At 57.0% G+C, this 57,671-nt stretch carries 52 protein-coding genes (2 of these 52 only partly in view); 41 read left to right on the top strand and 11 right to left on the bottom strand.

Translation table 11 applies throughout. The annotated features are described in order from the left end of the window. From N3G78_01405 to pyrE, 9 genes are all read left to right on the top strand, one after another. On the top strand, nt 1-1,753 hold the 3' portion of the coding sequence (locus N3G78_01405; protein MCX8116572.1) for a tetratricopeptide repeat protein. Its footprint begins 35 nt before the window's first position; only the last 1,753 of its 1,788 coding nucleotides appear in the window; its start codon lies beyond the left edge, outside the window; its stop codon occupies nt 1,751-1,753. A gap of 48 nt (nt 1,754-1,801) precedes the next feature. Beyond that, on the top strand, nt 1,802-3,940 hold the full coding sequence (locus N3G78_01400) for a CHAT domain-containing protein (protein ID MCX8116571.1): 2,139 nt from the start codon (nt 1,802-1,804) through the stop codon (nt 3,938-3,940). Nucleotides 3,941-4,004: 64 nt separating this feature from the next. After that, nucleotides 4,005-5,072, top strand: coding sequence for a trypsin-like peptidase domain-containing protein (locus N3G78_01395; protein ID MCX8116570.1), 1,068 nt, complete (start codon nt 4,005-4,007; stop codon nt 5,070-5,072). Nucleotides 5,073-5,130: 58 nt separating this feature from the next. Next, nucleotides 5,131-5,574: a hypothetical protein gene (locus N3G78_01390; protein MCX8116569.1), complete on the top strand. Its 444-nt coding sequence runs from the start codon at nt 5,131-5,133 to the stop codon at nt 5,572-5,574. A gap of 320 nt (nt 5,575-5,894) precedes the next feature. Next, complete coding sequence (locus tag N3G78_01385) at nt 5,895-6,356, top strand: hypothetical protein (protein ID MCX8116568.1); 462 nt, start codon at nt 5,895-5,897, stop codon at nt 6,354-6,356. 678 nt (nt 6,357-7,034) lie between these two features. Then, nucleotides 7,035-8,240, top strand: coding sequence for a hypothetical protein (locus N3G78_01380; protein MCX8116567.1), 1,206 nt, complete (start codon nt 7,035-7,037; stop codon nt 8,238-8,240). Between the two features lie 667 nt (nt 8,241-8,907). Beyond that, on the top strand, nt 8,908-9,318 hold the full coding sequence (locus N3G78_01375; protein ID MCX8116566.1) for a hypothetical protein: 411 nt from the start codon (nt 8,908-8,910) through the stop codon (nt 9,316-9,318). A gap of 213 nt (nt 9,319-9,531) precedes the next feature. Then, the gene (locus N3G78_01370) at nt 9,532-10,395 is read left to right on the top strand and encodes a M48 family metallopeptidase (GenBank protein ID MCX8116565.1); all 864 of its coding nucleotides are present in this window, start codon (nt 9,532-9,534) and stop codon (nt 10,393-10,395) included. 151 nt (nt 10,396-10,546) lie between these two features. After that, nucleotides 10,547-11,266: an orotate phosphoribosyltransferase gene (pyrE, locus tag N3G78_01365; GenBank protein ID MCX8116564.1), complete on the top strand. Its 720-nt coding sequence runs from the start codon at nt 10,547-10,549 to the stop codon at nt 11,264-11,266. Here pyrE and purF read toward each other — a convergent pair. The 3 genes from purF to mtnP are packed head-to-tail and all read right to left on the bottom strand — an operon-like array spanning nt 11,242 to nt 13,996. Beyond that, nucleotides 11,242-12,585, bottom strand: a complete 1,344-nt coding sequence (purF, locus tag N3G78_01360) for an amidophosphoribosyltransferase (GenBank protein MCX8116563.1) — start codon at nt 12,583-12,585, stop codon at nt 11,242-11,244. The two genes, pyrE and purF, sit on opposite strands and share 25 nt — an antisense overlap. 31 nt (nt 12,586-12,616) lie before the next feature. After that, nucleotides 12,617-13,111, bottom strand: coding sequence for a Mut7-C RNAse domain-containing protein (locus tag N3G78_01355; protein MCX8116562.1), 495 nt, complete (start codon nt 13,109-13,111; stop codon nt 12,617-12,619). A 24-nt stretch (nt 13,112-13,135) separates the two neighbouring features. Next, entirely contained in the window at nt 13,136-13,996 is an 861-nt protein-coding gene (mtnP, locus tag N3G78_01350) for an S-methyl-5'-thioadenosine phosphorylase (protein ID MCX8116561.1), read from the bottom strand. A gap of 78 nt (nt 13,997-14,074) precedes the next feature. On the opposite strand from mtnP, the gene recG reads away from it, so the two are divergent. The 23 genes from recG (at nt 14,075) to ispG (ending at nt 41,337) form a co-directional block, all read left to right on the top strand. Then, a complete protein-coding gene (gene recG, locus N3G78_01345; GenBank protein ID MCX8116560.1) occupies nt 14,075-16,267 on the top strand; it encodes an ATP-dependent DNA helicase RecG in 2,193 nt (730 codons plus the stop codon). 127 nt (nt 16,268-16,394) lie between these two features. After that, entirely contained in the window at nt 16,395-17,606 is a 1,212-nt protein-coding gene (gene alaC / locus N3G78_01340; protein MCX8116559.1) for an alanine transaminase, read from the top strand. A 102-nt stretch (nt 17,607-17,708) separates the two neighbouring features. Next, the gene (locus tag N3G78_01335) at nt 17,709-19,022 is read left to right on the top strand and encodes a homoserine dehydrogenase (GenBank protein MCX8116558.1); all 1,314 of its coding nucleotides are present in this window, start codon (nt 17,709-17,711) and stop codon (nt 19,020-19,022) included. Nucleotides 19,023-19,107: 85 nt separating this feature from the next. Beyond that, nucleotides 19,108-20,163, top strand: coding sequence for a threonine synthase (gene thrC, locus N3G78_01330; GenBank protein MCX8116557.1), 1,056 nt, complete (start codon nt 19,108-19,110; stop codon nt 20,161-20,163). A 163-nt stretch (nt 20,164-20,326) separates the two neighbouring features. Then, nucleotides 20,327-21,574 (top strand): cofactor-independent phosphoglycerate mutase, encoded by a 1,248-nt coding sequence (locus N3G78_01325; protein ID MCX8116556.1) that lies wholly within the window; start codon nt 20,327-20,329, stop codon nt 21,572-21,574. A gap of 47 nt (nt 21,575-21,621) precedes the next feature. Further along, nucleotides 21,622-23,289, top strand: coding sequence for a CTP synthase (locus N3G78_01320; protein ID MCX8116555.1), 1,668 nt, complete (start codon nt 21,622-21,624; stop codon nt 23,287-23,289). Further along, nucleotides 23,282-24,268 carry a KpsF/GutQ family sugar-phosphate isomerase gene (locus tag N3G78_01315; GenBank protein MCX8116554.1) on the top strand — a complete coding sequence of 329 codons (987 nt, stop codon included), beginning with the start codon at nt 23,282-23,284 and terminating at the stop codon, nt 24,266-24,268. The genes N3G78_01320 and N3G78_01315 overlap by 8 nt, the downstream gene beginning before the upstream one ends. A 136-nt stretch (nt 24,269-24,404) precedes the next feature. Continuing rightward, a complete protein-coding gene (gene lptC, locus N3G78_01310) occupies nt 24,405-24,968 on the top strand; it encodes an LPS export ABC transporter periplasmic protein LptC (GenBank protein MCX8116553.1) in 564 nt (187 codons plus the stop codon). Beyond that, complete coding sequence (gene lptA / locus N3G78_01305) at nt 24,965-25,486, top strand: lipopolysaccharide transport periplasmic protein LptA (GenBank protein ID MCX8116552.1); 522 nt, start codon at nt 24,965-24,967, stop codon at nt 25,484-25,486. Before lptC ends, lptA begins: the two co-directional genes overlap by 4 nt. A gap of 20 nt (nt 25,487-25,506) precedes the next feature. Further along, entirely contained in the window at nt 25,507-26,268 is a 762-nt protein-coding gene (lptB, locus tag N3G78_01300) for an LPS export ABC transporter ATP-binding protein (GenBank protein ID MCX8116551.1), read from the top strand. 32 nt (nt 26,269-26,300) lie between these two features. Next, complete coding sequence (gene rpoN / locus N3G78_01295; protein ID MCX8116550.1) at nt 26,301-27,752, top strand: RNA polymerase factor sigma-54; 1,452 nt, start codon at nt 26,301-26,303, stop codon at nt 27,750-27,752. A 51-nt stretch (nt 27,753-27,803) separates the two neighbouring features. Continuing rightward, entirely contained in the window at nt 27,804-28,346 is a 543-nt protein-coding gene (gene raiA, locus N3G78_01290; protein ID MCX8116549.1) for a ribosome-associated translation inhibitor RaiA, read from the top strand. A gap of 94 nt (nt 28,347-28,440) precedes the next feature. Next, nucleotides 28,441-28,902 (top strand): PTS sugar transporter subunit IIA, encoded by a 462-nt coding sequence (locus N3G78_01285; protein ID MCX8116548.1) that lies wholly within the window; start codon nt 28,441-28,443, stop codon nt 28,900-28,902. 16 nt (nt 28,903-28,918) lie between these two features. Continuing rightward, a complete protein-coding gene (gene hprK, locus N3G78_01280) occupies nt 28,919-29,887 on the top strand; it encodes an HPr(Ser) kinase/phosphatase (protein MCX8116547.1) in 969 nt (322 codons plus the stop codon). Continuing rightward, complete coding sequence (rapZ, locus tag N3G78_01275) at nt 29,884-30,795, top strand: RNase adapter RapZ (protein MCX8116546.1); 912 nt, start codon at nt 29,884-29,886, stop codon at nt 30,793-30,795. The genes hprK and rapZ overlap by 4 nt, the downstream gene beginning before the upstream one ends. Then, a complete protein-coding gene (locus N3G78_01270) occupies nt 30,792-31,214 on the top strand; it encodes a PTS sugar transporter subunit IIA (protein MCX8116545.1) in 423 nt (140 codons plus the stop codon). Before rapZ ends, N3G78_01270 begins: the two co-directional genes overlap by 4 nt. 28 nt (nt 31,215-31,242) lie before the next feature. After that, nucleotides 31,243-31,509 (top strand): HPr family phosphocarrier protein, encoded by a 267-nt coding sequence (locus N3G78_01265; protein ID MCX8116544.1) that lies wholly within the window; start codon nt 31,243-31,245, stop codon nt 31,507-31,509. A gap of 2 nt (nt 31,510-31,511) precedes the next feature. After that, on the top strand, nt 31,512-33,302 hold the full coding sequence (gene ptsP / locus N3G78_01260; GenBank protein MCX8116543.1) for a phosphoenolpyruvate--protein phosphotransferase: 1,791 nt from the start codon (nt 31,512-31,514) through the stop codon (nt 33,300-33,302). 91 nt (nt 33,303-33,393) lie between these two features. Further along, the gene (gene metK, locus N3G78_01255) at nt 33,394-34,557 is read left to right on the top strand and encodes a methionine adenosyltransferase (GenBank protein MCX8116542.1); all 1,164 of its coding nucleotides are present in this window, start codon (nt 33,394-33,396) and stop codon (nt 34,555-34,557) included. Between the two features lie 17 nt (nt 34,558-34,574). Then, nucleotides 34,575-35,900, top strand: a complete 1,326-nt coding sequence (gene ahcY / locus N3G78_01250; protein ID MCX8116541.1) for an adenosylhomocysteinase — start codon at nt 34,575-34,577, stop codon at nt 35,898-35,900. Continuing rightward, entirely contained in the window at nt 35,897-37,168 is a 1,272-nt protein-coding gene (locus tag N3G78_01245; GenBank protein ID MCX8116540.1) for an efflux RND transporter periplasmic adaptor subunit, read from the top strand. Before ahcY ends, N3G78_01245 begins: the two co-directional genes overlap by 4 nt. A 6-nt stretch (nt 37,169-37,174) precedes the next feature. Beyond that, nucleotides 37,175-40,273: an efflux RND transporter permease subunit gene (locus N3G78_01240; GenBank protein ID MCX8116539.1), complete on the top strand. Its 3,099-nt coding sequence runs from the start codon at nt 37,175-37,177 to the stop codon at nt 40,271-40,273. After that, on the top strand, nt 40,270-41,337 hold the full coding sequence (ispG, locus tag N3G78_01235; GenBank protein ID MCX8116538.1) for a flavodoxin-dependent (E)-4-hydroxy-3-methylbut-2-enyl-diphosphate synthase: 1,068 nt from the start codon (nt 40,270-40,272) through the stop codon (nt 41,335-41,337). The genes N3G78_01240 and ispG overlap by 4 nt, the downstream gene beginning before the upstream one ends. Before the next feature lie 16 nt (nt 41,338-41,353). Here ispG and N3G78_01230 read toward each other — a convergent pair whose 3' ends face one another. Next, nucleotides 41,354-41,944, bottom strand: coding sequence for a CDP-alcohol phosphatidyltransferase family protein (locus N3G78_01230; protein ID MCX8116537.1), 591 nt, complete (start codon nt 41,942-41,944; stop codon nt 41,354-41,356). A 95-nt stretch (nt 41,945-42,039) separates the two neighbouring features. Here N3G78_01230 and N3G78_01225 point away from each other — a divergent pair, with 95 nt between their 5' ends. After that, nucleotides 42,040-42,948, top strand: a complete 909-nt coding sequence (locus N3G78_01225; protein MCX8116536.1) for a phosphoribosylaminoimidazolesuccinocarboxamide synthase — start codon at nt 42,040-42,042, stop codon at nt 42,946-42,948. After that, nucleotides 42,948-43,835: a PAC2 family protein gene (locus N3G78_01220; GenBank protein MCX8116535.1), complete on the top strand. Its 888-nt coding sequence runs from the start codon at nt 42,948-42,950 to the stop codon at nt 43,833-43,835. The genes N3G78_01225 and N3G78_01220 overlap by 1 nt, the downstream gene beginning before the upstream one ends. A 203-nt stretch (nt 43,836-44,038) precedes the next feature. Here the strand turns inward: N3G78_01220 and N3G78_01215 are convergent, their stop codons facing one another. Genes N3G78_01215 through N3G78_01200 form a run of 4 tightly spaced genes read right to left on the bottom strand, consistent with a single transcriptional unit; the run spans nt 44,039 to nt 47,932 of the window. Then, complete coding sequence (locus N3G78_01215) at nt 44,039-45,319, bottom strand: HAD family hydrolase (protein ID MCX8116534.1); 1,281 nt, start codon at nt 45,317-45,319, stop codon at nt 44,039-44,041. A gap of 33 nt (nt 45,320-45,352) precedes the next feature. Beyond that, entirely contained in the window at nt 45,353-45,904 is a 552-nt protein-coding gene (gene coaD / locus N3G78_01210; protein ID MCX8116533.1) for a pantetheine-phosphate adenylyltransferase, read from the bottom strand. Next, entirely contained in the window at nt 45,879-46,493 is a 615-nt protein-coding gene (gene rsmD / locus N3G78_01205) for a 16S rRNA (guanine(966)-N(2))-methyltransferase RsmD (GenBank protein MCX8116532.1), read from the bottom strand. The genes coaD and rsmD overlap by 26 nt, the downstream gene beginning before the upstream one ends. Nucleotides 46,494-46,498: 5 nt before the next feature. Beyond that, nucleotides 46,499-47,932 carry an HD domain-containing protein gene (locus tag N3G78_01200; protein MCX8116531.1) on the bottom strand — a complete coding sequence of 478 codons (1,434 nt, stop codon included), beginning with the start codon at nt 47,930-47,932 and terminating at the stop codon, nt 46,499-46,501. Between the two features lie 97 nt (nt 47,933-48,029). On the opposite strand from N3G78_01200, the gene N3G78_01195 reads away from it, so the two are divergent. From N3G78_01195 to N3G78_01185, 3 genes are all read left to right on the top strand, one after another. Further along, nucleotides 48,030-49,088 (top strand): deoxyguanosinetriphosphate triphosphohydrolase, encoded by a 1,059-nt coding sequence (locus N3G78_01195; protein MCX8116530.1) that lies wholly within the window; start codon nt 48,030-48,032, stop codon nt 49,086-49,088. 17 nt (nt 49,089-49,105) lie between these two features. Then, on the top strand, nt 49,106-50,410 hold the full coding sequence (locus N3G78_01190; GenBank protein MCX8116529.1) for a GTPase: 1,305 nt from the start codon (nt 49,106-49,108) through the stop codon (nt 50,408-50,410). Between the two features lie 105 nt (nt 50,411-50,515). Continuing rightward, nucleotides 50,516-51,667 (top strand): acyl-CoA dehydrogenase family protein, encoded by a 1,152-nt coding sequence (locus N3G78_01185; protein MCX8116528.1) that lies wholly within the window; start codon nt 50,516-50,518, stop codon nt 51,665-51,667. On the opposite strand, the gene folE2 is transcribed toward N3G78_01185, so the two are convergent. The 3 genes from folE2 to N3G78_01170 form a co-directional block, all read right to left on the bottom strand. Then, entirely contained in the window at nt 51,668-52,441 is a 774-nt protein-coding gene (folE2, locus tag N3G78_01180; protein MCX8116527.1) for a GTP cyclohydrolase FolE2, read from the bottom strand. Between the two features lies 1 nt (nt 52,442). Next, nucleotides 52,443-52,817, bottom strand: coding sequence for a 6-carboxytetrahydropterin synthase QueD (gene queD, locus N3G78_01175; protein ID MCX8116526.1), 375 nt, complete (start codon nt 52,815-52,817; stop codon nt 52,443-52,445). A 90-nt stretch (nt 52,818-52,907) separates the two neighbouring features. Continuing rightward, nucleotides 52,908-54,236 carry a glycerate kinase gene (locus N3G78_01170; protein MCX8116525.1) on the bottom strand — a complete coding sequence of 443 codons (1,329 nt, stop codon included), beginning with the start codon at nt 54,234-54,236 and terminating at the stop codon, nt 52,908-52,910. 538 nt (nt 54,237-54,774) lie between these two features. On the opposite strand from N3G78_01170, the gene xseA reads away from it, so the two are divergent. The 4 genes from xseA to dxs all read left to right on the top strand — a co-directional run. Continuing rightward, entirely contained in the window at nt 54,775-56,115 is a 1,341-nt protein-coding gene (xseA, locus tag N3G78_01165) for an exodeoxyribonuclease VII large subunit (GenBank protein ID MCX8116524.1), read from the top strand. Between the two features lie 108 nt (nt 56,116-56,223). Beyond that, nucleotides 56,224-56,481, top strand: a complete 258-nt coding sequence (locus N3G78_01160) for an exodeoxyribonuclease VII small subunit (GenBank protein ID MCX8116523.1) — start codon at nt 56,224-56,226, stop codon at nt 56,479-56,481. Nucleotides 56,482-56,518: 37 nt separating this feature from the next. Then, the gene (locus tag N3G78_01155; protein MCX8116522.1) at nt 56,519-57,418 is read left to right on the top strand and encodes a polyprenyl synthetase family protein; all 900 of its coding nucleotides are present in this window, start codon (nt 56,519-56,521) and stop codon (nt 57,416-57,418) included. Between the two features lie 3 nt (nt 57,419-57,421). Continuing rightward, nucleotides 57,422-57,671 carry the 5' portion of a 1-deoxy-D-xylulose-5-phosphate synthase gene (dxs, locus tag N3G78_01150; protein MCX8116521.1) on the top strand. The gene runs 1,631 nt beyond the window's last position, so the window shows 250 of its 1,881 coding nt (coding positions 1-250); it begins with the start codon at nt 57,422-57,424; its stop codon lies beyond the right edge, outside the window.

The following is a 57,671-nucleotide window of genomic DNA, read 5'->3' as shown; positions in this document are numbered from 1 at the left end:
CCTTTGGTCGGTCTCGGCCTCTGCCGATAGTCCTAAAGATTTTGCATCCTGGTGGATCAAGAACTACGGAGTGGTCGATGCCACGATGGATCCCCTCGTATCGCGTGCCGAAAAGGTTTTCGAACGAGTATCCGCAGCAGCCGACAAGAAAGGGAACCGCTTTCCGAGATTCCTGATCATCAGGGGGGAAGGGGATCCCTATGCTTTGGTGATCAGGGATGGCACCGTTCTCCTAACCCATGGGGGGCTCAAAACCTGTTATCGGGGAGTGAGTCCTGAAAAAGGAGATTCGAGACTGGCCTTTGTCCTCGGCCATGAGCTCGCCCACCTCGCCAAAGACGATTTCTGGCACAGCTCGGCCTTTGCCGCGGTCAGAGAGTTTGGCGATGATCAAAAGGTCAAAACCGAACTCATGAGGCAGCTCAAATGGGACCCCGCAGATCCAAAGACAAGGGAATTCATTAAAAAACAAGAGCTTCAGGCCGATGCTTATGGGTTGATCTACATGACCATGGCCGGCTATGACCCGAAGGCCATCGTGGAAAAGGACAAGACGAACTTCTTCGAAGACTGGGTGTCCCAGATCACCGGCAAGGTAGCTTATGGGGATACGACCCACCCGGGTCCCCTCGAAAGGGCAGAGTTTCTCAGGGCCCAGCTCTGGTCCGTGGTGGATGCCCTCAACTATTTCCAATTCGGTGTAAGACTCTACCAACTCGGAAGGTTTGCCGATTCCCTGCTCCTTTTAGAGGCTTTTAGGGAGAGATTTCCCAGCCGGGAGGTCTTCAATAACATCGGCCTCTGCCATTACCAGCTTGCCATGAAGGCCCTCTTTTCCTGCGATGAAGCGCTTGTGTTGAGATTCAAGCTTCCGGCAATCCTCGACACGGAGTCCTTGGGAACGAAATTGAGGGCTTCTCAAAAGGAGCCCCTATATTGTTTAAAAAACCGGACATTCCTTAAACATATAGAAGAGGCTACAAGGCACCTCCAGAGGGCCACGGAGATGGATCCGACCTACCTCCCAGCCAAGATCAACCTATCCTCTGTCTGGATCATGTTAGAAGAATATCCGAAAGCCCTGGGGGTCGTGGACGAGGTCCTCAGAGTGGACCCCCATCACCCAGAGGCTATGAGCAACAAAGCCCTCGCCCTCTATCTTTTCGGGAAAGCCAACAACATCGAGACGGCAGACCAAGCCATCGGCATTCTCCAAGAGGTGTTAAAGAAAAACCCCTTATTTACCGATGCGATTTATAATATCGGTTTCATCCTCTCAGACCGGGGAAGGAAGGCGGCCTCGGAGGAGTTCTTTCGCAGATTTTTGAAAAGCGAACCTACGGGAATATATGCCCAGGCAGCGAGACAGCGATTGGGAATCAAGAACGAGCCTCCCAAAACCGCCGAAAAGAGATCCGAGATGAGGCCGCCCATCATGCTGGGCGAGATCAAGGGCGAAAGTGAAAGGCAATTGCGGGGGATGAAACAGAAGCCGTTTTCGGTCGGGCCATTCAGGGGGGTCATATACGAAGGGCCTCACCTCAAAGTCCTGGCCATCGACCATACAATCGAGGTGGTGGAGAAAGAATTGGAAGCCCCTTTGACCTCAAAGGATTTCTTTAAAAACCATGGAGAGCCCCTGCGGAAATTGAAAGGCCTTTTGGGAACAACCCTTATCTACAACAATTTCGGAGTCGATGTTGTCGATGGAAAGATAGAGAAGGTCCTCTATTTTAAGGGAGAGACGATATGATCGTTTCCTGGGGTAAAAGGCGATAGATCTAAGGGGGAATTCGAGAAAATGAGGAAATCTTTTTTTCTTCTTATTGTTATTGGTCTTTTTTCCACGCTTGCATGGGTCCCAGACCTATGGTCGTTCGATGATCCCCTGCCTTTCTTGCAAAAAGGAATCGAACTTTTTTATGAAGGCAAATTCGAAGAGGCAATTCCTTATTTAAAAAAGGGTTTAGAGATTTTTGAGAAGTCCCCCGACAAGAAAGAGCCAGAGATTGGAATGGCCTTAACAATATTAGGAAATCTTTATCGAGCCACGGGTCGGTATACTGAGGCGGAGCCTCTGTTTAAGAGGGCGTTGGAGATCATGGAGAAAATTTTAGGTAAAGAGCACCCTGATATAAGTACGTTGCTTTCTAATCAATCAACTTTATATGCCATAACGGGAAGACATTACGACTGCCACAGCACTATTTTGAGGGCATCAGAAATAGAAGCGAGAAAAAGGGAGGATATATTCACCCTCTTATCGGACAGACAAAAATTGAATTACATCGAACGGTCAAGAGAAATGATCGATTTTTTCCTAATGCATACCGCAAGGTTTCTCTCCGGGGAGAGCCCACCTGTCCTCAATAGCTTCAATGCCTGGCTCAGGTGGAAGGGTGCCGTCATGGAGACCCAGGGCAGGTATATGGAGGCGCTCATCCATTCTGAAAAGCCTGAACTAAAAAGAAAATTCGAAGAGCTCATATCGGTAAGGCGGGAGGTAGCAAAGCTTAACTTTTCAAGGCCCGAAAAGGTCGATTACAGAGTATACCTCCAAAGACTCGGAGAACTCGAAAATAGAAAAGAGGCGCTGGAAAAAGAGTTGAGCCGTATGAGCAAGGAGTTCTCCCTCGAGAAGAGGGTGGGGAAGGCAGATGCCGAAAAACTTTCAGAATTGCTACTCAAACAGGGAAACAATCCTGCCTATTTGGATTTCGCAAGGATAGAGACATACGAATTGAAAGAATTGAAACGAATTGGGACAAGATATCTTGTCTTTCTTCTCATACCCGGGAGAGGGCCCGTGGTGAGGTTAATCGATTTGTGCGAAGCAGAGGAGGTAGAGAAGCATATATTGGCCTATCATGAGGAGTTGAGGTGGGCCAAAGAGTATGGGGAAGTGCCCAGGGAGAGGGTTTTAAGAGCCGAGGCCAGGAAGCTTTACGAGATTCTACTAAAACCCCTGAAACCCTTCCTCGAAGGGAGGAGGCATCTCTATATCAGCCCGGATGGGAGTCTCAATCTCATACCCTTTGAGGTCCTTGTGACATCCGAGGGAAGATACCTGATGGAGGAGTATGAGATTACCTATGTTTCGGCAGGACGGGACATCGTGAGGTTCACCGAAACCGAAGTGGCAAAGGAGGAAGCCCTTATATTAGCAGATCCCGATTATGACATGGGGTTGAGGGAGAAGGTCGAGGTGGCGAAGTCATTGGGAGTGGTAGAAACGAGGAGCCCTGCCCCGATATCGAGGGATGCCAAGGGGTTGAGATTCAACCGGCTTCCTGATACAAAAAAGGAGGCCGATACGATCGAGAAGATATTGCGGGAGGGTCCGAAGGTAAAGGTCAGGAACTATCAGGATAAGCAGGCCATCGAGGATGTGCTGTTTAGCGTGAAAAGTCCAAGGATTCTTCATTTGGCTACCCATGGTTACTTTTTGAAGGATGAAGAAGTGAGAAGATCTCTTCTCACAATAGAAACGATATCGCTCGAGAGAGCAATGTTTGTGGATATACTACGGGAGAACCCGATGGTTCGCTCTGGGATCGTGCTCGCAGGGGCCAATGCTTCCCTAAAAGAGGGGAGAGACGATGGGGTAGTCAGTGCCGAAAAGATCTTGGGGCTTAGGCTTAGAGGAACGGACCTTGTAGTTTTGTCCGCCTGCGATACGGGTTTGGGGGAGGTGAGGAATGGGGAGGGGGTATTTGGGTTGAAGAGGGCCTTTATATTATCGGGGGCGAAGACGGTTGTGATGAGTTTATGGAGCGTTCCGAGTCAGGAGACGACGGAATTGATGATCGACTTTTACCGCTCGATGGCCAAGGGGAAGAAGAAATCGGAGGCCTTAAAAGAAGCCAGAATGAATCTGATGAAGAAGAAACCCAACCCCTTTTACTGGGGGGCCTTCATCCTGGTAGGAAGCCCAAACTGACGGGGCCGGCCTTGACAGGCCAGACCCACCAGGGGAGAAGCGATTCCTGAATCGAAGGGCCGAGATGAGGCATTGCGAGAAGATTTTAATAAGCATCTTGATCCTCTTCCTCCTTTCTGGTCTTTCTCACGCCAATAGGCATCCTCAGGTCGAAATGGTGAAAAGGGTGATGCCGGCTGTCGTTGGAATCGGAATCGAGAAAAATAATTATATCAGCTACCGCTTTTCGGGTTCCGATTTCATGGAAGAATTTAGAAAATTCTACCAGAGGGAAGAGAGGGAGTTCAAAGAAAAGGGCAAACCCCAGTGGGATCGGGAGAAGGAGAGGATTGCCCCGGAGGATATCCGGGGGATCGGTTCAGGATTCATCATCGATCCCCAAGGGAAGGTGGTCACGAATTACCATGTCATCGAGGGACAGAGGCGGATATTCGTCATGACCCATGATGGCAAGGTCTTTAAAGCCAGGGTCATCCGGGAAGCCCCAGAGGATGACCTTGCCCTTCTCGAAATCGAAGCCTCTTTGAGACAATTCCCCTTCCTCAAGCTCGGCGATTCCGACGCCGTGGAAGTGGCGGAACCTGTCATCGCCATCGGAAACCCCTTCGGTCTCTCCTTCACCGTCACCAGCGGAATTGTAAGTGCGGTGGGAAGAACGACCCCCGACGGAAAAGAGGGCCTGATTCAAACCGACGCGGCGGTCAATCCTGGAAATAGCGGAGGGCCCCTGCTCAACCTCCAGGGAGAAGTCATCGGGATAAATACGATGATCTACGCTTCAAAGGGTGGGGGGTTCATGGGGGTTGCCTTCGCCATCCCCGTAAACAAGGCCAAAACCCTGCTTGCTTCAGACAAAGAGGGGCGGAGCCGGGCCTACCTGGGGGTAAGGGTCTCAACCACCGAACAGGGTTTGGTCAAGATAGAATCTATCGAGGCTGGGAGTCCCGCCTTCAAGGCGGGCCTGAAAGAGGGAGAAATCATTTTGTCCGTCAATAATAAAGAGATGAGATCGGCCAACGATCTGGTAAAATATATCCAGAACAAAAAACCTGGAGATAAGATCGTTCTTAAAATAAAACGAAAAGGGGCCGTGGAGCAGGTGACCGTGACACTGGAGGAAAGAAGGGATTGAGAATCCCAGAAGGAAGAAAGGAGGGGGTATGGGCTGCCGTAACTTAAGAATTTTATTGATGATTTTCTTGGCAGGAATGGTTCTCCGCCCCGATTCAAGTTTTGGCCAGCCATCGTGGAAGACAAAACTGGCCTACCGATTGGCGGAGTCCATACAGGCGATTCAGAATTTTTGTATCGAAAGGGCTCAAGTGGAGTGTGAAATCCTCGAGCTCGAACACAATCCTCCCTATCTCCGGAAAGGCCAGTCGATCGACTATATCGGCGTCAGGAAAAGAGAGGTCACTTACTTCTATCTTGTCGTCACGGAGGCGGACGAAATGGCGCCCGATATATATCTCTTTGATTCCCGGGGGAAATTGTTATCGACGGGACTGGTTTTGAAAGATGCTGCCTTGGCAGTCCATAGACCGGAGTATACACAAAAGGTTATCCAAAGAATCAGGATGTCTCGCGGATCGGGCCATATCGGGTTCGCGGTGTTGGCCCCCGTGGGCGATTGATCATCGAAGGAGGTAGAGGGATGAAACAGACCGTATGGGTTTTCCTTTTAAGCTTCCTCTTATGTGGACATGTCAGCGGACAAGAAGGGTCACCTCCTTTTACCAAAGCGGACTTTGTTAGGGTGCTCCCACCTTCCTCGAGAACTTTGATCGGAAGCCTTTCGAAATCGGTGGATGCGAAAATATTGGCAAGCCACATCCAGGAGAACGTGCCTGTGGCGTATGGGTTTTCGTCGGGGATTTCGAAGGAGAAGGGATCTTTTAAACTCGGGATGCTTATGGCAGACCTTGAAACGACCATCAGGGCCGGGGGAAGAGAGATGGTCTCAAAAGCGGTTCATGCCCTAACGGACGGCCTCACAAAACTCCAAGCCCCCATTCCTCTGATCACAGCCACCATCAATCTGGGAGCAGCTGTGACCTCCCGGATAGAGATCGAGTCGATGGACAAAACAACCCTCCCGGTTCTCCGGCCCTTTATGGAGGATTTTCTCTCAAAAGAAGGACATTTGCTCTTTTACAGATTTGGAGAATGGGCCCAGGCCACAAGACTTGCTGCCTTATCCGGAGAAAAAGGGAAGGTGGAGGCCGCGGTCCAGTTTCTACGGGGAGCCAACCTGGCAGCCTACTTTCTTGAGGAGTTGAAAGCAAAGAAATTACCGATGGGGGTCATGGACTCTCTGAAATCCATTGCAGAAATCGAAAAAAAGAGCCTGATCGGCGAAGAAGAAGTGAGGAGGACCCTCAAGGCTGTCACGACAATAATTGAAATCATGGGATGAAAAGAGCAGGTCAGTCCTTGTAAAGAGCGATGATGAGCATCGGGTTTTAAAAATTTCTTTTTTTGATGGCTCACCCTCGAGATGTCTCGTTTGGCCAATTTATTGGCCCGGGTCGTGCCGGAGGCCCATTTCTTTGACGGTGAGCCAATTGACCTACGGGTCCTCATGGCCAGAGGGTTCAAAGCAAGGTTGGTTTTACCAAACTGACCTTGATCAGGCAAAGAGGATGGTGAGGGAGTCGAGGGGGGAGGAGGATTTTTGTGTTTGGCCCTTTCAGAGTCTCCGGCAATAAAAGATCACCAATCTTGTTTTCAAACCTTGCCACGAAGAATGGCATTGAAGCGGAGAGATGAGGGTTGAATTCAAGCCCTTCGAGACGGCTTCTGGCGAACGGATGGTTATGGTTCTATCAAGCCCTTTGGGAGGCCGGAGGAAGAGGGAGGGCGGATAAGAGATCGACCAAGATTTAGGCCCTACCAATGGTAGACCCACTCTTTCGAGACCCGTCAACAATTCTTTTAAGGCCGAGCGAGTTCTCACTACGTTATCTTTAGACGACCCTCACCCACAAGGGTTAAAAAGGGACATAAAAACTCCTGGGAAGCTCTTAAACAAAGGGATCTCTAAGCCAACCGAGAGCATATTTTTCTCCAACTCATATTTAAAGGAGATGAAGAAATGGCCTTTAGATCGAATAGTAAGGCACCCCAAGCCTCTTCAAAATATTTATTAGGGTTAGGAGCGGTGTTTCTGATGCACGGATTGATAGAGGCCTCAGAGGAGGTACTTGCCAGGATTCCGAGGGAGGACCCACTTTATATCGATTCCGTGCCGTTTAGAATCGAGATCGAGCTTGGAAAAGGGAATTATGAGGAGGTGATTCGTCTTGCCGAGCTGGATCTTAGCACGAAGGAAGTACCGGGTTGGATAGCAAGAAGGATTGGAATCGCCTATTTCCAAATGGGGCGACTGGATGAGGCAAAGGCTTACTTCCAAAAGGAGATGGGAGATTTTCCGAGCAATTCCGAGGTGTTCGATACATTGCAACCCCTCCTGTCTTCAAACCCCAAAAGGAGGTTGGAGGGTCTTTTCAAGGCGATTAGGCAAGGGCTTCTTCCCCCTCATTTTGGCCTTGACTGCATAGCCCCCCTACTCTGCGAAGGCCGTGCTGCCACCTGCTGTTTTACCGACCAGGTATTTTCCCAGAGCAAACCGATGGACAAAAATGTGAGCCTGAAGAAGAGGTATTTGGATTTTGCCTATGATTTATATAAAAAATTTGGGGTCTTCTCCGCCTTTCTTCCCTATGTCCAAATTGAATCTGGGCTTTGCGTTTCTCTAAGAAAGATATACTTTTCCCTCGATCGGTCGATCTTCGATCGCGTTGAGAAGATTGGGCAGGCTTCGTGGGCCGATTTCGAAAGGATCAAGAAGGGTTCACCCCCTCTCCTCGAATACCTTGAAATAGAAGGGAGATCGCTGGGATATCCGGAATGTTGCGTGGAATGGGCCTTGACAAACCGTCGTCAAAATCAGCCGATAGAATATCTCGCCCTCAAATCTCTCATCGAGGAGGAATATTCCTTGTTTCAGTCCCAGGTGAATCCAAATCTTCCCCTTTTGGCTTACTTCACATTCGAATTTTATCCCTGTAGCCCATTCTGTTCTGCCGCTGAGGGGGTGGGAGGAAAGATTCTAAAACAGTTTAAAAGGGAAGGGTCAGAACTATCTGATCTATATCATCATTTTATTTTCCCTTTCAATAAAAGGAGGATTTTCCACTCCCATATGCCATATGTCCAGTTTGTCAAAGATTTCAACTGGGGCATTTTCCAAGCTTTAAATTCAAAGGGATTAAAGAACAATTTTAAGGACAGTAAGTAGAACGGCCCCAAAGCCTCAGAGCCATTGGGCAAGGCCACCAATCCGAGAATGGATGTAGCTCCTTTTCCCCTTGAAGGATGGAAAAGATTTGTCCACCGAATTCGTAGAAAAATTTTTAAAAAAAGGACGTGGAAATTGAGGCTTATGTCCGTCTAATCAAATAGAAAAAATAGAAAGGAGGTAGGTGAGATGGTGACAAAACGGACGATTTTTTTAGTGATGTTTTTGGCTGGGTTCATCAGTTTTTTAACGGTAGATTGGGCTGAGGCAGGGTGGGTTTCCGGTTATTACCGTAGAGATGGAACATATGTTTCTCCCCATTACCGCAGTAACCCGGATGGCAACCCTTACAATAATTATAGTTACCCGGGCAATTATAACCCAAATACGGGCAGGATTACCCCCGGGGACCCCAACAGATATCTGGACCGTTATTATGATCGTTCTGACCGAAGCCCCTATTATAACCCTTATTATAATCCCTCTTATACTTTTCCGAGATGGTAGATAACCCTAACCTCCCAGGCGAGAGGCAACCCTTCACTGAAGAGGGGGTTGCCTCTCGGAATTGAAGGATAATCAAATAGTTTCGCATTTCCTACGGATCGCCCTTCTCTCCTATCGGAAGCCCGAAGAGAATTCTCCCCGTCCCACATCAGGAGGATTTATGGAAAAAAGATTCAAAGTCCTTCAAGGGGGAAAGGCCGGTGAGGATATCTATGAGGTGTGTAAAAGAACCGGAACCATCGATATAAATGGCAATGTAATCTCACGCTTTATGGAGGACCCCCAATGGGACTATCTTTACGACGATTATTATGAACTGTTATGTAGGATAGAAAAAGCCTGGGTCATCATTCGGGAGATCACGGATGACCCGTTGGAAATCCATATAGCGGGTTGGATGTTTGGTGGATATACCGATGCAGAAATAGCTGGGTTTCTCCTGGAAGCTAAGATGGTCAAAAGATGGGAAGAAGGTTTTGCCAGAATCAAATGGTTTATGAGAAAAATAGAGGGCTGGAGACGGAGAAATTCTAAAATTCCTCAAAAGAACCCCTCTGACCCCAGGAAGTGAAGGCCCTATTTCACAAGAAGATTTCAATCGCCATGGAAGAAAACACCAACTCTTTCTGAGAAGCAGTAAATCTCCGATTCGATGACCGAAATCTTTTAAACGAGCCCCATGGGGGTTTTAACCCATTTTGAAAAAATTCACCCGGTCTTGGATTCAAAAATCTAAGGGATGGGGATATAAAATTTACCACAGGCAATTCTCCGACTTGCCGGTATGTTAAAGAATAAAATTACCTTCAGGATCTTAAGTTTCAAACTCTTCGTCCTCCTCATAGGGCTTCTCGTCACAGGATGTGCAACTGCACCGATTACAGGAAGATCCCAACTGATGATGCTTTCGAAAGCCGAGGAGGAACGCCTGGGTGAGGCTGCCTTTTTACAATTTTCCAAACCCCTTTGGGATAAGGGGCATATCGTGAGGAGAGACGATCCGAGGCCCGAGATGAGAGGTCATTTATTGACCGTCAATAGGGTCTTCGGTAGGATTTTAGAAGCAACGGGGTGGAAGGATGAATACAAATGGAGGTTCATCATCGTTGAAGATTCCAAAACAGTCAATGCTGGGATGTTCCCGGGAGGGAAGATGGTCCTCTATACAGGGTTGTTGAATTTTGTCAAATCCGAAGATGAGTTGGCCGCGGTCATTGGCCATGAAATTGCCCATGCCATCGCCCGTCACGGGGCAGAGCGTTATTCTCAAATTCTCGCAGCAAATTTAGCGATAGCGGCGGTGGATGTGGCCGTAGCCAGTTCGAAGAAATATTCTAAATACGAAGGGGCCATCATGATCGCCGTGGGCCTAGGGGCTCAATTGGGAGTTTTGCTTCCATACAGCAGGCTCCATGAACACGAGGCAGACTATATTGGACTTCTCATCATGTCTAAAGCGGGTTATGACCCTAACGGGGCTATCCACTTTTGGGAAAGGATGGAGAGAGAGTCAAAGGGATTTCAAATCGAATATTTTTCAACCCACCCAAGTTACGGCACAAGGCTCACTAACTTAAAAAAATGGCTTCCCCAAGCGTCACAGTACCGGGAAAAACCATGGATGCCCCTGCCCGAAAAAAAACAATAATAATTTAGATGGGAAGCAAGAATGAGAATCCGCTGAGACCCAACCTCCCTACCCTCGCCTGGACGCCGATCTCTAAACCCAAAAGAAGGAATCCTATTGACAACGGCCTCAAATCTGTATATGAGTGTTAAAAACGTTTTGGGGGAGTCTGATGATTCTCGGAATCGAGGAGATCGAGAGAAAGGTCTGGGAGGAGGAGAAGCAGTTTCTGACCAAGCAGGTGGGCATCCTCCTCATCAAGAACGACGCCATCAAGTTCGGGGACTACATCCTGGCCTCGGGGAAGAGGAGCCCCTATTACATCGATCTGAGGCTGACCCTCTCCAGCCCGATCACGATGGACTGGATCGCCAACGCCCTGACCCGGATCGTGGTCAACGAGATCGGAAAGGAGAAGGTCGACAAGATCCTGGGGGTCCCCACCGCCGGTGTCCCCTTTGCCACCATGGTCAGCCAGAAACTCGGAATCCCCCTCATCTATTACCGGCAGGCCCGAAAGGAACACGGGGTGAGAAAGAAGATCGAGGGGACCCTGAGCCGGAACGACCGGGTCCTCATTGTGGACGATCTCATCACCACCGGAGAGAGCGTGATCGAGGCGGCCGAGGTGGTCAGGGACCAGGGCGGGGTGGTCAACGAACTGGTCGTCTTACTGGATCGGGAGCAAGGGGGAAGGGAGAGGCTTCGGGCCTCCCGGATCGAACCCCACATCCTCTTTAAGATATCCGATGCCATGGATTGGCTCCACAGCGTCGGCTTGATCGGAGACAAACTCTACGAGACGGTGAAGGCCTACATCCTTGAAGAGAACAGGGCCTCCCAGCAGGCGAACCCATCCCCTCCGCCTCAATCCTCTGAATCGACCGGATAGTCTCCGGTGAAGCAGGCATAGCAGAACTTCTCCTCCTCTCCTTGCACGCACCTCTTCAACCCCTCCAGGCTGAGGTAGTTCAAAGAGGTCGCCTGGATGAACCTCCGGATCTCATCCACCTGATAGGAGGAGGCGATGAGTTCGGACTTCCTGGGCGTATCGATCCCGAAGAAGCAGGGGTCGGTGATGGGCGGAGAGCTGATCCGCACGTGGACCTCCCGGGCACCTGCGTTCCGAAGCATCTTCACGATCTTCCGGCTGGTGGTGGCCCGGACGATCGAATCGTCCACAATGGCGATCCTCTTTCCCGAAAGCAATCCCTTGACGGGATTGAGTTTGATCTTCACCCCGAAATGGCGGATCCGCTCTTCGGGTTCGATGAAGGTTCGACCCACATAGTGGTTTCGAATCAGGCCCAGTTCGAGAGGAAGTCCGGATCGGGCCGCAAAGCCCAGGGTGGCCGGAAGCCCGGAGTCGGGCACGGGGATCACCATATCCACCTTGGCGGGTGCCTCTTCCGAGAGCCGGAGGCCCAGGGACTTCCTCACCTGATAGACGTTGTGATTGAAGATGAAACTGTCGGGCCTGGCGAAGTAGATGAATTCAAAGATACATTGATGGAGCTTCCGCTTGGGAAAGGGTTTAAACGATTTGATCCCCTTTTCGTTGATCAAGAGGATCTCCCCTGCCTCGATCTCCCTCTCGAACCGGGCGCCGATGAGGTCAAGGGCGCAGGTCTCCGAGGCGACCACGGGCGAGCCTTTGAGGCTTCCAAGGATCAGGGGTCTGAATCCGAGGGGATCCCTGGCCGCCACCATCTCCGTTTCGGTGAGGAAGAGTAAGGAATAGGCCCCCTCCACCTGTCCGAGCGCCTCGATGGCCCGTTCGGTGAAGGTCTTTCCCGTGGCGTGGGCGATCAGGTGGACGATGACCTCGGTATCCATGGTGGATTGGAAGATGGAGCCGCCCGTTTCCAGCCTGTTTCGGATCAGGTAGGCGTTGGTCAGGTTTCCATTGTGGGCGATGGCGACCGATCCCTTGGAGTAATTGACGACAAAGGGCTGGGCATTCTTCAGGTCGCTCTCTCCAGCCGTGGAATAACGGACATGGCCGATGGCGCTTCGGCCTGGAAGCCTCTTCAATGTCTCACGGGTGAAGATCTCCGAGACCAGTCCCATCTGACGGAAGTGATAAAGGCGATTTCCATCGGAGGAGACGATCCCCGCGCTCTCCTGACCCCGATGTTGAAGGGCATAGAGTCCCAAATAGGTGTGATTCGAGGCTTCGGGGTGGCCATAGATTCCGAAGATGCCGCACATGGGATTAAACCTTCACACTCAGATCGTTCCTTCAATCTTTCAACGACACAGGGCCGGCCGGGCCTTTTTCGACCGAAACCCCTTTGGCCAATTCCTCCACCCTTCGCCTCATCTGCGTCAGATGGGAACCGGGCCAGTAGATCCTTCGACAGGCGGGGCACCGGAAAAAGTCCCCATGCTGATTGAAAATGAAATCGGGCACGCGACCCTCCGCCTCCTTTTTAGGGATCTCCTCGAGGAGTTCGTTGCACAGAAGGCATCGGCTGAAGAGGACCTCTTCGTCGAGCCGGAGGGAGGCCTTCCGGATCACCTCCTCGACCTGGCGGGAGGGCTTATCTTCGGTGATCGTGAGGATCCGGTCTTTCGGCCTCCTGAGGGCCAGCTTCCGATCCCGTGTCAGGAGGACTCGGCCCTCATCGCGGGAAAGATGGAGAAGCTGGTGGATGTCCCTTCCTGTATAATAAAGGGTATCGAACCCGAGCATCCGGAGGCCTTTGACCAGTTTTCCGAGGGTTCGATCGGCCACGAATTTCACTCGGTCCCCTCGTCTTCAAAGGTACTTCCCTAATATGGGTTCGAGGTCCTGTTTCGTCTTTTCCGGGATCAGCTTCCGGCTCGTGATCAGGGCATGTTTCAGGGCCTCTGCACAGGGGCAGTCCCTCTTCTCCGGGAGGTGCTTGAGGGCGATTCGGATGGCGCTCTTGGCCGTCCGGACGCTTTGGGCGAGGATTCTCAGGACCTCTCCGATGGTGACGTCCCCTGCCTCCTGATGCCAGCAGTCGTAGTCGGTCGCAAAGGCCATGGTCGCATAACAGATCTCCGCCTCCCTGGCCAGCCTTGCCTCCGGGAGGTTGGTCATCCCGATCACATCGACGCCCCAGGAACGGTAGAGGTTCGACTCGGCCCGGGTCGAGAACTGGGGGCCCTCGATGCAGAGATAGGTCCCTTTCTTGTGAACCGTGGCGCCCACTTCCTCTCCGGCCTTGGCGAGGAGCTGGCTGAGGGTGGGGCAGACCGGGTCGGCAAAGCTGATGTGGCAGACCACGCCGTCGCTGAAGAAGGTGTTGGGCCGGCCTGCCGTTCGGTCGATGAACTGGTCGGGGATGACCATATCTCCCGGATGGATATGCTCCTTCATCGAGCCCACGGCGCTCACCCCGATGATCCACTGGACGCCCAGTTTCTTCATGGCGTAGATGTTGGCCCTGAAATTGAGGGACGAGGGGGGGATCCGGTGTCCTCTCCCGTGGCGGGGCAGGAAGGCGACCTTCACCCCTTCGAGACGGCCCACCACGATCGAGTCCGAGGGACTTCCGAAGGGCGTGGACAGGGTGACCTCTTCGATCTTCTCGAGCCCTTCCATTTCATAAAGCCCTGAGCCACCGATCACTCCGACCATCTTCTCTTCCATCTCTTCCTCCATGAATCAACGAACCTATGGTAATCGATTTGGAAGACCCTGTCAACGAACCGCGGGAGGGAGGCGGTCTTGTCTAACCGAGCAGGAGGGTGGTATGCTTCCCTTCAAGAATCGGGGTTAAGAAGCGCCATGACCAAAAGATCCGAACCCATCCTGAAACCTTCCCTCTCGGCCCCGATCCAGTATGTGAAAGGGGTGGGACCGAGGCTTGCCGGCCTTCTCGAGCGAAAGGGGATCCGAACCGTCGAAGACGGACTCTATTTCCTGCCCCGTGCCTATGAGGACCGGAGACGGGTAAAGAGGATCGCCGAGCTTCAGATGGGCCGGAAGGAGACCGCTTTCGGAGAGATTCTAATCTCCGGGATGGCCTATTACCAGAACCGGAGGAGGAGGGTCTTCGAGGTCAGGGTGGGAGACGATACCGGGGTGATCACGCTCAAATGGTTCCATGGTCACGAGCGCTATCTTCGGAGTCGGTTCAGAAAGGGCCGAAGGCTCATCTTTTCAGGGGAGGTGAGGTGGTTCAACGGCCAGAAGGAGATCCATCACCCGGAGGTGGAGATCGTGGAGGGCGATCTCGAAAAGGACTCCCTCCATTTCAAGAGGATCGTCCCCATCTATTCCGAAACCGAAGGCCTTCCTCAGTGGCGGCTCCGCCGCTTGATGAAAAGCCTTGTGGATCAATACTCGGATGAGCTGAAAAGCCCCATCCCCTCAGAGATCCTCGAACGTCAAGGCTTGATCGATTTCTCGGAGGCCTTCCGGAGGGTCCATTTCCCGCCCGAGGAGGAGTCGATCGAGCGGCTCAATCGCTTCCAATCGGAAGGCCACCGGAGGATCATCTTCGACGAGTTCTTCTTTCTCGAGCTCGGCCTGGCTTTGAAGAAGCGCGGGGTCAGTCTGGAACAGGGCCTCTCCTTCCAGGCCGAAGGCCAGCTCGCCCGTAGACTGCTGGACACCCTTTCGTTCGAGTTGACCCCTGCCCAGAAGCGGGTGCTTTCCGAGATCGTGGAAGATCTGAGGAGACCTCACCCGATGAACCGTTTGATTCAGGGAGAGGTCGGAAGCGGAAAGACGATCGTCGCCGTCCTGGCAGGCCTCCACGTGGTGGAATGCGGTTACCAGGTGGCCATCATGGCGCCCACGGAGGTCTTGGCCGAGCAGCATTACCTCACGATCCATCGATGGGTGGAGCCCTTGGGGGTCCACGTGGCGCTGTTGACCAGCCAGGTCAAGGGGGCGGAAAGGGAGGAGATCTATCGGTCGATCCGAAGCGGGAGGGTCCAGATGGTTATCGGGACCCATGCGGTGATTCAAGACCAGGTGACCTTCCATCGACTGGGGCTTGCGATCATCGACGAACAGCATAAATTCGGGGTGATCCAGAGGGGGCTCCTGAAAAAGAAGGGAGAACATCCCGATGTCCTGGTCATGACCGCCACGCCCATACCGAGGACCCTGGCCATGACCCTCTACGGCGATCTCGACCTCTCGCTGATCGATGAACTCCCCCCTGGGCGGATGCCCGTTGCGACCAAGGTCTTTTCCGAGTCTGAACGGGGCCAGGTTTACCGGATCGTCGAAGAGGAGGTGAAGAAAGGGAGACAGGCCTTCCTGGTCTATCCCCTGGTGGAGGAGTCTGAAAAATTGGGTCTCGAAAATGCGACCCAGATGGCCGAACACCTCCAGAGGCAGGTCTTCCCCACCTTTCGCATCGGACTGCTTCATGGTCGGATGAGGAGCGAGGAGAAGGAGAGGGTGATGATGGCCTTCAAGGAAGGGAAGATCGATATCCTGGTGGCCACGACCGTCATCGAGGTGGGCATCGATATCCCCAATGCCACGGTCCTGGTGATCGAACATGCCGAGAGGTTCGGCCTCTCCCAACTGCACCAATTGAGGGGGAGGATCGGCCGGGGCCGATATCCCTCCACCTGCCTCCTCGTCACCCCACGCGGGATTTCTGAGGAGGCCCAGATTCGCCTCCGGACCATGGAGCGGACGAACGATGGGTTTCAGATCGCCGAGCAGGATCTCGAGTTGAGGGGGCCAGGAGAATTTTTTGGCACCCGACAGTCCGGCCTTCCGGACTTCCGGGTGGCCCATCTCCTCCGGGATGCCGCCGTGCTCATCGAGGCGAGAAAAGAGGCCTTTCGTTTAGTGCAGGAGGACCCGGACCTCCAAAGCCCTCCTCATGCGGGCCTGAAGGAGATCCTGCTTAAGAGGTGGAAAGGGAGATTGGAATGGGCTTCGATCGGTTGAAGGGGAAGGCCGATTGAAAAGAGGGTTAAAGTGTGTTAACCCTAACCGTAAGCTCAGGCTTCGGCCTCTTGGGCCGTTGAGGTCGGGGCGCCAGAAGATTTCACCAAAGATCGGATAGCGAGAGACGATGGGGACCTTTCCACTTGACGGGACCGCCTTTCCAAGGATCATGCGGCTCCCCCCTTACATCTTCGGGATCGTCAACCAGCTGAAGATGGAGGCCAGGAGGCGGGGGGAGGATATCATCGACTTAGGGATGGGAAACCCCGATCTGCCCACGCCCAAGCACATCGTCCATAAACTGATCGAGGCGGTGAAGAACCCCAGGAACCATCGATACTCGGCCTCGAAGGGGATTTACAAACTCCGGCTGGCGATCACCAACTGGTATCGGAACCGTTACGATGTGGACCTCGATCCCGAGTCGGAGGCCGTGGTCACGATCGGCGCCAAGGAGGGGATCGGCCACCTGGTTTTGGCGACAATGGGCCCGGGCGATGTCGTCCTGGTCCCCAACCCGACATACCCCATCCATGCCTATTCGGTGGTGATCGCGGGGGGCGATGTGCGGTCGGTCCCCCTCGCCGGAGAGGGCGATTTTTTCGAGAGATTGGAGGCAGCGACCAAACAGAGCTGGCCCCCTCCGAAGATGCTGATCGTCAGTTTTCCCCACAATCCCACGACGCGGGTGGTGGACCTCGATTTCTTCGAAAAACTGGTCGATTTCGCCAGAGATCACCGCTTGATGGTCGTTCACGACCTCGCCTATGCCGACATCGTCTTCGACGGTTACCGGGCCCCCAGCCTTCTTCAGGTGAAGGGGGCAAAGGAGATCGGGGTCGAATTCTTCTCCCTTTCCAAGAGCTACAATATGGCGGGATGGCGGGTCGGGTTCGCCGTGGGGAATCCGGAGATGATCACGGCCCTGGCCCGGTTGAAGAGCTACTTCGATTACGGGACCTTTCAACCGATTCAGATCGCGGCCATCATCGCCCTCACCGAAGACCAGTCCTGCGTCAGGGAGGTTGCGGAGACCTACCAGAGACGGAGGGACACCTTGATCCACGGGCTGAAGCGGATCGGCTGGGAGATCGAGAAACCGAAAGGGACGATGTTCGTCTGGGCGGAGATTCCGAAGGCCTTCCAGAAGATGGGGTCCCTCGACTTCGCCAAGTTCCTCCTGAGGGAGGCCAAGGTGGCGGTCTCTCCGGGCATCGGTTTCGGAGAGTATGGAGAGGGTTTCGTAAGGTTCGCCCTGGTGGAGAACGAGGCCCGGATCAAACAGGCGGTCAAGGGGATCCGAAAGGCCTTCCAGGGTTTTCCCTCCCAGTCGCCTTGAGAGGGGAAGGATCGCGGGTTGGGGTGAGTCCGTTGCCACCCGCGGGCGAGGAACGAACCATGGGGAGGGGGCGTTAAGGGATTTCTCAGGGAGACCGAGAGGATGAGAAGCATCCGGGCGGGAATGATCGGATTTGGCACGGTGGGAGCCGGTGTCGTGAAGATCTTGCAAAAGAATGCGAGGTTGATCGAAGCCCGAATGGGAGCCCGCCTCGTTTTGAAACGGATCGCCGACATCGACCTGAAACGGGATCGGGGGGTCAGGGTCAGACCGGAACTTTTGACGGAGAACGCCGAAGAGATCCTCCAGGACCCAGAGGTCGACATTGTGATGGAGCTGATCGGCGGGATCGAACCGGCCAGGACGTTTATCCTCAAGGCCATTCAGAACGGGAAGCATGTGGTGACGGCCAACAAGGCCCTGCTCGCCCTCCACGGGGACGAGATCTTCCAGATGGCCGAACGTCACGGCGTGAACGTCAATTTCGAGGCCTCCGTGGCAGGTGGCATCCCTTTGATCCGTTCGATCAAGGAGGGATTGGTCGCCAATCGCATTCAATCGATCTTCGGGATCCTCAACGGGACCTCCAACTACATCCTGACTAAGATGACGGACGAAGGGCGCAGTTTCCAGGAGGTCCTGAAGGAGGCCCAGGAGAAAGGGTACGCCGAGGCAGACCCCACTTACGATCTCGAAGGCATCGATGCCGCCCATAAGCTGACCATCCTCATCCGGCTCGCCTTCGGGACGAGGATACGATTCAAAGATATCTTCATCGACGGCATCTCCGCGATCACGCCCCTTGACCTCCAGTTCGGCAAGGAGTTCGGTTATCGGGTCAAACTGCTGGCCATCGCCAAGATCGAGAACGGAAAGATCGAGGCCAGGGTCCATCCCACCTTCGTCCCGGAGGGCCATCTCCTTGCGACCGTGGGAGGGGTCTTTAACGCCGTCTATATCCAAGGAGATGCGGTCGGGCCTACGCTCTTTTACGGCCAGGGGGCGGGGCAGATGCCCACCGGAAGCGCGGTGGTCAGCGACCTCGTGGACCTCGGAAGGAATCTCCTCGGCTGCGCCGAGGGGCAGAAGGCCCCTCTGCGATCCGATCGACCCTCGGCCCTTGAACGGCTTCCCTTGAAGAAGATGGAAGAAGTGGAGATGCCTTACTACATGCGTTTTTCAGCCCTGGATCGGCCAGGGGTCCTCTCCCAGATTTCAGGGATCTTGGGACGAAACGGGATCAGCATCGCCTCAGTCATCCAGAAAGGCCGGAAAGTCGACGGGGCCGTTCCCGTCGTGATGATGACCCATGAGGCAAGGGAGAGGAGTGTCCACCAGGCGTTGAAAGAGATCGATCGGTTGAAGGTGATCCTGGGAAAGACCGTCTTCATTCGGGTCGAGAACGAGCTGGAGTGATCGGGACCTTTAGGCCGTGAGGGATGGGTCGACTTTCTTCAGTCTTCCATAGGTCAAACGGGGAACTCCGACAGGGTTTCAGAGCATGTGGAAGGGAGTGATCTACGAGTACCGCAACCATCTGCCGCCGATCCGGGAAGAGAACATCGTGACCCTCCTCGAGGGAGGCACGCCTCTCATCCCCTCCCGCCGGATCAGCCGGGAGATCCTCTCCGGGCTCCAACTCTATTTCAAATATGAGGGGGTCAACCCGACCGGTTCGTTCAAGGACCGGGGCATGACCGTTGCGGTCTCGATGGCCAAGGAGGCAGGATCGAAGGCCGTCATCTGTGCCTCGACTGGAAACACCTCGGCCTCGGCCGCGGCGTATGCGGCAAGGGCGGGGATGAAGTCCTATGTCCTTATCCCGGAGGGGAAGATCGCCCTTGGCAAACTTTCTCAGGCGATGGCCCATGGTGCCCAAGTGCTTCAGATCGAAGGGAATTTCGATGAGGCCCTCCAGATTGTGAGGGAGATCTCCGAAACCGAACCGGTCACGCTGGTCAACTCCCTCAACCCCTACAGGATCGAGGGACAGAAGACGGCGGCCTTCGAGGTAGTCGATCGCCTGGGAGCCGAACCCACTTACCATGTCCTCCCAGTTGGAAACGCCGGCAACATCACGGCCTACTGGAAGGGATACAAGGAATACCGGGAGCACGGGAAAATAGAAGGCCTCCCTAAGATGTTAGGATTCCAGGCGGAGGGGGCCGCACCGATTGTGCGGGGAGAGGTTGTGGCCAAGCCTGAGACGCTCGCCACGGCCATCCGGATCGGAAATCCCGCCAGCTGGAGACAGGCCGTGGCGGCCAGGGACGAATCGGGCGGGTTGATCGAGATGGTGAGCGACGAGGAGATATTGAAGGCCTACCAGCTGATGGCAGGGCTTGAAGGGATCTTCTGCGAACCCGCCTCTGCCGCCTCGCTTGCGGGGATCATCAAACTCGATCGAAAGGGGTTTTTCAAGAGAGAGGACGTTGTGGTCCTGACGATCACCGGACACGGGTTGAAGGATCCGGATATCGCTGTCCGGGTGTCTCAGAAACCTGCCTCGCTCCCTCCCAAGAAGGTAGAGGTCCTGAACTATCTCAACCTCAAATAGGGACCCCACCCAGCCATCGACCTTCCCGGCCACCCAATCTGAAATTCTAACTTGGCATAACTTTTGCTGAAAATCGTGGATTTTCATTTGACAATTGTAACGTTATGGTATATTTAGGGAAAAAGGATGGAGGGGCTCAGGCCCAGTCCTCAATATCGATCCAATGGCCCAGAAAGAAAAATACATCGTGATCGTCGGTGACGGGATGGCCGACTACCCGGTGGAGGCCCTCCAAGGAAAGACTCCCCTCCGCGTGGCCAAGACCCCTCATCTGGATTGGTTGGCCCGGCACGGAACGGTCGGCATGGTGAGGACCATCCCCGACGGATTTAACCCCGGAAGCGAAATCGCAAACCTCTCCATTTTCGGTTACGACCCTTCTGTCTATTTTACCGGAAGGGGCCCCCTTGAGGCGGCAAGCCTCGGCCTCATTTTAAATCAGGCCGACCTCGCCTTCCGCTGCAATCTCGTCACGCTCAGGCGAGAGGGATCGAAGACGGTGATGGAGGATTTCGCAGCGGGCCACATCTCCGACGACGAAGCGGCCAGACTGATCGAGGCCCTCGACCGCCAAATCGGCCGCGATGGATTGAGGTTCTTTTCCGGGGTGAGTTACCGCCATCTCTTGATCATGAGGGATGCGCGAACCGCCTATCCCGGGCTGGAGACCCTAAAGCTCACCCCTCCTCACGACCTCATCGGGCAACCGATCGACCCCTTTCTCCCGAAGGACGAGGGTCCAGGGGCAAAGATTCTCGAGCTCATGGCGGCCTCCCAGAAGATCCTCGGGGAACACCCTGTCAACCTCGAAAGGAGAAAGAAGGGCCTTCGGCCTGCCAATTCCATCTGGCTTTGGGGTCAGGGCGGGTCTCCTCAGATGCCCACCCTCAGAGAGCGCTTCGGGGTGGAGGGCTATGTGATCTCGGCTGTCCACCTGATTCGGGGAATCGGATTGCTGGCAGGCCTGGAGGTCCTGCCCGTGCCGGGCATCACCGGATATTTCGACACCAATTACCGAGGGAAGGGCGAGTATAGCCTGAAGGGTTTGCGAGAGAGGGATTTCGTCTATGTGCATGTAGAGGCTCCGGATGAGGCCGGCCACCAAGGAGACCTCCGTTTGAAGATCGAGGCCATCGAGGCGTTTGACGAAAAGGTGGTGGGGACGATCCTTCAGGGAATGGAAGCCTTCGAGAGGTTGAACCTCTTGGTTCTTCCGGATCATCCCACCCCCCTTTCGGTCCGGACCCACACGCCAGACCCGGTGCCTTTCGTGGTCTACTCCAATCACAGAACGAGGTCTCGTTTTTGGGCGGAGGGTTTCGACGAGGAGAGGGCAGCCCAAACCGGGCTCTTCGTCGAGAAGGGCCATGAGCTCATTGAAAAATTTCTGATGAGGCCTTTGGGAAATTAGCGAGGAAAGGACCCCTAGGGGAGGCCTCTTCAAGAGGAGGACCGTAATTGGCCAATCGGAGAACAAAGTATATCTTTGTCACAGGCGGGGTCGTCTCATCCTTAGGGAAGGGGTTAGCCTCTGCCTCCATCGGTGCCCTTCTCGAGTTGCGGGGATTGAAGGTTTCCTTCCTGAAGTTCGATCCCTACATCAACGTCGACCCCGGGACGATGAATCCCTATCAGCACGGCGAGGTCTACGTGACGGACGATGGCGCGGAGACCGACCTCGATCTGGGCCATTACGAACGATATACGAGCGTCGTGACCTCAAAGAAGAACAACTATACGACCGGCCAGATCTACGATTCGGTCATCTCGAAGGAGAGGAAGGGAGAGTACCTCGGGAGCACGGTCCAGGTGATCCCCCACATCACGAACGAGATCAAGTCCAAGGTCTTCGATCTTTCCGAAGACGTCGACATCGTCATCGTCGAGGTGGGGGGAACGGTCGGGGACATCGAAAGCCTCCCCTTTTTGGAAGCGATCCGGCAGATCCGGGGCGACGTGGGGAGGGAGAACACCCTCTACATCCATCTCACCCTGGTGCCTTATATCGAGACGGCCGGCGAGCTGAAGACGAAGCCGACCCAGCACAGCGTCAAGGAACTCCGGGAGATCGGGATTCAACCCGACATCCTCCTCTGCAGAACCGATCGATACCTCTCCCCGGAGGTCAAATCGAAGATCGCCCTCTTTTGCAACGTGGATCAAGATGCGGTGATCACGGCGAAGAACGTCGATACGATCTACGAATTGCCCATCGTCTTTCACCAGGAGGGGCTGGACGAGAAGATCGCCCAGAAGCTGAACATCTGGATGGCCCGGGCCAACCTCTCCGTCTGGGAACGAGTGGTCAAGAAGATCAAGTCCCCGCGACATCAGACGACGATCGCCATGGTCGGGAAGTACGTGGGCCTGATCGAATCCTACAAGAGTCTCATCGAGGCCCTCACCCATGGGGGATTGGCCAACGAGGCACGGGTCAACCTGAGATACGTGGATTCGGAGCGGATCGAGAAGGAAGGGCCCGAACGCCTCCTCCAGGGGGCGGACGGGATCCTCGTCCCCGGGGGGTTCGGGACGAGGGGCATTCGGGGGAAGATCCGGGCGATTCAATTCGCCCGGGAGAGGAAGATCCCCTTCTTCGGGATCTGCCTCGGGATGCAGTGTGCCGTGATCGAGGTGGCGAGGCATTGCGCGGGCCTGAAGAACGCCGACAGCACGGAGTTCAACCCCAAAACGAACCATCCCGTCATCTGCCTGCTCGAGGAGTGGGTCGATCAGAACCAAACGGTTCAGAAGAGGGATGCCGACAGCCCCTTAGGAGGGACGATGCGCCTCGGGGCTTACCCCTGCAAGGTCGAAGAGGGGACCCTGGCCTTCCTCGCCTACGGAAAGAAGATGATCTATGAAAGGCATCGCCATCGGTACGAGTTCAACAACGACTACCGGGAGGTGTTGAGCCGGGCCGGGATGGTCTTCAGCGGGACTTCTCCCGATCAGAGACTTGTGGAGATGATCGAATTGAAGGACCACCCCTGGTTTTTGGGTTGCCAGTTTCATCCCGAATTCAAATCGAAGCCGATGGCCCCCCATCCCCTCTTTCGAGAATTCATCCGGGCGACGCTCAAGAAGGGGGCCAAGGCGAAGGGAAGGAGATTTCGGGGTGAGTGAGACGATGTCCGTCAACGTGATCGAAGAGGCCAAGAGGGTGTTGAGGATCGAGGCCGAATCGATCCTCGATTTGATCGGCCGGATCGACGAGCGGTTTTCGAAGGCGGTGGAGATCCTCTACCGATGCAAGGGCAAGGTGATCCTCATGGGGATGGGAAAATCGGGGCTGGTGGGAAGGAAGATCGCCTCCACCTTTGCCAGCACCGGGACGCCGGCCTTCTTCATCCACCCGGCCGAGGGCATGAACGGAGACTTCGGCATGCTGGCCAAGGAGGACGTCGTCATCGCCATCTCCAACAGCGGCGAGACCCGGGAGATCCTCGAGGTGCTGCCCCTCATCAAACGCTACGGCAACCCCCTGATCACCCTGACGGGGAACCGTCAATCGACCCTGGCTCGGGTCGGGGATGTCTCGCTCGACATCCAGGTTAAAGAAGAGGCCTGCCCCCTGGGCCTCGCCCCCACGGCCAGCACCACCGCCACGCTTGCCATGGGCGACGCCCTGGCGATCGCCCTGATGGTCAAAAGGGGATTTAAGAAGGAAGACTTCGCCCTGCTCCATCCCGGAGGGGCCCTGGGCAAGAGGCTCCTTTTGAGGGTCGAGATGTTGATGCACACGGGGGAGGCCTTTCCGAAGGTGTATGAAAAGGCCTCGATGAAGGAGGCCATCTTCGAAATCACCTCGAAGCGCTTGGGGGTGACCGCCGTGTGTAACGACGCAGACGAGCTGGTCGGGGTGATCACCGATGGCGACCTCAGGCGGGCCCTCGAGCGGTATTCCGATCTCCTCGATCGGACCGCCTCCGAGGTGATGACGCGCAATCCGAAGTGGATCGAAAAGGATGCCCTCGCCGCTCAAGCCGTCCAAAGGATGGAAGAATTTTCGATCACCTCGCTCTTCGTCTTTGACCGGCCCGGGGATCGAAAACCGATCGGGATCATCCATCTCCACGATCTGCTGAAGGCCGGGGTCGTCTGAGATCGCCCGCTTTAATAGGCCTTCAGGCGAAGCCCTCCGGTCGAGGGAGACGAGGGAGGACCTTCTGGCAGGAGGCGAAAAAGAGATTTCTGAAGGAGAAGATCCGGCCCCAAAGCCCTGACCTCTGGAGATCCCGTTGAACCGGTTTCGATTCGCCCTTTTCTTTTCGATCCTTGTCCTGGCCGGGCTCGTCACGGTCATCCTCTGGATGAACCTCCGGGACCGAAAACATTCGGAGGAGAAGATGGCAGATCGGGTTTCGACCGAAGGGGCTGACCAGCGGATGGAGAAGGTCCATCTGGTCGAGGAAAAGGCGGGCAAGAAGATCTGGGAGCTGGAGGCGAAGGCGATCGCCCAGTACGAGAGCGATCTCCACCTCCAAGAGGTGAGGGCGATCTATTATGCCAAGGACGGCCGTTCCTTCACCCTGACGGGAGATCGGGCCAAGGTCCATCAGGAGAGAAAAGACATGGAGATCTCCGGAAACGTCCTCCTCCTCTCCTCCGACGGCTACCGGCTCAAGACCCGGTCGATCTCCTATCGACACGGGGAGAGACGGGCGGAGACCGACGACTTCATCGAATTTGAGGGAGAGGGAGTCCATCTGACCGGGAAGGGGATGCGGATCGACCTGGAGGAGAAGACCTTCAAGGTCTTCAGCCAGGTCAGGACGGTATGGAAGGGGAAAAGGCAGATATGAGACGGTGGATCGCGGGATGGCTCCTCGTCCTGGCCTTTTTGTTCGCCCAACGGGTTCCTCACGGCGAGACCCAGGAGAAGCGATCGGGGTTCGGATTCACCACCTCCCGAGCGCCCATCGAGATCACGTCCGATACCGTTGAGGGCAGCCAGAAGGAGAACCGGATCACCTTCAAGGGGAACGTGGTGGCCAAACAGGAGGAGGCCACCCTTCACGCCCATCAGATGGTCGTCCACTACGATTCGGAGACGAAGAAGATCCGGGAGATCGTGGCCACGGGCAATGTGAGGATCGTCCAGCTAGAGCGCAGGGCCACCTGCCAGAGGGCGACCTTCTATCAGATGGAGAACAAGGTCGTCCTGGAAGGAGAGGTCGTCCTCCGGGAGGGCGACAATGTGGTTCGCGGAGAACGGATGGTCTATCTCCTGAACGAAGACAGGAGTTATATCGAGGGAGGGAAAGGGGGGCGGGTGGTGACGACCATCGTCCCTCCGCCCAAGGAGGAGAAGAAGAGGTAGGGCGGAGAGGTCGGAGGCTCATGTCCCATCTGAGATGTGTTCAATTGACCAAATCGTTTCGCCATCGGAAGGTCGTCCAAGGGGTGAGCCTCGAGATCGATGGCGGGGAGGTGGTCGGCCTCTTGGGCCCTAACGGCGCCGGAAAGACCACCATCTTCTACATGATCATCGGGCTGCTCCGGCCGGACGAGGGAGAGGTGGAGCTCAACGGCGAGATCATCACCCACCTCCCCATGTATCTCCGGGCCCGAAAGGGGATCGGCTACCTTTCCCAGGAACCCTCGGTCTTCCGCAAATTGACCGTCGAGGAGAACCTGATGGCCATCCTCGAAACGCTGCCGCTGACCAAAACGGAAAGACGGGACCGGCTGGAGCGTCTCCTCCACGAGCTGGGATTGGCGCCGCTCCGAAGGCAGAAGGCCTACAGCCTCTCGGGCGGCGAGCGCAGGAGGGTCGAGATCACCCGCGCGCTGGTCCTCTCTCCCTCCTTTATCCTCTTGGACGAACCTTTCGCCGGCATCGATCCCATCGCTGTTTTGGAGCTCCAATCGATGATCCGTCAATTGAAATCACGGGGCATCGGAATTATAATTACGGATCATAATGTCCGGGAAACCTTAGGCGTCTGCGATCGCGCCTATATCCTGAACGAAGGGGTCCTTCTCGAATCGGGAACCCCCGAAGAGATCGCCAAAAGCCCGAAAGCGAGAGCGGTCTATCTGGGCGATGGATTCCGGCTCGAGGAAAGGGATCGGAGGCCCAAGGGAGAGACCCCGTCCTGAGATGAGGTGCCCAAGATTTTCATCCGAGTGAGATGGCCCTGGAACTGAAACAGACTCCGAAACTCGTCCAGCAGATAGTCATCACCCCCCAGCTCCAGCAGGCGATCAAGCTGCTCCAGATGACCCGGTTGGAACTGGTGGAGATGATTCAACAGGAGATGAGAGAAAACCCTTTGCTGGAAGAGGTCGAGGAGGAGAAAGAGGCGGCCAACGACGGAGAGCCCTTCGAAACGGAGAAGGCCGAAGAACCTCCACCGGTGGAGCACACCAGCGAGGTCAGGGGCGAAGGGGAGGGAGCGGAGGAGTTCGATTGGGAAAGCTATCTCGAGAATTACAACCTCCTCCCTCCGGCGCGATTGGCAGAGCCGGACGAGGACGAGAGACCGTCGTTCGAAAATTTCGTCTCCAAGCGGACGACCCTCTTCGACCACCTCCATTGGCAACTCCGCCTCTCCAACTTCACCGAAGAAGAGCAGGAGATCGGGACCTGGATCATCGGCAACCTGGACGACGATGGGTACCTTCATGCCTCTCTCGAAGAGTATAGCCAGCAAACGGGCATCCCCCTGGACAAGATCGAAGGGGTTCTCAAGAGGATTCAGGAGTTCGATCCGGTCGGGGTCGCGGCCAGGGACCTGAAGGAATGTCTCCTGATCCAACTCCGCCAGGTCTCTCCCAGGGACCCGATCGCCGAACGGATCGTCCAGGAGCACCTCTCCCTCCTGAAGAACCGTAACTATCCCGCTTTGGCCAGACGGTTAGGTGTTTCGACCGAGCGGGTGAGCCGGGCGGCCTCCCTCATCCTCCGGCTCGATCCCAAGCCCGGCCGGGCCTACGGAGGAGAGATTGCCCAAGAGATCATTCCGGACGTCTATGTCTATAAGCTGGAGGGGGAGTATGTGGTCTCCCTCAACGATGAAGGGGTTCCCCGGCTCAAAGTCAATCCCTACTACCGGAGGATCCTCACGGAGGGGGGACGGGCTCAGCCGGAGGAGCGAAAATATATTCAGGAAAAGCTCCGCTCCGCCCTCTGGTTGATCAAGAGCATCGATCAACGCCAGAGGACCATCTACAAGGTGGCCAAAAGCATCGTCAAATTCCAGAGGGACTTCCTCGATCACGGAATCCAGTATCTCAAGCCCCTCGTCCTCAGGGATGTGGCCGAAGACATCCAGATGCATGAATCGACCATCAGCCGGGTCACCCACAACAAGTACATGCATACGCCCCAGGGGATCTACGAGTTGAAGTTCTTCTTCAACTCCGGCATCCCATCCCTTCGGGGAGAGGCGCTCGCCTCCGAAAGCGTCAAGAGCCTCTTGAAGGAGATCATCGAGCAAGAGGATCCGCGCAAACCCTATAGCGATGAGAAGTTGGTCCAGCTCCTAAGGGAGAGGAATATCCATATCGCCCGGAGGACGATCTCAAAATATCGGGAGATGATGAAGATCCTCTCTTCGAGCGAAAGGCGAAAATTGGTCTGAAGGCGAAGCCTTCCCGTGAAGAGAGAACTTGGAGCTCCAAGGAGGACTCGGATGCAGATTTCCGTTACCTTTCGACACCTGGAACCGGATGAGGGCGTCAAGAGCTATGTGAAGGAGAAGGTCCGAAAACTGGAGAAGTTCCTCGAAAACCCCCAGGAGGCCCATGTCGTCCTCTCGGCCGAGAAATTCCGCCACTTTGCCGAATTGACCATCCTTCAGGACGGTCTGAGCGTCAACAGCAAAGGGAAGGACCGGGACCTTTATGCGGCGATCGATCAGATGGTCGAGAAGATGGACCGCCAGATCCGAGAGCGACGGGGAAAGACCAAGCGGAAAAAGGGGAATCAGGCCCCCGCCCGGGCCCGAGGGGTCTCTCGGACTCTTTCCCGTCCAGAAAGCGAAGAGGGTTCGGTTCCTCCCACGGTTCAGAAGACACGGGTTCCGGTCAAACCGATGTCCCTGGAAGAGGCCTTGGCCCAGTTGCGGCTGTCGGAGGAGGATGTCCTGTTCTTCATCAACTCCCATACGGGAGAGATGAATGCCCTTCGCCGAAAAGATGGCCAGCACGAATGGCTCGAACCCTACGTCGAGTAGGGAGGGAGGGGGCCCTTGAGGCCCCCCGGGCGATCGGCCCTTGGAAGAGGAGGCGAGGGCGGAGAAGACCCCTCCGCCCAGGGATGATGACCGGATGAAATTGCTGAATTTCTTAAGAGAAGAGTGGATCCTGCCAGAGCTGAGAGGAAAGGACAAGCTCTCGGTCTTGAAAGAGCTCTCCGAGGTGCTGATCGAGCCGAGCGGCGCCACCTCTTCCGATGAACTCGTCCAAATTCTCATGGAGAGGGAACGGTGGGAGTCGACCGGGATCGGCGAGGGCGTGGCGATCCCCCATGGCCGCCTAAAACGGTTGAAACGGTTTTTGGTCTCCTTCGGCCGTTCCCTTCAGGGGGTCGATTTCGACTCGATCGATCATAAACCCTGCCAGCTCTTCTTCATGGTGATGGCGCCTGAAAATTCCGCCGTGGAGAACCTCAATCTGCTCGGTCGGATCGCCAAGCTGACCAAAAACCCCTCCTTCAAGAGGAGGTTGCTCGAGGCCAAGACCCGGAGGGAGATCTTCGAGATCATCTCCGAGGAGGACGAAAAGTACTGAACCGAAAGAGTCGGGCATGAGACACCTTCTCGTTGGAGAGCTGGCCAAGGATCAACAATTCCGCCTCGGTCTGACGCTCCTCGCCGGGCAGAAGGGATTGAGGAAGAAGATCACCCATCCCCAGGTCCAGAAGATGGGCCTGGCCATGACGGGCTTTACGCGGTTCATCAATCCCGAGAGGCTTCAGGTCATCGGCAATTCGGAGGCGGCCTACTTTCGCACCTTGCCTCCGGAACGCCAGGAGGAGGTGATCCACCAGATCTGCCAGCTCGACCTCTCCTGTCTGGTGGTGACCCGAAACCTCGAGATCCCTCCTCCCCTCTTGGAAGGGGCCGAGGAGCGAGGGATCCCCCTGTTTCGGACGAACCTGAGCTCGACGGAGTTCATCGACCGGGTCACGAAATTTTTGGAAGAGAAGCTGGCCCCCTCCACGAGCCTCCACGGCGTGCTCATGGACGTCTACGGCGTGGGCGTGCTCATCCTCGGGAGAAGCGGCATCGGGAAGAGTGAATGCGCCCTCGATCTCATCCTTCGAGGCCACCGATTGGTGGCCGATGACATGGTCTCCATCCGGAGACGTTCTCCGGAGGTGCTCATCGGAAGCGGCTTCGAGGTCATCCGGCACCATATGGAGATCCGGGGCCTGGGGATCATCAACATTCGAAGCCTCTTCGGTCCGGAGGCGATCCGGGACCGCAAGAGGATCGACCTGGTGCTGGAGTTGGTCGAGTGGAATACCCAACAGGACTACGACCGCCTCGGGTTTGAAGAGCAGAAATATACCCTGCTGGATGTTGACCTCCCCATGTTGAAGATCCCCGTCACCCCGGCACGGAATCTGACGACCATCATCGAGGTGGCTGCTCGAAACCATCTGCTGAAAGAGATGGGCTACCATTCGGCGCTGGAATTCGAGAGGAAGCTCCTTCGAAAGATGGAGGAGAGGACAGGGCCCACCTCGGACCCCGGGGGCGAGCCGGAGTGAAACCTCAGCGGATCATCTTGATCACCGGCCTTTCCGGGTCCGGAAAGACCACCGCCATCAAGGCCTTGGAGGATGCCGGTTTTTACTGCGTCGACAACCTTCCTCCTCCCCTTCTGTCCAAGTTCCTCGAGCTCTGCAAAGAATCGGCGGAAAAGATTTCGAAGGTCGCCATCGTCCAGGACATCCGGAGCGCCCTGGGCCATCTCCCTCCCGGACAGACAGAGGAGGATTTCTTCGAGGCCTCCCGACGGATGATCGAGGAGCTCCGAAGGGAAGGCTTTCCGATCGAGGTCCTCTTCTTGGATGCCTCCGACCCGGTCCTGACGAGGCGCTTCAGCGAGACGCGGCGACAGCATCCCCTCGCCCTCGGGGGGTGCATCCTCGACGGGATCCGCCTCGAGCGGGAGCGACTCCGGGGGCTTCGCGATATCGCCAATGAGGTGATCGATACCTCCCAGTTCAACGTCCACGAGCTGAAGGCGAAGGTCCAGCAGTATGCCCAGAAAGACCCCCAGGCGGTCCCCCTGACGCTCACCCTTCTCTCTTTCGGTTACAGCTTTGGCGTCCCCTACGAAGCGGACCTGATGTTCGATGTCCGTTTTTTGCCCAACCCCTACTACGTGGAGGAATTGAAACGGTTCCCGGGGGATCATCCGAAGGTGGAGGCCTATGTGTTACAATGGGAGGAAACCCGGGATTTTCTAAACCGGGCGATGGACTTTCTGAGGTTTCTTCTCCCCTTCTATTTCCGGGAGAGGCGGACCCACCTCACCGTGGCCGTGGGCTGCACGGGCGGAAGGCATCGGTCGATCGTCATCGTCAACCAGCTGGCCGAACGCCTGAAACGGGAGAGGGACGTCAAAGGGATGTTGATCGCGGTGAGACATCGGGATATCGAAAGGGGATGAACATGGTCGGGGTGGTGGTGGTGACGCACTGTCGTTTAGGAGAGGAGATGATCGCGGCGGCCAGGCTGGTCGTGGGAGAGGAGCTGAAGCAGTTCGAGCCGGTCTCGATCGATCCCCAGGAGGGGTCCGAGGAGATCCGGGCGAAGATCATCTCGGCGATCCGAAAGGTCGAGGGCGGCGAGGGCGTTCTGATCCTGACGGACATGTACGGGGGGACGCCCTCCAACATCAGCCTCTCCTTTCTGGAGGAGAAGAAGATCGAGGTGATCACCGGGGTCAATCTCCCCATGTTGTTGAAATTGGCCACTTGCAAGGAGTCGATGGACCTGGAATCCCTGGCCGCCTTCATCACCGACTACGGCCAGAGGAATATCAATCTGGCCAGCGAGGTGCTGAAGAAACGGGTGGACAAGAAGTGAGGAGAGGGGATTTCCCCGAACAAAGGCGATGGAAGTCCGAACGTTCGTGATCCGTAACAAGTTGGGACTCCATGCGAGGGCTGCCGCCCTTTTCGTCAAAACCGCCAATCGGTTCGTCTCGGAGGTGAGCCTCGAAAAGGATGGCCACACCGTCAACGGAAAATCGATCATGGGCATCCTCATGCTGGCCGCGACCAAGGGCAGCCGGATTACCCTGAAGGCCGAGGGGAAAGACGAGGTGGAGGCGATCGAGACCTTAGGGAAGCTCTTCGAGAACAAATTCGGGGAGGAGTGAGGATGGCGGTTCAGCAACAGGTCAACAAGACGATCCACGGGATCGGCGCCTCTCCAGGGATCGTGACCGGCCGCGCCTTCCTGGTTGAACGATACAAGGTGAGGCTCCCTCAGCGGCGAATCCTCCCCTCCCAGGTGGAGGAGGAGGTGGAGCGGTTCCGGCAGGCCATCGAGCTGTCGAAGCAGCAGCTGATGGAGGTGAAGGAGAAGATCCTGGACCCCGAGATGCGGAAACACGCCTTCATCCTCGATGTCCATTTGATGATCTTGAATGATCAGATGCTGATCGAGAATACCACGGAGAACATCCGGAGGCGGAAGGTCAATTCGGAATGGGCCCTGGACCTCACCCTCGAAAAACTGGACGCGGCCTTTCAGGCCATCGAGGATGAATATCTGAGAGAGCGGCGAAACGACCTGCACTACGTGGCCGCCAGGATCTTCCGGAACCTCATGGGGAGGAAGCACGACGACATCACCAAGATCAAAGGGAAGGTGATCGTGGTGGCCCACGACCTCTCACCGGCCGATACCCTTCAGATGCACTTGAAGCGGGTGGCCGGTTTTGTGACCGATGTGGGGGGGAGATATTCCCATACCGCCATCCTCGCCCGCTCCCTGGGCATCCCGGCGGTCGTGGGTCTGGAGGTGGCCACCGCCCTCATCAACGGAGGCGATCTGCTCGCCCTCGATGGGGAGACCGGGGAGGTGGTCATCAATCCGACGGAGGAGATCTTCGAGTCCTATGTCGAGCGGAGGCGCCGGATCAAATTGGTGGAGCGGGAGGTGATGAAATATGCCACCCTGCCCGCCGAGACGAGGGACGGCGTCCGGGTCTCCCTTCAGGCCAATATCGAATTGGTGGAGGAGGTCCCCTCGGCCAAGAGCCACGGCGCGGAAGGCATCGGCCTCTACCGGACCGAGATCCTCTATCTGAACCGGAAAGACCTGCCCGCGGAGGAGGAGCATTACCAGACCTATCGGAGGTTGGTCGAGAACGTCGCCCCGGACCCGGTGACGATCCGGACCCTCGATATCGGGGGGGACAAATTCCTCCTCAGCTATTCCAGCGGGAAAGAGACGAACCCCGCCATGGGGCTTCGGGCGATCCGCTTCAGCATGAAGGAAGTCGAGATCTTCAAGGCCCAGCTGAAAGGGATCCTCCGGGCGAGCGCCCATGGGAATGTCCGGATCCTCTTCCCCATGATCTCCGGGATGGAGGAGATCCGCAGGGCGAAGGCCATCCTCGAAGAGGTGAAGCGGGAATGTTCCAGGGAAAAGGTCCCCTTCGACCGATCCATCAAGGTGGGGGCGATGATCGAGATCCCTTCGGCCTCGGTCACGGCCGATCTGCTGGCCCGGGAGGTCGATTTTTTCAGCATCGGGACGAACGACCTCATTCAGTATGCCCTGGCCGTGGACCGGATCAATGAACACGTCTCCTATCTCTACGAGCCCCTCCACCCCGCCATCCTGAGGATCGTCCGGGGAGTGGTCCAGTCTGCCCGGGAGGCGGGCATCCCCGTCGCCCTATGCGGAGAGATGGCCGCCGAACCCGCCTATGTGTTAGTGTTATTCGGTTTGGGGCTGGAGGAGTTCAGCATGACCCCGGCGGCCATTCCCAAGGTGAAGAAGATGCTCCGGATGGTCAAGGCCGGTGAGGTGAGGGAGATGACGGAGCGTCTCTTCCAGTATTCGACGGCCCGGGAGATCAAACGGGTGGTCCGGACGTGGGTCAACCAGCGCCTTCCCGAGGAGGTCGTCCAGTCGATGTCGGAGGTCCTGAGGGCTTAACCTCTTCCAAGCCCAGGGCCTATGGAAGAAGAGATGAAAGCCCCCTGTTCGGCGGGCCACCGATAAAATTCAGTCCAGGAGGAGACCGACCATGTCCATGACCAACTTCCTATTCACCTCAGAATCCGTCACCGAGGGTCATCCCGACAAGGTGGCGGATCAAATCTCGGATGCGATTCTGGACGCCATCATCGCCCAAGACCCCAACGCCCGGGTGGCCTGCGAGACGATGGTCACCACAGGCATGGCGATCATCGCGGGAGAGATCACGACCACCTGCTATGTCCACATGCCCGCCATCATCCGGGAGACGATCAAGGAGATCGGATATAACGACTCTTCGATGGGCTTTGATTGGGAGACCTGCGCAGTCCTGACCTCGATCGACGAGCAGTCCCCCGATATCCGCATGGGGGTCGATGAGACCGAGGATCACGAACAGGGGGCCGGGGATCAGGGGCTGATGTTCGGATACGCCTGTAACGAGACGCCGGAATTGATGCCCATGCCGATTATCTACGCCCACCGGTTGACCCGAAGGCTGGCCGAAGTGAGGAAGAAGAAGATCCTCGACTTTCTCCGTCCGGATGGGAAGTCCCAGGTGACCATCCAGTATGTCAACAACCGGCCGGTTCGGGTCGACTCCGTCGTTATTGCGGCCCAGCACTCCGAATCGGTCCGCTACGAGACGCTCAAAGAGGGGATCCTCGAAGAGGTGATCTTCAAGGTCATCCCGCCCGAGCTTCGAGACAAAAATACGCAGTATTACATCAACACCACGGGTCGGTTCGTCCACGGAGGCCCCAAGGCCGACTGTGGCCTGACCGGCCGGAAGATCATCGTCGACACTTATGGGGGGGTGGGAAGCCACGGAGGCGGCTGTTTTTCGGGGAAGGACCCCTCGAAGATGGATCGGAGCGCCTCCTACATGGCCCGACATATCGCCAAAAACATCGTGGCCGCGGGCCTTGCGGAGAAATGTGAAGTTCAGATCGCCTACACCATCGGAAAGGCGAAACCGGTCTCCTTCATGGTCGATACGGCCGGGACCTCCAAGATCCCTCCGGATGAGATCGCCAAGATCGCCCTGGAGCATTTCGACCTGAGACCGAAGGCCATCATCCAGTACCTTGACCTCCTGAAACCGATCTACAAACGGACCGCCTGCTATGGCCATTTCGGACGAAACGAACCCGGGTTCACCTGGGAGAGCACCCATCGGGCCGATGAGCTTCGCAAAGCGGCCGGGCTTTAACCCCGTGGAGTTTCGCTATGGAATATGACATCAAGGATCCCTCCCTCGCTGAAAAAGGTCGACTCCGGATGGAGTGGGCGGAGATGGCCATGCCCGTCTTGAAGATGATCCGGAGCCGTTTCGAGAAAGAGAAGCCCCTCCGAGGGCTGAGGGTCTCCGCCTGCCTCCACGTGACCACGGAGACGGCCGTTTTGATGAAGACGTTGGAAGCAGGAGGCGCTCAGGTCTGCCTTTGCGCCTCCAACCCCTTGAGCACGCAGGATGATGTGGCCGCCTACCTGGTCCAGGGGTTGAAGATCCCGGTCTTTGCCATCAAAGGGGAGGACAGCGAGACCTACTATGCCCATATCCAAAAAGCCCTCGCTTTCCAGCCCAACCTCACGATGGACGACGGGGCAGACCTCGTCTCCTCCTTTCATTTCATCGCCCTCGAAAAGTGGGAGGAGCTGGCCCCTCCGGTCAGGGCCTGGGCCAAGGGTTTGACGTCGGCCGAGAGGGAGGCGATGATCCGAGGGGTGATCGGCGGGACCGAGGAGACGACGACCGGGGTCATCCGGCTCCGGAGCATGGAGCGGAACGGGGTTCTGCGGTTTCCCGTGATTGCGGTCAACGATGCCGAGACCAAGCACTTCTTCGACAATCGATACGGGACCGGGCAATCGACGATCGACGGGATCCTCCGGGCCACCAACCGCCTGATGGCCGGTTCGACCTTCGTGGTCTCGGGCTACGGATGGTGCGGAAAGGGGCTGGCGATGAGGGCCAGGGGCATGGGGGCCAACGTGATCGTCACGGAGGTCAATCCCCTGAGGGCCTTGGAGGCGGTCATGGACGGCTACCGGGTCATGGCCATGGCCGAGGCCGCCCGGGAGGGCGATATCTTCTGCACCGTGTCGGGGAATACGAAGGTGATTCGCAAGGAGCATTTCTTGGAGATGAAAGACGGCGCCATCGTCGCCAATTCCGGACATTTCAACGTAGAACTCGACCTGGAGGGGCTCGGGGAGATCGCCGTCTCCCGAAAGGCGATCCGCGATTTCGTCGAGGAGTTCACGCTCAAAAATGGCCGCAGGGTCTATCTCTTGGGGGAGGGAAGGCTCATCAATCTGGCCTCCGCAGAGGGTCATCCGTCGAGCGTGATGGACATGAGCTTCGCCAACCAGGCGCTTTCGACCGAATATCTGGCCGCCTCTCACCGAAGCTTGGAGCGGAGGGTCTATCCGGTTCCTCCGGCCATCGATCGGGAGATCGCCCGGATGAAGCTGCTCTCGATGGGGATCGAGATCGATCGGCTGACGGAGGAACAGGAACGTTACCTCACGGCCTGGGAACACGGGACATGATCCGATCTTTAAAGGGCTGGATAGGGATCCTGATCGGTCTGGCCATCGCCCTTCTCTTGGGCGTGGCCCTTTACCGGGGGTGGAGTCTCAACCAGAAGAGGGCGGTGGCGAGCAAGGTGAAGAGAGGGGAGATCCCTGTCCAGGTGGCCCCGGTTGTCGCCAGGCCGATCACCCATACGATCTCCCTGAGCGGAGATATTCTCCCCCAGATGCAGGTGGAGATCTTTCCGAAGGTCTCGGGGTATCTCGAGCGGATCGACGTGGGATTAGGAGACACCGTCCGCAAAGGGCAGGTGATCGCCCAGATCGACCGGTCCGACTACCTCCAAAAGGTGAGAGAGAGCGAGGCCCGGGTGGCCCTGGCCAGGGCCCAACTGGCCGAGATCGAGGCCGGACCGAGGGCCGAGGAGATCCGGCAGGCCGAGGAGGCCGTCCAAAGCGCCCGCTCCCGATACGAACATGCCAAATTGCACCGGGAGCGGATGGAGGCCCTCTTCAAGCAGCAGGTCATCTCCAAGAAGGAGATGGACCTTACGAGGATGGAATATTCGGTGGCCGAGGCCCAGCTGGCATCCGCTCAGGAGCAGCTCAAACTTTTGAGGGAAGGGCCCAGGCAGGAGGTCAGGGAGGCGAGCCGGGCGAGATTGAAGGAGATGGAGGCGTTGCTGGCCCAGGACCGGATCCGACTTCAGCATACCGAGATCACGGCCCCCTTCTCGGGCGAGATCAACCGGAAATATGTTGAGATCGGCTCTCTGGTCACCCCGTCCTCGCCCATTGTGAGCCTGGTCCACACCGAGACCGTGAAGGTCGTGGCCCATATCCTCGAAAGGGACATCCCTTATCTGAAATTGGGGATGAAGGCCAAGATCCAGACCGAATCTTTTCCCGGAAAGGTCTTCGAAGGGAAGGTGGCCCGGATCAGCAGCGGCCTCGACCCCGTGACCCGAACCTTGCAGGCGGAGATCGACATCCCCAATCCCGGCCGGCTACTGAAGCCGAGCATGTTCGCCCGCATCGAGATCGTCCTCTTCGAAAAGCCCCGAACGCTGGTCGTCCCAAGGGAGGCGATCGTCTACTCCAGCGGATCGAAGGCCATCTTCCTCCACAGAGGGAACCAGGCGATCCGGAGCCAGGTCCTCACTGGATTCGAGCAGGAGGGCTATGTGGAGATCCTCGAGGGAGCGGCCGAGGGGGACCAGGTGATCGTCAAAGGCCAGGAGCTTCTCAAAGACCGCTCTCCCGTTCGGGTGGTCGGAGGAGGTTGAGCTCCCGTGGACCTCATCCGTGGATCTCTCAAGAACCCGGTAGGCCGGTTCATGGTCGCCATCGGGATCCTCCTGCTCGGGATGATCGCCTTTTCGAACCTCGCCATCGATCTCTTCCCGGAGATCTCCTATCCTGTGGTCACCATCGTGACCGATTACCCGGGGGCAAGCCCCGAGGATATCGAAATGATGGTCTCCCGGCCGATCGAGAAGCGGGTGAGCCGGATCCAGAACGTCCGGCACGTCTCCTCCAGATCGAGGGAGGGGACCTCGGTGGTGACGGTCGAGTTCTACTGGGGGACGGACCTCGACCTTGCCTCCACGGACATCCAGCGCCATCTGAACGAGATCCTCGACCTGCTGCCTGACGAGGCCAAATCGCCCGTCATCATCAAATTCGACCCCTCCCAGATATCGGTGATCGTCCTTGCCCTGACCGGGCCGCTCGAGGACTATGAGCTCAGGGAGTTAGGGGAGGATTTCATCGCCCCTCGGCTCGAGGGGTTGAAGGGAGTGGCCTCGGCCAACGTCTTTGGCGGATTGGTTCGGGAGGTCCAGGTCGATCTGGATCGGTCGAAACTGGAGAGCCTCAATCTCTCCATCGCCCAAGTGGCCCAGGCGGTCAGGGCGAATTTCATCGATCTTCCAGGCGGAAGCCTCAACACCGGAAAGAGAGAGTACAACGTCCGCACGGTGGGCCGGGCCGCGAACCCGGGCGACCTGAAGGAGATCGTCGTCTCCAACCTCAACGGATTTCCCATCCGATTGGGCGATATCGGGACGGTGAAGGAGGGTTACGAGGACATCCAGACCGAGGTCCATGTCAACGGGGTGAGGGGCGTGGTCATCGGCGTTCAGAAACAGGTCGGCGGGAATACCGTCGCCGTGGTCGACCAGGTGCTCAAGGCCCTCCCCCAAATCCAGAAAGAGCTGCCCAAAGGGGTGACCCTGGAGGTGGTGTCGGACCAATCCACCTTCATCCGGAAGTCGATCCAGAACCTCCAGAAGGAGGCGATGATGGGGGCCTTGCTTGCGGTCCTCGTCATCCTTGTCTTTCTCAGGAACGTGACGAGCACGGTGATCATCGCCCACTCCATCCCGCTTTCCATCATCGCCACCTTCGTCATGCTCCATTTCGGGAAGTTCACCCTCAACATCATGACCTTAGGGGGCCTGGCCCTCGGCGTCGGCCGATTGGTGGACGACGCGATCGTCGTCCTCGAGAATATCAACCGGCACCTCGAGCGGGGGGAACCCCCGGAGGAGGCCTCCTATCGAGGGGCTTCCGAGGTGAGCAAACCCGTCATCGCGGCCACGCTGACCAGCATCATCGTCTTCCTCCCCCTCGCTTTCGTCAAAGGGATCGCAGCCCTCCTCTTCGTCCAGATGGCCTATACCGTCGCCTTCTCCCTTTTGGCCTCCCTCTTCGACTCCCTCACCCTCATCCCCCTGCTGACGGCAAAATTCCTCAAACCGAAGAGGGTGGACCAGGCGCCTTCCTTTGCCGATCGAATCCTGCTCAAGACCCAACCGCTCTTCCTCTGGCTGGACGGACACTATCAAAGGACCCTCCGGTATGCCCTTTCCCATCGAAGGCTGGTCGTCTCGGGCATGGTCCTGGCCTTCGGAGGATCCCTCCTTCTCATCCCCCTCCTCGGAACCGAATTTTTTCCGCCTTCGGATGAAGGACAGGTGCGGATGTCGGTGCGACTTCCCGTGGGGGCATCGCTCGAGGAGACGAAGAAGGTGATAAAGGAGGTCGAAACGGTGATCTTCTCAGAGGTTCCCGAATTGAAGTCTCTCTGGGCCAGGGCCGGGACCGGAAGGGGGCGGTCCATCATTTTCGGGGGCCGATTTGCCGGACCCCATACCGGGAACGCCTCCCTGATGCTCGTGGACCAGTCGGAGAGAGAACGCTCCTCGGAGGCAATCGCCCGATCCCTGAGGGAGAAGGTGAGGCGGATCCCGGGCGCTCTGATCCATGTCTTTCCCGGTGGGATCATTTCGAGGGTGATCAGCTTCGGGGCAGATGACCCGATCAGCGTGGAGATCATCGGATACGACATCGCCACGGGGAGCCGCCTGGCCCGAGAGGTGGAGGCCATGCTCCGGGAGGTTCGGGGCGTCACCGATATCCAGGTCAGCCGGGAGGAGGGCCTTCCGGAATACCAGATCAGGTTCAAACCGGATCGATTGGCAAGCCTCGGGCTTTCGACGGCGAAGGTCGCCGAGAACGTCAGGGGGGCCATCGAGGGCCTCGAGGCTTCCCTCTACATCGACCCGAAGACGGGCCGCGAACGTAAGGTGAGGGTGAGGCTGCGGGAGGAGGATCGGAACACGCCCGAAGATCTCTATCAAATCCCTGTGCCCGTCTCCGGAGGGAAGGTCGTGCCTTTAAGACAGGTGGCCGACGTCGTCCGCCAGACCTCTCCTTCCCAGATCGAAAGGAAGTATCAACAGCGGGTCGTCTTCGTCACGGCCAACATCTCCGGACGAGATCTGGGATCGGTCGCCAGCGAGATCGAGGAGAGGATCTCGAGAATGGAGGTCCCCAAGGGATTCTCCATCCTCCTGAAGGGGGCCCGGGAGGAGCAGAAGGAGGCCTTCGAAACGCTCCTCTTTGCCTTGGGGTTGGCGATCGTCCTGGTCTATATGGTCCTGGCCTCCCAGTTCGGCTCTCTCCTCCATCCCTTCCTCATCATGTTCTCCGTTCCCCTCGGGATCATCGGCGTGATCTGGGCCCTCTTCCTCACGGGACACACCTTGAGCGTCATCTCCTTCATCGGGATCATCATGATGGTGGGGATCGTCGTCAGCAATGCGATCATCCTGATTGACTACATGAACCGGCTCCGGAAGGAGGAGCATCTCGATCTGGAAGAGGCCGTGGTGGAGGGAGGTCGGGTGAGGCTCCGGCCCATCTTGATGACCTCCTTGACAACGGTCTTCGGTCTCCTCCCGATGGCCCTCGGCCTGGGGGAAGGCGCAGAGGCCAATGCCTCCATGGCCGTTGCGGTGATCGGAGGGCTCCTCGTCTCCATGTTCCTCACCCTGGTCTTCATCCCGACCCTCTACTTCATCGTGGAGAAGAGAAGGCTCCGGTGATCCTTAGGAGAAAGACCCGTCAGGTTTCGATCGGTTCGGTCAAGGTGGGGGGGGAGGCTCCCATCTCGGTCCAGTCGATGACCAAGACCGATACCCGGGATGTGCACAAGACGGTGGCGCAGATCCGACGGCTCGAAGCCGCGGGATGTGAGATCGTACGGGTGGCGGTCCCGGACGAGGAGGCGGCCCTGGCCCTCTCCGAGATCAAGAAGCGAATCGACATCCCCTTGATTGCCGATATCCATTTCAACTACCGTTTGGCCCTTCTTTCCATGAGATCGGGGGCCGACGGGGTGAGGATCAACCCGGGCAACATCGGAGGTCGAGAGCGGTTGAAGGCCATCGTCCTGGAGGCGAAGCAGCGCGCGATCCCCATTCGCATCGGGATCAATGCCGGTTCCCTCGAGAAGGACCTCCTGAAGCGTTTCGGCGGGCCAACGGCTGAGGCCATGGTGACGAGCGCCCTGAGGACGATCGAAACCTTGGAGAGCCTCGACTTTCACCTGATCAAGGTATCCCTCAAGGCCTCCGATGTCCTGAGGACGATCGAGGCCTACCGCCTCTTCTCCGAGCGATCGGATTATCCCCTCCACCTCGGGATCACGGAGGCGGGAAGGGGATACGGGGCGATCGTAAAATCGGCCATCGGCATCGGTCTTCTCCTCCACGAGGGGATCGGAGATACGATCCGGGTCTCCCTTACGGGCGACCCCGTGGAAGAGGTCCGCGTCGGTTACGAAATCTTGAGGGCCCTCAAGATCCGGGAGAGGGGCGTGGAGATCGTCTCCTGCCCCACCTGCGGCCGCTGCGAGATCGACCTTCCCCGCTTGGTGAGGAGGGTGGAGAAGGAGGTCGAAAAGATCTCCACGCCCATGACCGTGGCCATCATGGGTTGTGTGGTCAACGGTCCGGGAGAGGCCCGCGAGGCGGACCTCGGGATCGCCGGCGGCAGGGGATCCGGCGTCTTGTTCCGGCAGGGAAAGATCGTCAGGAAGGTGAGGGAGGAGGAGTTTTTGGCGGCCCTCCTGGAAGAGATCCACCGGAGGGCGGAGCGGAGGAAATGACGGGTCCGGCCATGTGCTAAGACCCCTTCGCCTTTCGAAAGGCCTTCCACACATGGAAGATCCGGTGCATCACCGTGAGGTGGGTGAGGAAGGCCAGGACCCAAAGGATCGTCTCCATCCAGTTGAAGAGCGTTCCCACCGAGAGGAGGATGATCCTCTCGGCCCGTTCCATCCAACCCACATGACAGGAGACGTGGAGGGATTCGGCCTTGGCCCGGACATAAGGGATGAGGGCCACGCCGATGGCCACCGCGAAGGTGAGGACCACCAGTCCCTCCTCTCCCTTTCTTCCGTAATGGGCGGTGAGGCCGAGGAGGAGGATCAGGTCCGAATATCGGTCCATCACGGAATCGAGGAAGGCTCCGAGGGGGGTCACTTTCCCTAAGTTTCGGGCAACCGCCCCATCGAGGAGATCGAAGAGGCCGGAGAGGACGATCAGGATCCCGGCCAACGTCCAGTCGCCCAGATAGAGGAGCCACGAGGCGACCAGCATGGAGACGAAGCCGAGGAAGGTGAGGAGGTGAGGGTTGCCGCGCCTCCCAAAGAGTTTTCGAAAGGGAGGATAGAGATAGGCGTCGAGGCGATGGCCGAGTTTGTCGCTGAGCATGGTGTGGCAATGAAATTAACATCTTTTATGGAAATGTCAAATGAAGTGTTATATACTTTTTGGAAAGGCCACGGTCGATACCGAAAAGGACACTCATGCCATCTTCGGTCCTCTATGAAACCGTTTTGCCCTCCCTTCCCCTGGTGGGGAGGGGAAAGGTGAGGGACCTTTACGACCTCGGCGAATGCCTCTTGATCGTCGCCACCGATCGCATCTCGGCCTTCGATGTGGTCATGCCCAACCCGATTCCGGACAAGGGGAAGGTCCTCACGCAACTCTCCGCCTTCTGGTTCGAGCTTACCCGGGACATCGTTCCCAACCACCTCCTTTCGACCCGGGTCGAGGAGTTTCCCGAAACCTGCCGTCCTTACCAGGAGCTCTTGAGAGGCCGCTCCATGCTGGTGAAAAAGGCCGATCCGCTTCCGGTCGAGTGCGTGGTGAGGGGCTATCTCACCGGATCGGGCTGGGAGGAATATAGGCGAACCGGAAAGGTCTGCGATCTTTCGTTGCCCGAGGGGTTGGTCGAATCGGCCCGTCTCGAAACGCCGATCTTCACGCCCGCCACGAAAGCGGAGCGAGGGCTGCATGACGAGAACATCCCCTTTGAAAGGGTGGAGACGATCGTCGGAAAGCAGTGGGCCAGGCAGCTCCGTTCCCTCTCCATCGCCATCTACGAGAAGGCGAGGGACTTCGCGGAGAGAAGGGGCATCCTGATCGCCGATACGAAGATGGAATTCGGGGTCTTGGAGGGAAAGCTGCTCCTCATCGATGAACTGCTCACCCCTGATTCGTCCCGGTTCTGGCCCAAAGAGGCCTATCAGCCCGGAGGGCCCCAAAAGAGCTTCGATAAACAGTATCTGAGAGATTACCTCCTTTCGATCCGGTGGAACAAGACCCCTCCGGCGCCGGAGCTGCCCGAGGAGGTGATCCAAAAGACGAGGGAGAAGTACCTCGAAGCCTACCAAAGGCTCACGGGGAGGCCTTTCAAGGGGGACGGGGAATGATGGAAAAGGTCCTCTATCACGAATTTCCACAACTTCGGAGACCCCTGCTGATCGCCGGGTTCGAAGGATGGCCGAATGCGGCGGAGGTCTCCTCCTTTTCCCTTCAATACCTAATCGATCAGCTCAAGGCGAAACCCTTGGCCTCCATCCCGTTGGGCCATTTTTACGATCTGTCCGCCCGGCGTCCCATCGGGATCATCGTCGAGGGGAGGTTGAGGGAGCTCGTCCTCCCGAGAAACGACTTTTATTATGCCCATCTTGCGCCCGACCGGGATCTCCTCCTTTTTTCTGGGGTCGAACCCCACTTTCAATGGGAGGCCTTCTCGCAGCTCTTTCTCGAGGTGGCCCAACGGTTCGAGGCCCAACCGATCATTACCTTGGGAGGGACCTACGATTCCATTCCCCACACCTTTCCCACGGTGGTGAGCGCGGTCTTCAATTCCGAGGCCCTGGAGGAGGAACTCCTTGAGGCGGGTCTTCAATTCACCGAGTATACCGGCCCCATCAGCATTCACACCTTCCTGCTCGAGATGGCTCGAAAGCGGGGGATCAAGGCCCTGAGCCTCTGGGGGCACGCTCCTCAGTATCTTCAGGCAAGAAACGTGAAGGTCGTCCATGGCCTGCTCCAGAAATTGAACCGATTGATCCGGGCGGAGATCGACCTTTCGAAGCTCGCAAACGCAAGCCACTACTTCGACCAGCAGGTCCAGCATCTCGTCAGTCAGGATCCCAAGCTCGCGGAGATGATCCAGAGGCTCGAGGAGGCCCATGTGAAGACGGGCAGGGCTTCTGTCCCACCGAAGAAGGAAGAGCCGAAAGAGGATAACGTCATCTACATCCAGGCCTTTTTGAAACGGCAGGAGGAAGGGGAGAAGAACGAGAATTGACAAATCCCCCTGCCTCCCTCTTTACCTGCCCCTCACGCCTTGCCCACCGAAGGTCAACTCGCCCCTGAACGCCCATGAGACAGGTGGGGTTGGGTCGAAGGCATCTCTCTGCACCCCATCGGGAGGGGAGCCGTTCCCGTGCCGTGGGGCCCTGAAGAGGAGGCCATGGCCATGAACCCCTTCTCAGGCGGAGCCCCCTTAAATCATAAGGGCCGATCGACGAGCTCGATTAACTCCCTCAGATGCCTCAAGATCCGTTTGGGCCTCCTGCGGGAGAGCTCCTGCTTCGTGTGAAAGCCTGTGGGGAGGGCATAGACGTCAATCCCTGCCGCCTTTCCCGCTTCGATATCGGTCAGGGTGTCCCCAACGAAGATCCCCTCTTCGGGTTTTAACTCCAGCTCCCTCAAGACCGCATGAATCATATCTGGGAAGGGTTTGTTTCTCGGGACATCGCCCGCCCCGAGGACCGATCGAAAGCATTGGGAGACCCCGAGATGTTGGAGGGCCGCCCTCGAGAAACGGCCGAACTTGTTGGAGGCCACCCCGAGCCTCAGTCCTCTCTCATAAAGGGAGGAGACCGTCTCTTCGGCCCCGTCCAGGAAATGGGTGTGTTCGAGGTAGACCTCTTCGTACTTTTTCCGCATCACGGGAATCCATCGTTGGGTCTCTTCGGGGGAGAAGAACTGGTGGAGCGTCGATTCGAGATCGGCCTTTAAATATCGGCCCAGCTCCTCGTAGGGGAAGATCCTTCGGCCCGCCTGTTGGAAGACCTCCTGGAGCCCGAGGTAGATTGCGCCGTAGGCCTCGATCAGGGTCCCATCCAGGTCGAAGAGGACCCCCCGGATCTTCTTGGTCAGGTCGTTGTGGATGTCGCGGAACCTATCGAAGGCATGGCAGGGGAGATCCGCCTCAATGCAGAAGAAATAGAGGTCGTCCTTTGCAAAAACCAGGTCCGACTCCCGGGCCCCGCAACGATCGGAAAGCCCGTTTCCCACATAATAGATCCTGTCGTATTCTCCCCGGTGGGCCTGGACGATTTTTCGCTTGCAGAGGCCGCAGCGACCGCAGGCATCGTTCCCGTGAGGAAAGGAGAGCTCGATCGTTCCATCCCTTCCAAACTTGGCCTCGTTGGCATAAAAAGGGATGTCCGAAAGTCCATGGATTTCGAGGACGGTCCGGATGTAAATGTCGAGACCGTCGCTCACGATCTTGAGGTCGATCCCGCTTTCCTTGCAATAGCGGGCAAAGGGTTCGAAAGAGGGATCGATTTGCGAATGGGATCGAACAAAAGGGAGGACCTCGGATTCCTCCGCTTTCAAGAGGAGGGCGATTTGGCTGTAGGCCTCCCTCGACCCGATCTTCCCCTCGCCATAATCCCGATCGATGGCCTCCCAGTTTCCGAGGCTGAACCGGCTTAGGAGGAGGTACCCGAGGTCATGGAGGCTCACCGTTCCGTCAAAATCGCAGAGGATCAACCTCCTCATCTCCCTTGGCCTCTCGCGGTGTGTCCCGTCGTCTCAGTCATCCCATCCGAGCAACCGTTTCTTGGCGACGGGCAACTTGAACTTCTCCTTCAACCGTCGGGCCACTAAATCCGGAACGAGCCCCTCTACGGTTCCGCCGAGTTTGGCCACCTGTTTGATGGTGCGGGAGGAGACGAAGAAGTAATCTTTGCTGGTCATCATGAAGAGGGTATCGAGATGGCTGCTCAGGCTTCGATTCATCGAGGCCATATGGAATTCATATTCGAAGTCCGAGGTCGCCCGAAGCCCTCTCAACAAGACCTTCGCATTGGTCTTTTCCACATAGTTGACCAGAAGCCCCTTGAAGCTGTCGACGATGACATTGGGGTTGTCTTTGAAGATCGCTTTCGCCATCTCCACCCGCTCCTCCACCGTGAAGAGGGGTCTTTTCTCCGCATCGTGGGCGATGGCGAGGATCACCTTGTCGAAGATCTCCAGGGCCCTCTCGACGATGTCGATATGACCGTAGGTCAGAGGGTCGAAGGATCCGGGGTAGATGGCCACTTTGCCCATAACCACCTTATCTCCTTTCTTCTTCCGTGCCATCGGAGGGACCTCCCTGCTTCCGTAGGATCGAGATGACCGTATCCCCCACTTCCCGCTGTTTCAGAAGCCCCCATCCTCCTGTCTCTTCGGGGAGCGGTTCCCGGCGACTGTGTTCGATCACCAGAAGCGCGCCGGAACGATGGATGGGATGGCGTTTCAACTTCTCGAAGGTGTGCCGAATCCATCCCTCTTCATAAGGAGGGTCCATCAGGATGAGGTCGAAGGTCTCGCCCCTTCGGCCCAGAAGGCCGATGGCCCGGCCCACCTCCTTCGGAAGGATCTCGGCCCGATCCTCCATCCCGCACTGGGACAGATTCTGTTTCATCCGCCTGAGGGCCTCCCTGGCCCTTTCCACGAAGACGGCCCGCTTGGCCCCTCGGCTCAAGGCCTCGATGCCGAGGCTTCCTGTCCCTGCAAAGAGATCGAGGACGACCCTTCCCTCCACCTCTCCGATGAGGTTGAAGAGGCACTCCTTCACCCGATCCGAGGTGGGACGAAGCCCCTGTCCTCTCGGGGCGACGAGCCTTCTGCCCTTGGAGGAGCCGCTGATGACGCGCATCGATGGGATCTTCTCCGTGGTCGGGGTCAAAAAGCTTATAAAGGATTATCCGAAGACTTGTCAATCGAGGGGTAACGGTTTAGGAGCTCGAGCGCCTCCTGGCGACTTTTGATCTCCCCTTCGATCTGTTTTTGACGGATGAAATTGAGGACCTTCCCCACCTGGGGTCCCGGCGGGACCCCTTTTTCGAGGACGTCGTGGCCGGTGATGAGGGGCGGGGGGTGGAGGATCTCCTTTCTCCCGAAAAGTTTGAGGATTCGGAGGCAGTGGCCTTCCACCCTCTCGTCGTTCTTGACGGAGAGGATCCCTCGGCTGGCCTCTTTGTCTGCGAGGGTGTGAAGGACCAGCAGGGGGGTGGCCTCTCCCATTTGATTGACCAGACGTTTGAGGGCCGATTCGCCCGTCTCCTGCGAGAGGTTGAGGATCCTCATATGGCGCTGAATGAGGCGGAGGACGAGGTCTTTCGATTCGTTGGAGAACTTCAACCGCTCCAGGATCGCCTCGGCCCTCTTGGAAGAGAAGGACTCGTGGTGGTAGAAATGGACCTTGCCGTCTTCGTCCCTAAAGAGGGTATCCTGTTTTCCGAGGTCGTGGAAGAGGGCGGCATAATAGAGACAGAGCCTCTTCTCAGGGGTGAGGACGAGGGGTTCCCCTTTTCGGGCCAACCAATCTTCTGCCCAGGCGATCTTATCGATCATCAACAGGACGTGGGAGAGGACCGGCAGGTGGTGGTGGCCGTTCTGGCCCAGTCCTTCGAGCCCTTTCAGTTCGGGGAAGAGGATGAAGAGGAGGCCGAGTTCATGAAGGGCCCGGATGCCCAGGCCGGGTTGAGGGGAGAGGAGGATTCGGTCCAGTTCCATCTTGATCCGCTCACTCGGCATCCTCAGGAGCTCCGCCCTGTTCCGAACGATCTCTTCCTCCAGTTCGAGATCGAGGGTGAACCCCTCAAGGGTGCAGAAGTAGCGAATCGCCCGGAGGATCCGCAAGGGGTCCTGTTCGATGGACCGAGGGGTGACCGCCCGGAGGACCCTTCTCTCGATGTCTTCGAAAGCCTTCTCGACCGCATGGCAGGTTTCATCCCGGAGGGAGACGGCAATGGCGTTGATCGTGAAATCCCGTCTGAGAAGGTCCTCTTCGACCGTCTCGCCTTGGAGGAGGGTGACGTCGATCGAGACGCCCTTCCGGATCATCCGGAAGGTGAGGGTGCCTGCTTCCTCCTTTCCGACCTTGAAGAAGTGGAATTGGAGGGCCTGTTCCAGGACGGAGAGGAAGCCCGTGTAGGGTTTGGGGAGGGTGAAGTCATAGTCAAATCCGGACGGTCCGGTTCGGGGCGGTGGGCGTTGGAGGAGGAGATCTCGCAGATAGCCCCCGACCAAGTAGAAGGGGACATCCTTCTGCTTGGCAAGGGTGGAGAGTTTTCGCAAGATGGGGTCATCCATGACCCTTTGGATGAGCTTCTTCTCGATCACGGTTCACCTTGGCCCTTGGGAGGCCCCGTTTGATAAACCTTCTTTTTTATGATAACTTTCTTTCCAAAGGATAGTCGATGGCCGGGAGGCTTGTCAATTGAATCTCGGGGATCGGAGGACCATAAGGGAGCAGCTGGAGGAGCTTGAGCGAAGGACCCTTTCGCCCTTTGCCACCCTGAGCTCGATGAGCAAGGGCAGGCTCGTTCCCGAAGAGGAATGTCCTCTGAGGCCGGCCTTTCAGCACGACCGGGATCGGATCATCCACTCGAAGTCCTTCCGAAGGTTGAAACATAAGACCCAGGTCTTTCTCGCTCCCACCGGAGACCATTACCGGACCCGGCTGACCCACACCCTCGAGGTCTCCCAAATTGCCCGGACGATCTCCAAGGCCCTTCGGCTCAACGAGGATCTGACCGAGGCGATCGCCCTCGGCCACGACTTAGGCCATACGCCCTTCGGCCATGCGGGGGAGGAGACCCTGAACGAAATCCTCCAGGGTGGGTTCAGCCATGCGGAGCAGAGCCTCCGGATCGTGGACCTTCTCGAGAAGGATGGAAAGGGGTTAAACCTCACCTTTGAGGTCCGGGACGGGATCTTGAAACATTCCAAAGGGAAGGGTGAAATCCTTTGCGAAGACCAAGCCTCCATGGCCTCGACCCTGGAGGGTCAGGTGGTCCGTCTGGCCGATATGATCGCCTATATCAACCACGACATCGATGATGCGATCCGGGGCGGGGTGATCTCTTTGGAGGACCTTCCCGAGCCCTGTCTCAGACGGTTGGGGAGGACCCATTCGGAGAGGATCAACACGATGGTCCAGGACATCGTCCGGGAGTCGTTACGGGTCGGAGGGGGAAGGCTCTCCATTTCCGAGGAAGTCCACTCGGCCATGTGGGACCTCCGGGAGTTTCTCTGGGAGCGGGTCTACGAGAACGAGACGGTCCATGCCGATTTTCACAAGGCGGCCAAGATCCTGAGAGAACTTTACTATTTCTTCATGGACCATCCCGACCGTTTTTTGACCCTGATCGAGAGACAGACCCTCTATGATTCCTTGCAGCGGTGCGTCATAGACTTCCTGGCCGGCATGACCGACCGGTATGCGTTCAACCTTTACGAGAAGATCTTCCTTCCCCTTCCCTGGATGGCGGGATAAGGATTGGAGTCGGGACGATGAGGAAAGAGGTCGTGGACGTGATCATCATGGGAGCCGGAGGTAGGGACTTCCACAATTTCAACACCTTCTTCAGGCATCGGCCCGACTATCGAGTGGTCGCCTTCACCGCCTCGCAGATCCCCTTCATCGCCCACCGGACCTATCCGCCGACGTTGAGCGGACCCCTCTATCCCGAAGGGATCCCGATCTATCCGGAAGAGGACCTTCCTCGCCTGCTTGCCGAAGGAAGGGCCCAACTGGTCGCCTTCTCCTACAGCGACATCTCCCACGAGGAGCTCATGTCGAAAGCCTCCTTGGTCTTGTCCCTGGGCAAGAATTTTATCCTCCTCGGGCCGGACGAGACGATGCTGAGAAGTCGCCTTCCGGTGATCTCCGTCTGCGCGGTGCGGACCGGTTGTGGGAAGTCGGTGATCACCCGGAAGCTGGCCTCCCTGCTCTTTAAGAAGGGGGTGAAGGTTTCCGTGATTCGGCATCCCATGGCCTACTGCACCTTCAAACCGGTCCTCCGATTTTCAACCCTCGAGGAGGTCGACCGAGAGGCCTGCACGATCGAAGAAAGGGAAGAGTTCGAGCCGTTGGTGGAGAAGGGGATCACGGTCTATGCGGGCGTCGACTACGAGGAGGTCCTGAAGGCCGCGGAGGGGTCTTCTGAGATCCTCCTCTGGGACGGGGGCAATAACGACTTTCCCTTCCTCCGCTCTGACCTCGAAATCGTCCTGATCGATGCCCTCCGCCCCGGCCACGAGAGAAGCTATTACCCCGGAGAGGTGAACCTCCGGAGGGCCGACCTCATCCTAATCACCAAGGTGAATGAGGGAGGGAAGGAGGCCCTGGAACGGATCCACGAAAACATCTTTAGGATCAATCCTTCGGCAAGGGTGATGGAGACGGCCTCGGTGATCGAGGCGGAGCGACCGGATTGGGTGGAGGGCCGAAGGGTGATGGTCATCGAGGACGGCCCCACCCTCACCCACGGGGGCATGTCCGAAGGGGCTGGGGCGGCCCTTTCGAGGAGGTTGGGGGCTGAGCTGGTCGATCCCAGGCCCTTCGCCGTCGGCACCTTGAAGGAGGTTTTCGAACAGTATCCTCACATTCAAACGGTCCTACCCGCCATGGGCTATTCGGAAGAGCAGATCCGGGACCTCGAGGCGACCCTCCGGAATTCGGATTGTGAGACCGTGGTCCTGGCCACGCCGGCTGACCTTAGGCGAAAGATCAGGATCGATCAGCCGACGGTTCGGGTGCGTTACGATTTCGATATCGACCTCGCGCCCGTCGTCGATCCTTTTCTGAAACGATAAAAAGGAGGATCGAATCTCTTCGATTGACAATTGATTTTGAGTTAGGTTAATAATTTTTCCAACCGAGAGAGGCCCACCAATGAGGGACGAGAAGGAGGAGGAGGAATGGATTTCACCTTAACCACCGAACAGCAGATGATCCGCGATCTCTGTAGGAATTTCGTTAAAAACGAGGTGGCCCCCATCGCGGAGGAGATGGATGCGACGGGCCAGTTTCCGTACGAGGTGTGGAAGAAGATGGGAGAGCTGGGGATCGTAGGAATCCCGATCCCCGAAGAGTATGGCGGGGGGGCGATGGATTGGGTTTCGACGATGATCGCCATCGAGGAGATCAGCCGGGGTGATGCCTCCCTCGGGGTCTCTCTCCTCGATTCGGTCACCCTTCCGATGAACCTCATCCTCACCTTCGGGACGGAACAACAGAAGGAGAAATGGCTGACCCCCCTGGCCACCGGAGAGCATATCGGGGCCTTCGGCCTGACCGAGGCCCAGGCAGGCTCCGACGCCAATGCGATTCAAACGAAGGCGGTCTTGGACGGGGACGAATGGGTGATCAACGGGACCAAACAGTTCATCACAAATGCAGGCCTGAAGCACAATAGCCTGGTGGTGATCGCCGCGGTGACCGGAGAGGGGTCTGGGTCGAGGAAACGGATATCCAATATCATCGTCCCCACCGGCACACCGGGCTACACGTTCGGAGAGAAATATAAAAAGATGGGCTGGAAGGCCTCGGAGACCCGGGAGCTGATCTTCGACGATTGCCGCGTTCCCAAGGAGAATATCCTGGGGAATCCGGAGAGAGGCTATAATCAATTCATGATGGCCCTTCAGACCAGCCGGATCGGTTTCGGGGCCCATTCGGTGGGATTGGCCCAGGCCATCTTCGATGTCTCCCTCGCCTATGCCAAGGAAAGGGAGCAGTTCGGCAGGCCGATTTCGAAATTCCAGGCCATCCAGTTCAAGCTGGCCGATATGATCATGGAGATCGAATTGGCCAGGTTGATGGTTTACAAGGCGGCCTGGCAGAAAGACAATAAAGAGAACTATTTCGCCACCTCCACCTATGCCAAGGTCTTCGCCTCGGAAGTGGCCAAACGGTGCGCGGACAAAGGGGTGCAGATCCATGGGGGATACGGCCTGATGGATGAGTATCCCATTTCGAGGTACTGGCGGGAGGTGAAATTTGAGGAGATCCTGGACGGGACGTCCGAGATTCAGAGGCTCAACATCGCGCGGAAGGTCCTGAAGCTCTGATCAGGGATTGGAATTTCTCTCCACGAAGGCATAGGCGCTGTGGTTGTGGATCGATTCGAAGTTTTCCGATTCGACGGTGAACCAGGTGATGTTCTTATCCTTCTTTAACTTCCTGGCCACCTCCCTCACCACATCCTCCACGAACATCGGGTTTCCATAGGCCTTCTCGGTGACGTACTTTTCGTCGGGGCGTTTCAAGATCGAGTAGAGGTCGCAGGAGGCGCTTTCCTCAACCAGGCGGATGATGTCTTCGATCCAGATGAACTTCTTGAACCGGAGGTTGACCGTGACGATCGACCGCTGATTGTGGGCCCCGGCCTCGCTGATGGCCTTCGAGCAGGGGCAGACGGTGGTGATCGGCACCACGATGCCCACGGTGAAATCCTCCTTCTCGTTGCTCGAGCCGGTAAACCGGCAGATATACTCCATCAAGCTTTTGGCGCGCGTCACCGGCGCCTCCTTTTCGATGAAGTAAGGAAACTCGACCTCCAGGTGGGCCGATTTGGCCCTCAGTTTGGTCTTCATCTCCCTGAGGATCTTTGAAAAATTTTTGATGGCGATATCCCCTTTATATTTATTGAGGATCTCCACGAACCGGCTCATATGGGTCCCCTTGAAGCGATGGGGGAGGTCGACGTACATGTTGACGCTGGCCACGGTATGTTGGACCCCCTTGGCCTTGTCGAGGACGGTGATGGGGTAACGGATGTTCTTCACCCCGACCTTGTTGATCTCGATCTTTCGGTGATCCTTCTTGTTCTGGACGTCGTCCATCCTATCTCCCGTAATAGGTGGCCCCTGCGTCCTCCGATTCCCAGGCGGTCACCCTTTTGAGGGTGACGGAGGTCCCTTTCAACTCTTTCTTCAGATGGTCGAAGATATACTTGGCAATATGTTCGGAGGAGGGTTCCACGCCTGAAAAATAGGGGAGGTCGTTGAGGAAGGTATGGTCCAAGGTCTTCAACACCTTCTCCACCTTCTGCTTCAGAATCTTAAAGTCGATGGCCACCCCCTCCCGGTTTAATTTGGTGGCCGAGACCGAAACCTCCACCTTCCAGTTGTGGCCGTGCAGTTCCTCGCATTTTCCATGGAGGTAACGGAGCCGGTGGGCTCCGGAGAATCGCGATGAAACGGTCAGCTCGTAGCTCATCGGTTCCTCTTTCCGTATCGTCCAGCAGGAGGTCTCCTGGCTTTCGGGGGGTTTTAGGATAGGCCCCCGTGCCGTCCTGCGGGGGGGAGTTCAATCGATTAAAAGGATGTGAATGTCCATCACGTTGGTCCGCGTCGGACCTGTGACCAGAAGGTCGCCCAAGCGTTCAAAAAAACGGTAGGAGTCGTTATTCTGGAGGAACTTCAAGGGATCCAGGCCCATCTCTCGGGCTCTCGCAATCGTCCGATGGTCGGCGAGGGCGCCCGCGGCATCGGTCGGGCCATCGGTCCCATCGGTCCCCCCGCTCAGAAGGACGGTCTTTTCAAGGCCATCGATTTCGATGGCGCCGGCCAGCACGAACTCCTGGTTTCTTCCGCCGAGGCCGGTCCCGCGGATCGTCACCGTCGTTTCCCCACCCGAGAGAAGGCAGGCCGGCCTTGGCACCGGTCTTCCGGTGGCGAAGACCTCTCTGACGAGAGCGCCGTGGAACCTGGCTGCCTCCCTCGTCTCTCCCACAACGGAGGAGGAGAGGGTGAGGGTGTTGAAACCTGCCCGGGAGATCTCTTTCTCTGCAGCCATCAGGGCAAGGATATTTGATCCGATGATCAGGTGACGGACCTTTTCGAAGGCCCGATCCCCCACCTTGGGGGTTTCTTCAAGTTTCCCTTCGACCCCGGCACGAAGATGTTCCAGAATCGATGGGGCGACCTCGTGGATCAGGTCGTATTTCTTGAGGATTTCCCAGGCCTCATTGAAGGTGGAGGGATCCGGAACGGTCGGGCCGGAGCCGATCACGTCGAGGGGATCTCCCACCACGTCCGAAAGGATGAAGGTGATGACGGTGGAGGGGTAAGCCCATCGAGCCAACCATCCCCCTTTGATCTGGGAGAGGTGTTTTCGAATCGTGTTGATCTCTTTGATGTCAGCCCCGCAGTCGAGCAGAAGCTGGGTCAACTCCTGCTTCTCCTCGAGCGTGATCCCCTCGGCAGGAAGGGGAAGAAGGGCTGAACCCCCTCCCGAAAGGAGGAAGAAGACGAGGTCCTTCGGACCGGTTTCCTGCAGGAGCGCCTTGATCCTCTGGGCCCCTTCGAGCCCCTTCTGATCGGGGATCGGGTGGCCGGCTTCGATCACCTCGGTATACTTCAAGGGAAGGCCATGGCCGTATTTGGTGGTGATCAGCCCCTTGAAGATTCTATCTCCCATGACCTCTTCGATGGCCTTGGCCATAGGGGACGAGGCTTTACCCGTGCCCACGAGGAAGATCCTGTCAAATTGATCGAGAGGGAAGACCTCTTCCTTCCGGTCTGGGGGGTCGATGATCAAGCGACTCTTGTCGAGGTGCAGGATCGATTTCAGTTTGTCGTAAGGATCGACCGCAGAAACCGCCTTTAGAAAGGCGGCCCTTGCAATCTCGCGCATCTCTGACAGCGTAAAAGGGGCCAAAAAATCCTCCCTGACAACGGGAAGTTTATAACTAAATTGAAAACGGGTGTCAATTCACCCTCGCCGAAGAGAGGTTCAGAGTATGAAGATGCGAAAAGAGACAGGTTGCATTTCTATCTCCGTTTATATTATGCCAATAGCCAAGGGGAGCCCCACTGGGATGATCCAAAAATTTTTGGCAAGTCGAGAAGAAAGGCCGCTTCCGATGGCGCCGGCCTTCACCGGGTGATCAGAGGGGACCTTCCGTTTTATCTCGCCGGATGGCAAATCCGAAGGATTTCTGAAGTCTCCATGGGAGATTTGGCCCAAGAGGCCCATGTTTCAGAACGGGTTGAAGCACATCGGATCGAGGAGCTTTAGACCGTAGCCTCCACAAGTTTTTTGGGTCTGAGGGGGAGAGGCCCTTTTCTTCGATCGGGAATCCTTTTTACCCTCGGATCGGGCAGGCCTGTTTCGGTTCCATCCCTTACTCAGGAGTGGAAGCGGGGGCAACGGAGTCCTCATGAGCTAAGGCATGCAGCTACCTTTCCGATACATCCTTACCGTTACGGAGCTGACCCAACAGATCAAAGAGATGCTCGAGGAAAGGTTTCCCGACCTCTGGGTCGAGGGGGAGATATCCAACCTGAGGATTCCGCCTTCGGGGCATCTCTACTTCACCCTGAAAGACGACCTCAGCCAGATCCGGGCGGTCCTCTTCAGGACCCAGGCCAGGACCTTGAAATTCCTTCCCGAGGATGGTCTCCATGTGATCTGCAGGGGCCGGATAGGCCTCTATGAAAAGAGGGGGGAGTATCAACTGATCCTGGAGGCGATGGAGCCCAAAGGGTTGGGCGCCCTCCAGCTGGCCTTTCTGCAATTGAAGGAGCGGCTGGAGAAGGAGGGTCTCTTCGACCCCTCCCATAAGAAACCGCTCCCCTTCCTGCCGCAGACGATCGGGATCATCACCTCCCCCACGGGCGCCGTCATCCAGGACATGATCCGGATCATCCATCGCCGTTTTGAAAATGTCCGCCTTTTGCTCTATCCGGTCCGGGTTCAGGGCGAGGGGGCCCCTCAGGAGATCGTGGAGGCCATCGGATACTTCAACCGCTGCAAAAACGTGGATGTGATCATCGTGGGAAGGGGAGGAGGGGCTTTGGAGGACTTATGGGCGTTCAACGATGAGGCGGTGGCACGGGCCATCTACCGATCGAAGATCCCGATCATCTCGGCCGTTGGGCACGAGACCGACTACACCATCGCGGACTTTGTGGCAGACTTGAGGGCACCGACTCCCTCTGCCGCAGCCGAGATGGTCGTAAGAGATAAAAGGGAGGTCCAGCGTCAGATCGAATATCTCCGATACCGGCTCGAGACCACCATGGGTCGAGGGATCGGCCGCTACCGGTCCGAGCTGGCCTACCTTCTCAAGGCCCTCGTCGACCCCAAGAGGCGAATCGAGGAGGCTTATTTGAGGCTGGACGATCTGGGCCTCCGGTTCAGGCGGTCCCTCTTCTCCGAGCTCGGAAGAAGGAAGGAGGCCGTGGACTTTTTCACCCAACGGCTTCATCTCCAGAATCCCGCTCAAAAGATCAAGAGGCACAGGTCTGCCCTTGCCGATTGGGGCCATCGATTGAATCAGAGGATCGGTCACCTCATCGAGGTCCGAAGAGAGGCTTGGAGAGGGATCGTTGGAAAGCTGGAATCCTTGAACCCCTTGGCGGTGCTCGAACGGGGCTACAGCTTGACGAGGAAGATGCCCTCCCTCGATATCGTTCGGGATTACAGGGAGGTGACCTGCGGGGAAGAGGTGGAGGTCACCCTGAGCCGGGGGAGGTTGCACTGCAGGGTGGAGGACCGCTTTGAATCTTGACGATCAAGGGAAGAAAAAATTATTATTAAACATTTGATAACCAACAGGAGCGAAATCCCAGGCCGAGGCCGGTTTTCCCTCTCTTAAGGAAGAGGTCGAGAAGCGATTATGGCGAAAGAGAGATTCGAAGATGCCTTGAATAAACTGGAAAAGATCGTGAACCGCCTCGAAGAGGGAAATATATCCCTCGAGGAGTCGTTGAAATTGTTTGAAGAAGGGATTCGGCTCTCCCGGGTCTGCTCGAAGAAACTGGAGGAGGCCGAAAGACGGGTGGAGATCCTTCTGAAAGGGAAGGAGGGGGAGATGAGAGCAGAACCCTTCGATCCCTCGAGTCTCTCCGAATCTCCGGCCGGCGAGGAGGAATGAGAGAGGGAAAGGTGGACAAAGGGGCTTTCGCGATCCGATGGACATCCAGGTTTATTTGAGAGAGAAACGGGAGATTGTGGACCGGGCCTTGGAGGAGCTCTTTCCCCCTTTGGAGGGTCTGGATCTGGGGCAAGGCTATCCCGTTTCCCTTCGTCGGGCGATCCGCCATAGCCTCTTCAGCGGCGGAAAGAGAATTCGACCCATCCTCTCCATGGCCGCCTTCGAGGCCGTGGGAGGCCAAGGCGATCAGATCCTCCCCTTTGCCTGTGGGTTGGAGATGATCCATACCTACTCGTTGATCCATGACGATCTTCCCGCCCTCGACAACGATGAATACCGGAGAGGGAAGTTGACCTGCCACAGGGTCTTCGGAGAGGCCATCGCCATCTTGGCGGGTGATGCCTTGTTGACCGAGGCCTTCTGCCTGATGACCCGGGACCCCACCCAAAATCCCGGGATCGTCCTCAGCGTGGTCCATGAGGTGGCCAAGGCTTCAGGGGTCTATGGGATGGTCGGAGGCCAGGTGGCGGATATCGAATCGGAAGGCAAAGAGGTCGACTTCGCCAGGGTGGAGTACATCCACACCCATAAAACGGGTGCCCTCATCCTCGCCTCCGTTCGTGCAGGGGCCCTGCTCGGCCAAGGGTCTGAGCAGGCCCTGAAGGCCATCTCCCGGTACGGGAAGATGGTCGGCCTGGCCTTTCAGATCGTTGACGATATTCTGAACATAGAGGGCAAATCGGAGATCATGGGAAAGAGCACCGGAAGCGATGTGAAGAAGCAGAAGGCCACCTATCCGGCCGTCATGGGAATCCAAGCCTCTAAAAGAAGGGCGGAGGAGCTGGTGGAATCTGCGGTCAGTGCCCTCCAGCCCTTCGGGTCCGAGGCGGATCCGCTCCGGGAGATCGCAAGATATATCGTCCGGAGGGATTTGTGAACGATGGGCAAGGTCTTAGATCAGATCCAACACCCCCACGACCTGAAATCGCTCGATCTTGAAGAACTTCGAAGGCTCTGCCAAGAGGTCCGCGAGGAGATCCTGGAGACGGTCTCAAAAAACGGCGGACACCTCTCTTCCAATCTGGGTGCGGTGGAGCTGACCATCGCCCTTCACTATGTCTTTGACCCGCCGAGGGACAAGCTGCTTTGGGACGTGGGCCATCAGACCTACGCCCACAAACTGCTCACGG

It is taken from the genome of Thermodesulfobacteriota bacterium (assembly GCA_026415035.1).
GTDB lineage: Bacteria > Desulfobacterota > BSN033 > BSN033 > UBA1163 > RBG-16-49-23.
Note: the sequence above shows the minus strand (reverse complement) of the source record. Positions and strands in the feature narration are given on the sequence as shown.

Excerpts from the sequence above, each read along its gene's own strand:
- N3G78_01370 (MCX8116565.1), top strand. The coding sequence starts at position 9,532 with ATGTTAAAGAATAAAATTACCTTCAGGATCTTAAGTTTCAAACTCTTC.
- N3G78_01160 (MCX8116523.1), top strand. The coding sequence starts at position 56,224 with ATGGCGAAAGAGAGATTCGAAGATGCCTTGAATAAACTGGAAAAGATC.
- ptsP (MCX8116543.1), top strand. The coding sequence starts at position 31,512 with ATGGCGGTTCAGCAACAGGTCAACAAGACGATCCACGGGATCGGCGCC.
- mtnP (MCX8116561.1), bottom strand. The coding sequence starts at position 13,996 with ATGGAAGAGAAGATGGTCGGAGTGATCGGTGGCTCAGGGCTTTATGAA.
- N3G78_01270 (MCX8116545.1), top strand. The coding sequence starts at position 30,792 with ATGAACATGGTCGGGGTGGTGGTGGTGACGCACTGTCGTTTAGGAGAG.
- N3G78_01190 (MCX8116529.1), top strand. The coding sequence starts at position 49,106 with ATGAGGAAAGAGGTCGTGGACGTGATCATCATGGGAGCCGGAGGTAGG.
- purF (MCX8116563.1), bottom strand. The coding sequence starts at position 12,585 with ATGTGCGGCATCTTCGGAATCTATGGCCACCCCGAAGCCTCGAATCAC.
- coaD (MCX8116533.1), bottom strand. The coding sequence starts at position 45,904 with ATGGCACGGAAGAAGAAAGGAGATAAGGTGGTTATGGGCAAAGTGGCC.
- N3G78_01220 (MCX8116535.1), top strand. The coding sequence starts at position 42,948 with ATGGAAAAGGTCCTCTATCACGAATTTCCACAACTTCGGAGACCCCTG.
- folE2 (MCX8116527.1), bottom strand. The coding sequence starts at position 52,441 with ATGGACGACGTCCAGAACAAGAAGGATCACCGAAAGATCGAGATCAAC.
- N3G78_01395 (MCX8116570.1), top strand. The coding sequence starts at position 4,005 with ATGAGGCATTGCGAGAAGATTTTAATAAGCATCTTGATCCTCTTCCTC.
- N3G78_01185 (MCX8116528.1), top strand. The coding sequence starts at position 50,516 with ATGGATTTCACCTTAACCACCGAACAGCAGATGATCCGCGATCTCTGT.
- lptB (MCX8116551.1), top strand. The coding sequence starts at position 25,507 with ATGTCCCATCTGAGATGTGTTCAATTGACCAAATCGTTTCGCCATCGG.
- hprK (MCX8116547.1), top strand. The coding sequence starts at position 28,919 with ATGAGACACCTTCTCGTTGGAGAGCTGGCCAAGGATCAACAATTCCGC.
- N3G78_01245 (MCX8116540.1), top strand. The coding sequence starts at position 35,897 with ATGATCCGATCTTTAAAGGGCTGGATAGGGATCCTGATCGGTCTGGCC.
- N3G78_01385 (MCX8116568.1), top strand. The coding sequence starts at position 5,895 with ATGGTCTCAAAAGCGGTTCATGCCCTAACGGACGGCCTCACAAAACTC.
- alaC (MCX8116559.1), top strand. The coding sequence starts at position 16,395 with ATGGGGACCTTTCCACTTGACGGGACCGCCTTTCCAAGGATCATGCGG.
- N3G78_01335 (MCX8116558.1), top strand. The coding sequence starts at position 17,709 with ATGAGAAGCATCCGGGCGGGAATGATCGGATTTGGCACGGTGGGAGCC.
- rpoN (MCX8116550.1), top strand. The coding sequence starts at position 26,301 with ATGGCCCTGGAACTGAAACAGACTCCGAAACTCGTCCAGCAGATAGTC.
- queD (MCX8116526.1), bottom strand. The coding sequence starts at position 52,817 with ATGAGCTACGAGCTGACCGTTTCATCGCGATTCTCCGGAGCCCACCGG.
- N3G78_01380 (MCX8116567.1), top strand. The coding sequence starts at position 7,035 with ATGGCCTTTAGATCGAATAGTAAGGCACCCCAAGCCTCTTCAAAATAT.
- thrC (MCX8116557.1), top strand. The coding sequence starts at position 19,108 with ATGTGGAAGGGAGTGATCTACGAGTACCGCAACCATCTGCCGCCGATC.
- N3G78_01375 (MCX8116566.1), top strand. The coding sequence starts at position 8,908 with ATGGAAAAAAGATTCAAAGTCCTTCAAGGGGGAAAGGCCGGTGAGGAT.
- ahcY (MCX8116541.1), top strand. The coding sequence starts at position 34,575 with ATGGAATATGACATCAAGGATCCCTCCCTCGCTGAAAAAGGTCGACTC.
- N3G78_01225 (MCX8116536.1), top strand. The coding sequence starts at position 42,040 with ATGCCATCTTCGGTCCTCTATGAAACCGTTTTGCCCTCCCTTCCCCTG.
- N3G78_01155 (MCX8116522.1), top strand. The coding sequence starts at position 56,519 with ATGGACATCCAGGTTTATTTGAGAGAGAAACGGGAGATTGTGGACCGG.
- lptA (MCX8116552.1), top strand. The coding sequence starts at position 24,965 with ATGAGACGGTGGATCGCGGGATGGCTCCTCGTCCTGGCCTTTTTGTTC.
- N3G78_01170 (MCX8116525.1), bottom strand. The coding sequence starts at position 54,236 with ATGCGCGAGATTGCAAGGGCCGCCTTTCTAAAGGCGGTTTCTGCGGTC.
- N3G78_01215 (MCX8116534.1), bottom strand. The coding sequence starts at position 45,319 with ATGAGGAGGTTGATCCTCTGCGATTTTGACGGAACGGTGAGCCTCCAT.
- metK (MCX8116542.1), top strand. The coding sequence starts at position 33,394 with ATGTCCATGACCAACTTCCTATTCACCTCAGAATCCGTCACCGAGGGT.
- N3G78_01285 (MCX8116548.1), top strand. The coding sequence starts at position 28,441 with ATGAAATTGCTGAATTTCTTAAGAGAAGAGTGGATCCTGCCAGAGCTG.
- N3G78_01390 (MCX8116569.1), top strand. The coding sequence starts at position 5,131 with ATGATTTTCTTGGCAGGAATGGTTCTCCGCCCCGATTCAAGTTTTGGC.
- N3G78_01325 (MCX8116556.1), top strand. The coding sequence starts at position 20,327 with ATGGCCCAGAAAGAAAAATACATCGTGATCGTCGGTGACGGGATGGCC.
- N3G78_01400 (MCX8116571.1), top strand. The coding sequence starts at position 1,802 with ATGAGGAAATCTTTTTTTCTTCTTATTGTTATTGGTCTTTTTTCCACG.
- N3G78_01230 (MCX8116537.1), bottom strand. The coding sequence starts at position 41,944 with ATGCTCAGCGACAAACTCGGCCATCGCCTCGACGCCTATCTCTATCCT.
- N3G78_01265 (MCX8116544.1), top strand. The coding sequence starts at position 31,243 with ATGGAAGTCCGAACGTTCGTGATCCGTAACAAGTTGGGACTCCATGCG.
- raiA (MCX8116549.1), top strand. The coding sequence starts at position 27,804 with ATGCAGATTTCCGTTACCTTTCGACACCTGGAACCGGATGAGGGCGTC.
- xseA (MCX8116524.1), top strand. The coding sequence starts at position 54,775 with ATGCAGCTACCTTTCCGATACATCCTTACCGTTACGGAGCTGACCCAA.
- pyrE (MCX8116564.1), top strand. The coding sequence starts at position 10,547 with ATGATTCTCGGAATCGAGGAGATCGAGAGAAAGGTCTGGGAGGAGGAG.